48 protein-coding genes, 1 tRNA gene, 1 pseudogene and 1 riboswitch (2 of these 51 cut by a window edge) are annotated in these 57,174 nt (G+C 71.7%); of the genes and pseudogenes, 20 read left to right on the forward strand and 30 right to left on the reverse strand.

Translation table 11 applies throughout. From position 1 onward, the window contains the following. Positions 1-311, reverse strand: the beginning of a protein-coding gene (gene hutU / locus ACIP94_RS17245) for a urocanate hydratase (protein WP_402425812.1). It extends 1,354 nt beyond the left edge of the window; the window shows 311 of its 1,665 coding nt (coding positions 1-311); it begins with the start codon at positions 309-311; the stop codon falls past the left edge of the window. A gap of 259 nt (positions 312-570) precedes the next feature. On the opposite strand from hutU, the gene ACIP94_RS17250 reads away from it, so the two are divergent. The 5 genes from ACIP94_RS17250 to ACIP94_RS17270 all read left to right on the forward strand — a co-directional run bounded on the left by ACIP94_RS17250 (position 571) and on the right by ACIP94_RS17270 (position 4,615). Further along, entirely contained in the window at positions 571-1,959 is a 1,389-nt protein-coding gene (locus ACIP94_RS17250; protein ID WP_402425814.1) for a diaminopimelate decarboxylase, read from the forward strand. Between the two features lie 305 nt (positions 1,960-2,264). Continuing rightward, positions 2,265-2,663, forward strand: a complete 399-nt coding sequence (locus ACIP94_RS17255; protein WP_402425816.1) for a hypothetical protein — start codon at positions 2,265-2,267, stop codon at positions 2,661-2,663. After that, positions 2,660-3,664, forward strand: a complete 1,005-nt coding sequence (locus ACIP94_RS17260) for a hypothetical protein (protein WP_402425818.1) — start codon at positions 2,660-2,662, stop codon at positions 3,662-3,664. Before ACIP94_RS17255 ends, ACIP94_RS17260 begins: the two co-directional genes overlap by 4 nt. Positions 3,665-3,704: 40 nt before the next feature. Next, positions 3,705-4,223, forward strand: coding sequence for a roadblock/LC7 domain-containing protein (locus ACIP94_RS17265; protein WP_402425820.1), 519 nt, complete (start codon positions 3,705-3,707; stop codon positions 4,221-4,223). Positions 4,224-4,240: 17 nt separating this feature from the next. Then, entirely contained in the window at positions 4,241-4,615 is a 375-nt protein-coding gene (locus ACIP94_RS17270) for a hypothetical protein (RefSeq protein ID WP_402425822.1), read from the forward strand. A 28-nt stretch (positions 4,616-4,643) separates the two neighbouring features. Here the strand turns inward: ACIP94_RS17270 and ACIP94_RS17275 are convergent, their stop codons facing one another. Next, on the reverse strand, positions 4,644-5,228 hold the full coding sequence (locus ACIP94_RS17275) for a hypothetical protein (RefSeq protein ID WP_402425824.1): 585 nt from the start codon (positions 5,226-5,228) through the stop codon (positions 4,644-4,646). Between the two features lie 309 nt (positions 5,229-5,537). Further along, positions 5,538-6,380 (reverse strand): MurR/RpiR family transcriptional regulator, encoded by an 843-nt coding sequence (locus ACIP94_RS17280; protein ID WP_402425826.1) that lies wholly within the window; start codon positions 6,378-6,380, stop codon positions 5,538-5,540. Between the two features lie 395 nt (positions 6,381-6,775). Here ACIP94_RS17280 and ACIP94_RS17285 point away from each other — a divergent pair, with 395 nt between their 5' ends. The 3 genes and pseudogenes from ACIP94_RS17285 to ACIP94_RS17295 all read left to right on the forward strand — a co-directional run bounded on the left by ACIP94_RS17285 (position 6,776) and on the right by ACIP94_RS17295 (position 8,348). Next, entirely contained in the window at positions 6,776-7,117 is a 342-nt protein-coding gene (locus ACIP94_RS17285; protein WP_402425828.1) for a hypothetical protein, read from the forward strand. 169 nt (positions 7,118-7,286) lie between these two features. Beyond that, positions 7,287-7,412: pseudogene (locus ACIP94_RS17290) on the forward strand (shikimate kinase); the annotation flags it as partial. 510 nt (positions 7,413-7,922) lie between these two features. Then, positions 7,923-8,348, forward strand: coding sequence for a hypothetical protein (locus ACIP94_RS17295; protein ID WP_402426245.1), 426 nt, complete (start codon positions 7,923-7,925; stop codon positions 8,346-8,348). A 442-nt stretch (positions 8,349-8,790) separates the two neighbouring features. On the opposite strand, the gene ACIP94_RS17300 is transcribed toward ACIP94_RS17295, so the two are convergent. Then, complete coding sequence (locus ACIP94_RS17300) at positions 8,791-10,179, reverse strand: cystathionine beta-synthase (protein ID WP_402425830.1); 1,389 nt, start codon at positions 10,177-10,179, stop codon at positions 8,791-8,793. A gap of 176 nt (positions 10,180-10,355) precedes the next feature. Here ACIP94_RS17300 and ACIP94_RS17305 point away from each other — a divergent pair, with 176 nt between their 5' ends. The 3 genes from ACIP94_RS17305 (at position 10,356) to ACIP94_RS17315 (ending at position 14,318) form a co-directional block, all read left to right on the forward strand. After that, complete coding sequence (locus tag ACIP94_RS17305; RefSeq protein WP_402425832.1) at positions 10,356-11,387, forward strand: SGNH/GDSL hydrolase family protein; 1,032 nt, start codon at positions 10,356-10,358, stop codon at positions 11,385-11,387. Positions 11,388-12,012: 625 nt separating this feature from the next. Next, entirely contained in the window at positions 12,013-13,233 is a 1,221-nt protein-coding gene (locus tag ACIP94_RS17310; RefSeq protein ID WP_402425834.1) for an acetyl-CoA C-acetyltransferase, read from the forward strand. Between the two features lie 266 nt (positions 13,234-13,499). After that, a complete protein-coding gene (locus ACIP94_RS17315) occupies positions 13,500-14,318 on the forward strand; it encodes a hypothetical protein (protein ID WP_402425836.1) in 819 nt (272 codons plus the stop codon). Between the two features lie 69 nt (positions 14,319-14,387). Here the strand turns inward: ACIP94_RS17315 and ACIP94_RS17320 are convergent, their stop codons facing one another. Next, positions 14,388-14,699, reverse strand: coding sequence for a hypothetical protein (locus tag ACIP94_RS17320; RefSeq protein WP_402425838.1), 312 nt, complete (start codon positions 14,697-14,699; stop codon positions 14,388-14,390). Positions 14,700-14,800: 101 nt separating this feature from the next. On the opposite strand from ACIP94_RS17320, the gene ACIP94_RS17325 reads away from it, so the two are divergent. Continuing rightward, a complete protein-coding gene (locus ACIP94_RS17325) occupies positions 14,801-15,028 on the forward strand; it encodes a DUF4287 domain-containing protein (protein WP_402425839.1) in 228 nt (75 codons plus the stop codon). Positions 15,029-15,121: 93 nt separating this feature from the next. On the opposite strand, the gene ACIP94_RS17330 is transcribed toward ACIP94_RS17325, so the two are convergent. Next, complete coding sequence (locus ACIP94_RS17330) at positions 15,122-16,009, reverse strand: Bax inhibitor-1/YccA family protein (RefSeq protein WP_402425841.1); 888 nt, start codon at positions 16,007-16,009, stop codon at positions 15,122-15,124. Between the two features lie 610 nt (positions 16,010-16,619). After that, positions 16,620-16,702 (reverse strand) — tRNA-Leu (locus ACIP94_RS17335). A 428-nt stretch (positions 16,703-17,130) separates the two neighbouring features. On the opposite strand from ACIP94_RS17335, the gene ACIP94_RS17340 reads away from it, so the two are divergent. Both ACIP94_RS17340 and ACIP94_RS17345 read left to right on the forward strand, forming a co-directional pair. After that, positions 17,131-17,901, forward strand: a complete 771-nt coding sequence (locus ACIP94_RS17340; protein WP_402425843.1) for an ABC transporter ATP-binding protein — start codon at positions 17,131-17,133, stop codon at positions 17,899-17,901. A 95-nt stretch (positions 17,902-17,996) separates the two neighbouring features. Further along, positions 17,997-20,525 (forward strand): ABC transporter permease, encoded by a 2,529-nt coding sequence (locus tag ACIP94_RS17345; RefSeq protein ID WP_402425845.1) that lies wholly within the window; start codon positions 17,997-17,999, stop codon positions 20,523-20,525. A 92-nt stretch (positions 20,526-20,617) separates the two neighbouring features. On the opposite strand, the gene ACIP94_RS17350 is transcribed toward ACIP94_RS17345, so the two are convergent. From ACIP94_RS17350 to ACIP94_RS17420, 15 genes are all read right to left on the reverse strand, one after another. Continuing rightward, complete coding sequence (locus ACIP94_RS17350) at positions 20,618-21,913, reverse strand: class I SAM-dependent methyltransferase (RefSeq protein ID WP_402425847.1); 1,296 nt, start codon at positions 21,911-21,913, stop codon at positions 20,618-20,620. A 274-nt stretch (positions 21,914-22,187) separates the two neighbouring features. Further along, a complete protein-coding gene (locus ACIP94_RS17355) occupies positions 22,188-23,567 on the reverse strand; it encodes an NAD(P)/FAD-dependent oxidoreductase (protein WP_402425849.1) in 1,380 nt (459 codons plus the stop codon). 509 nt (positions 23,568-24,076) lie between these two features. Then, positions 24,077-25,018: an exopolyphosphatase gene (locus ACIP94_RS17360; RefSeq protein ID WP_402425851.1), complete on the reverse strand. Its 942-nt coding sequence runs from the start codon at positions 25,016-25,018 to the stop codon at positions 24,077-24,079. Beyond that, positions 25,015-25,710: a DUF501 domain-containing protein gene (locus ACIP94_RS17365; protein ID WP_402425853.1), complete on the reverse strand. Its 696-nt coding sequence runs from the start codon at positions 25,708-25,710 to the stop codon at positions 25,015-25,017. The genes ACIP94_RS17360 and ACIP94_RS17365 overlap by 4 nt, the downstream gene beginning before the upstream one ends. Before the next feature lie 55 nt (positions 25,711-25,765). Next, on the reverse strand, positions 25,766-26,242 hold the full coding sequence (locus ACIP94_RS17370) for a septum formation initiator family protein (protein ID WP_402425855.1): 477 nt from the start codon (positions 26,240-26,242) through the stop codon (positions 25,766-25,768). A gap of 100 nt (positions 26,243-26,342) precedes the next feature. Beyond that, positions 26,343-27,629: a phosphopyruvate hydratase gene (gene eno, locus ACIP94_RS17375; RefSeq protein ID WP_234511722.1), complete on the reverse strand. Its 1,287-nt coding sequence runs from the start codon at positions 27,627-27,629 to the stop codon at positions 26,343-26,345. Positions 27,630-27,951: 322 nt separating this feature from the next. Further along, complete coding sequence (locus tag ACIP94_RS17380; protein WP_402425857.1) at positions 27,952-28,647, reverse strand: transglycosylase family protein; 696 nt, start codon at positions 28,645-28,647, stop codon at positions 27,952-27,954. Positions 28,648-28,651: 4 nt separating this feature from the next. Further along, positions 28,652-28,819, reverse strand: a riboswitch (cyclic di-AMP (ydaO/yuaA leader). Between the two features lie 198 nt (positions 28,820-29,017). After that, positions 29,018-30,136 (reverse strand): transglycosylase family protein, encoded by a 1,119-nt coding sequence (locus ACIP94_RS17385; RefSeq protein ID WP_402425859.1) that lies wholly within the window; start codon positions 30,134-30,136, stop codon positions 29,018-29,020. 178 nt (positions 30,137-30,314) lie between these two features. Then, positions 30,315-31,634 carry a cytochrome P450 gene (locus tag ACIP94_RS17390; protein ID WP_402425861.1) on the reverse strand — a complete coding sequence of 440 codons (1,320 nt, stop codon included), beginning with the start codon at positions 31,632-31,634 and terminating at the stop codon, positions 30,315-30,317. Between the two features lie 68 nt (positions 31,635-31,702). Next, positions 31,703-32,785 (reverse strand): nucleoside triphosphate pyrophosphohydrolase, encoded by a 1,083-nt coding sequence (locus ACIP94_RS17395; protein ID WP_402425863.1) that lies wholly within the window; start codon positions 32,783-32,785, stop codon positions 31,703-31,705. A 91-nt stretch (positions 32,786-32,876) separates the two neighbouring features. Beyond that, positions 32,877-33,530 (reverse strand): SurA N-terminal domain-containing protein, encoded by a 654-nt coding sequence (locus ACIP94_RS17400; protein WP_402425865.1) that lies wholly within the window; start codon positions 33,528-33,530, stop codon positions 32,877-32,879. 184 nt (positions 33,531-33,714) lie between these two features. After that, positions 33,715-34,542 carry a glycoside hydrolase domain-containing protein gene (locus ACIP94_RS17405; protein ID WP_402425867.1) on the reverse strand — a complete coding sequence of 276 codons (828 nt, stop codon included), beginning with the start codon at positions 34,540-34,542 and terminating at the stop codon, positions 33,715-33,717. 261 nt (positions 34,543-34,803) lie between these two features. Beyond that, entirely contained in the window at positions 34,804-36,534 is a 1,731-nt protein-coding gene (locus tag ACIP94_RS17410) for an insulinase family protein (protein WP_402425869.1), read from the reverse strand. A 38-nt stretch (positions 36,535-36,572) separates the two neighbouring features. Beyond that, positions 36,573-37,529, reverse strand: coding sequence for a hypothetical protein (locus ACIP94_RS17415; protein WP_402425871.1), 957 nt, complete (start codon positions 37,527-37,529; stop codon positions 36,573-36,575). 105 nt (positions 37,530-37,634) lie between these two features. Continuing rightward, positions 37,635-37,787, reverse strand: coding sequence for a hypothetical protein (locus ACIP94_RS17420; protein WP_402425873.1), 153 nt, complete (start codon positions 37,785-37,787; stop codon positions 37,635-37,637). 11 nt (positions 37,788-37,798) lie between these two features. Here ACIP94_RS17420 and ACIP94_RS17425 point away from each other — a divergent pair, with 11 nt between their 5' ends. Next, complete coding sequence (locus tag ACIP94_RS17425) at positions 37,799-38,242, forward strand: hypothetical protein (RefSeq protein WP_402425875.1); 444 nt, start codon at positions 37,799-37,801, stop codon at positions 38,240-38,242. 15 nt (positions 38,243-38,257) lie between these two features. On the opposite strand, the gene ACIP94_RS17430 is transcribed toward ACIP94_RS17425, so the two are convergent. From ACIP94_RS17430 to ACIP94_RS17440, 3 genes are all read right to left on the reverse strand, one after another. Then, a complete protein-coding gene (locus tag ACIP94_RS17430) occupies positions 38,258-39,781 on the reverse strand; it encodes a protein kinase (protein ID WP_402425877.1) in 1,524 nt (507 codons plus the stop codon). Next, on the reverse strand, positions 39,778-40,341 hold the full coding sequence (locus tag ACIP94_RS17435) for a hypothetical protein (protein ID WP_402425879.1): 564 nt from the start codon (positions 40,339-40,341) through the stop codon (positions 39,778-39,780). Before ACIP94_RS17435 ends, ACIP94_RS17430 begins: the two co-directional genes overlap by 4 nt. A 280-nt stretch (positions 40,342-40,621) precedes the next feature. Beyond that, complete coding sequence (locus tag ACIP94_RS17440; RefSeq protein WP_402425881.1) at positions 40,622-42,661, reverse strand: N-6 DNA methylase; 2,040 nt, start codon at positions 42,659-42,661, stop codon at positions 40,622-40,624. Between the two features lie 267 nt (positions 42,662-42,928). Here ACIP94_RS17440 and ACIP94_RS17445 point away from each other — a divergent pair, with 267 nt between their 5' ends. Beyond that, positions 42,929-43,210, forward strand: coding sequence for a hypothetical protein (locus ACIP94_RS17445; protein ID WP_402425883.1), 282 nt, complete (start codon positions 42,929-42,931; stop codon positions 43,208-43,210). A 181-nt stretch (positions 43,211-43,391) separates the two neighbouring features. Beyond that, a complete protein-coding gene (locus ACIP94_RS17450) occupies positions 43,392-44,141 on the forward strand; it encodes a hypothetical protein (RefSeq protein WP_402425885.1) in 750 nt (249 codons plus the stop codon). Between the two features lie 84 nt (positions 44,142-44,225). Here ACIP94_RS17450 and ACIP94_RS17455 read toward each other — a convergent pair whose 3' ends face one another. From ACIP94_RS17455 to ACIP94_RS17470, 4 genes are all read right to left on the reverse strand, one after another. Continuing rightward, positions 44,226-44,987 (reverse strand): HNH endonuclease family protein, encoded by a 762-nt coding sequence (locus tag ACIP94_RS17455; RefSeq protein WP_402426247.1) that lies wholly within the window; start codon positions 44,985-44,987, stop codon positions 44,226-44,228. 238 nt (positions 44,988-45,225) lie between these two features. Next, complete coding sequence (gene mfd, locus ACIP94_RS17460; RefSeq protein ID WP_402425887.1) at positions 45,226-48,768, reverse strand: transcription-repair coupling factor; 3,543 nt, start codon at positions 48,766-48,768, stop codon at positions 45,226-45,228. Positions 48,769-49,069: 301 nt separating this feature from the next. Further along, positions 49,070-51,649, reverse strand: coding sequence for an ABC transporter permease (locus tag ACIP94_RS17465; protein ID WP_402425889.1), 2,580 nt, complete (start codon positions 51,647-51,649; stop codon positions 49,070-49,072). Next, positions 51,646-52,434, reverse strand: coding sequence for an ABC transporter ATP-binding protein (locus tag ACIP94_RS17470; protein WP_402425891.1), 789 nt, complete (start codon positions 52,432-52,434; stop codon positions 51,646-51,648). The genes ACIP94_RS17465 and ACIP94_RS17470 overlap by 4 nt, the downstream gene beginning before the upstream one ends. Before the next feature lie 454 nt (positions 52,435-52,888). Here ACIP94_RS17470 and ACIP94_RS17475 point away from each other — a divergent pair, with 454 nt between their 5' ends. The 3 genes from ACIP94_RS17475 (at position 52,889) to ACIP94_RS17485 (ending at position 56,715) form a co-directional block, all read left to right on the forward strand. Continuing rightward, positions 52,889-54,382: an MFS transporter gene (locus tag ACIP94_RS17475; RefSeq protein WP_402425893.1), complete on the forward strand. Its 1,494-nt coding sequence runs from the start codon at positions 52,889-52,891 to the stop codon at positions 54,380-54,382. A 231-nt stretch (positions 54,383-54,613) separates the two neighbouring features. Continuing rightward, complete coding sequence (locus ACIP94_RS17480; RefSeq protein ID WP_402425895.1) at positions 54,614-55,054, forward strand: DUF485 domain-containing protein; 441 nt, start codon at positions 54,614-54,616, stop codon at positions 55,052-55,054. Next, the gene (locus tag ACIP94_RS17485) at positions 55,051-56,715 is read left to right on the forward strand and encodes a cation acetate symporter (RefSeq protein WP_402425897.1); all 1,665 of its coding nucleotides are present in this window, start codon (positions 55,051-55,053) and stop codon (positions 56,713-56,715) included. Before ACIP94_RS17480 ends, ACIP94_RS17485 begins: the two co-directional genes overlap by 4 nt. Before the next feature lie 49 nt (positions 56,716-56,764). On the opposite strand, the gene ACIP94_RS17490 is transcribed toward ACIP94_RS17485, so the two are convergent. Continuing rightward, positions 56,765-57,174 carry the 3' portion of a cellulose-binding protein gene (locus ACIP94_RS17490; protein ID WP_402425899.1) on the reverse strand. Its footprint extends 475 nt past the window's final position, so only the last 410 of its 885 coding nucleotides appear in the window; the start codon falls outside the window, past its right edge; the stop codon is at positions 56,765-56,767.

The following is a 57,174-nucleotide window of genomic DNA, read 5'->3' on the forward strand; positions in this document are numbered from 1 at the left end:
ACGAGGTTGGAGTTGGCGATGAGGACGCGGGGCGCCCACTCGTGGGTCTGCATGACGCCGACGGGCCGGCCGGACTGGACGAGCATCGTCTCGTCCTGCTTGAGAGTCCTCAGCGTGCGGACCATCGCGTCGAAGGAGCGCCAGTCGCGTGCGGCCTTGCCGGTGCCGCCGTAGACGACCAGCTTGTCGGGATGCTCGGCGACCTCGGGGTCGAGGTTGTTCTGCAGCATCCGCAGGGCGGCTTCCTGCTGCCATCCCAGGGCGCTCGGTTCCGTGCCGCGGGGCGCTCGGACGGGGCGGGGTCCTGACATGGTCTGCCTCCTGGTGGACGGCCGACGCGGCCCGGGGGGGGCGCGCGGGGACTGTTGCAGCGGTTATTCACATCCTCGCTTCATGAATAGAACTAGTCAATACGTTCTTGCGCCAGCACCGAGGCGGCCGGGATGTTTGGCTGGAGACAGAGCCGCGGCGCCGGGACGCTCTAGCCGCAGGCAGGGCCGCGGGCGGCGACACGGGGGAACGGGGGGCGCGGTGAACATGAGGCACGGCGGGACGGGGGACGCGGTGAATATGAGGCACAGTGGGACGGAACGGAAAAGCCACCGAAACGGGGACGGGCGCCCCGACGACGCCGAGCGGGTGACGCGCCGGGACGAGGCCGTGCGCTGCGCCGTCGAGCAGGGACTGCTGGGGCCGGACACACCCCTCGTCGGCCTGCTGGACGTCGTCGGCATCCGGGACTCGGCGGCCGCGCTGCGGGCGGCCTTCGACGCGGTGGCCGCGCCCGGCACGGCGGTGCTGCACGCCTTCGCGGTGAAGGCGGCCCCGCTCGTCCCGGTGCTGCGGCTGCTGCGGGAGGCGGGCCTCGGCGCGGAGGTGGCGAGCCCCGGGGAGCTGGCACTGGCCCGCGCGGCCGGAGTCGAGCCGGCGTGGACGGTGCTGGACTCGCCCGCCAAGACGACGGCGGAGCTGCGCGAGGCGTTGGCGCTGGGCATCGCCGTGAACGTGGACAACCCCCAGGAGCTGGACCGGATCGATGCCCTGGTCCGGGAGAGGACGACATCCTCCCCGCTCGGGATGCGGGTGAACCCACAGGTCGGCGCCGGTGCGATCGACGCGCTGTCCACGGCGACCGCCACCTCCAAGTTCGGGGTCGCGCTCCGGGACGAGGGGGCGCGCGAGTGGCTGATCCGCGCCTATGCCGACCGGCCCTGGCTGACCCGACTGCACGCGCACTCCGGCTCCCAGGGGGTGCCGCTGTCCCTGATGGCGCGGGGGATCGCGGAGAGCTACGCGCTCGCCGAGGAGATCAACCGGCGGATCGGCCGCCGCCAGATCGACACGATCGACATCGGCGGCGGCCTGCCGGTCAACTTCGCGTCGGACCTGACGACACCGACGTACGCGCAGTACGCACGGCTGCTGGCGGAGGCGGTGCCGGGACTGTTCGACGGGCGGTACGGACTGGTCACGGAGTTCGGGCGGTCGCTGCTGGCCAAGCACGGAACCGTGGTGGCGCGGGTGGAGTACGCCAAGCGTGCCGGCGGCCGGGCCGTGGCGATCACCCACGCGGGCGTGCAGGTCGCGACCCGCACGGTGTATGCGCCGGGGGCCTGGCCGCTGCGGATCGCGGCGTACGACGCCAAGGGGCACCCCAAACAGGGGCCCGCCGTGGTGCAGGACGTGGCGGGTCCGGCGTGCTTCGCGGGCGACATGCTGGCCGTGGCGCACCCGCTGCCGCTGCTGGAGCAGGGCGACCACGTGGCGGCCCTGGACACCGGGGCCTACTACTTCGCGCACCACTACGCGTACAACTCCCTCGCCCGGCCCGGGGTGTACGGGTATGCGCCGGGCGAGGGCGGAGGAATGCGGTTCGCGGTCGTACGGGATCCGCAGACCCTCGAGGAGATCGTCGCCGAGTCGGGCGAGGGGCGCGTAGGGGCACTGACGGAGCTGTGAGGAAGGCGCGCGCTCCGGGGCGGCACCCCCTCGGTGCGCGCCGCGCGCATATCCGCAGGGCGGGGCTCGGGTGCGCGCCGCGCGCATATCCGCAGGTCGGGGCTCGGGTGCGCGCCGCGCGCATATCCGCAGGGCGGCGTAGGGATACCCCACCCGTCTCAACCGCCCCGTGCACAAGGTCAGTTGACCTACCTTAGCGATCCCGCGCATGTTCCACCGGAAAATGCCAGAAGCCTCACCCCTCGCGCACACGTTGCGTAGCGTCAGTGTGACTCAGCCGTACCCGAGGCGGGAGGGGAGCCACGGTGCCCGGAATCGACGAGTGCCTGCTGGAAGCCATGCGACTGCCCGGTGCCCGGGGCGCCGCGGTGGTCGACTGGACCAGCGGGCTCGCGCTGGGCACGGTCGGGGATGCGCCCGGCGGTGACCACGAGACGACCGCGGCGGAGGCCGCGGAGCTGGCCCGGCTGGCCGCCGAACACCGCGCGTTCGCCCCGGAGGAGGACGCCGACTGGTCCGACGACGCGTGCCCCGTCGAGGACCTGATCATCGCCAACCGGGACAGCTACCACCTGCTGCGGTTCGTCCCGACGACATTCGACAGCAGCGTCTTCCTGCATCTGTGGCTGGCCCGCTCGGAAGGCAACCTCGCCCTCGCCCGCATCCGGCTCGGCGAGATGGCCGGGCGGCTGGTGCTGGGATGACGATGGTCGCGACTCCTCCGCCCCCGCTGCCCGTGCGGCAGCGCACGCAGAACCCGAGCGGCGGCCTGTCCCCCATGCTCGGCAGGCTCGCCGTCGAACGGGCCACCGGAGTGCTGATGCGCGAGGGCGGACTGCTCCATCTGGTCGACGGCCAGGTGGTCTACGCCGAGAGCCCGGCGACCCCCGGCCTCGACGTCCTGCTCGTCGCGCACGGCGCGCTCGACGAGGACGGCTGGCGGGAGGCGGTCGCCGAGGCGGCGACACAACGGCGGGTGGGACGGTTCCTGGTCGACAGCGGCCGGATCAGCGAGGGCGCCCTGGAGCTATGCCATCTGGGGGCGCTCTACGACGCGGCGTACTTCGTCCTGGGGCCGAGCAGCGCCCCCGCCCGCTTCCGCTACGGCGACGCGCACTGGCTGGGCCCCGTGCACCCGGTGCCGGTGGCCGGGGTGGAACGCGAGACGCTGCGCCGCCGCGAACTCCTGCACCGCATCTGGCCCGACCCGGCCATCGACGAGGCCCCGCTCGTGCGCACCGACCGCCCGGCCGGACCGGCGATCACCCCCCGGCAGGGGGAGGTGCTCGACCTGATCGACGGCGTGCGCACTACGGCGGACATCTCCCGGGCTCTGGGCCGCCCGGCGTTCCACACGCTGGTCGACGTACGGCGGCTGGCGGCGGCGGGCGCCGTCATGGCCCTCTCGCGCCCGGCACCCGGCCCGGCACCGGCACCCGGCCCGGCACCGGCACCGGCACCGAGCCTCCCGGATCTGGCCCCGGGTCTGGCCCCGAGCCCGGTTCCGGCTCCCGCCCCCCTTCCGGCTCCTGGCCCTCTGCCGGCCGCCGGCCAGGCAGCGGGACCGGGCCCGCTGCCTCCCGCGCAGGTGCCGTCGCCCGTGCAGGAGACCGCAAGGCCCGGGCCCGCCGACGTGCTGCCGCCGTTCGCCGACCCCCACATCACGTTGCTGAAGAGGCTGAGGGATGCGCTGGAGGCCCTTTGACAGGCTCGAACGCCAACGCCCCGCCGAGAGGAGACCCCTGATGGACGCGGAGCCCGAGGTCCTCGACGAACTCCGGCGCCTGAGAACCCGGATCCCCCAGCTGACCGGTGCCCTCGCCGCCAGCGTCGACGGACTCGTCCTCGCCGAGGACACCGCCGGCGTCGAACCGGAGGGCGTCGCCGCGCTCACCGCCGCCGCGCTGGGCGTCGCCGTACGGCTGGCGGAGGCGACGGAGCAGGGCGACTTCCGCGAACTGCTCGTCCGCGGCGTCCACGGCTATGTCGCGACCTACGCGGCCGGCCGCAGCGCCGTACTCACGCTGCTCGCCCAGGACCGCGTCAACGTCGGCCGGCTGCATCTGGAGGGCCGGCGCGCGAGCAGCCGGATCGGCGAGCTGATCGATGAGGCCGCCCTGCGGGCCGAGCCGTCGCCGCAGGCCCGTACCGCCAGGACCCCCACCACTGCCACCGCCAGGTCCGCCCCCTTGCGGACCCGCACCGCGCGCACCCCCGCGAGCCCACGTTCGGCCGCGAACGCGCGCACCACCACGGAAAGTTGAAAGGACACACTCCGAAAATGGCCAACACCGAAACCACGCTGAAAGAAGCACTCGCCGCCATCGAGGGCGCGACCGGGGCCGCCCTGGTCGACTACACCAGCGGCATGGCGCTGGGCACGATGGGCGGCAGCAAGAGCTTCGACCTCACGGTCGCGGCCGCCGGCAACACCGATGTCGTCCGGGCCAAGCTGCGCACCATGGAGCACCTCGGGCTCAAGGGACAGATCGAGGACATCCTGATCACCCTGAGCGACCAGTACCACCTGATCCGGTTGCTCACCGGCCGAGGCGGCAACGGCCTGTTCCTCTATCTCGTCCTCGACGCCAAGCGCGCCAATCTGGCGATGGCCCGCCACCAGCTGAAGAAGATCGAGGAGGACCTGGAGGTCTGACGTCCGGCCCGTCCGCACCCGGCCCGCGCTACACGAGCTCCGCGGTACGGCGGCGCGCCCCGCCCGGGGCCGCGTCGCCGGCCGCGATGCCGGTGCTGCGGCAGCCCTTGACCGGCTTGCCCGCGGGCGCGCCGCCGCGGCGGTCGAGCCAGTCGACGCGCACCCACAGCAGGGCGTCGTCGGCGCGCTCACGACGACCGAGCCAGGCGGCCTTCAGCCGCAGCCCGGCGCCCGTCCCGGCGAGCAGCATCCCGCCGGCGGCGGGCACCGCGAAGGAGCAGGCGAGCGCGGCGACGAAGGCGGCCAGCAGCCACCAGCGGTGCCCGCGCCGCCAGATCCGGACGGTGACGTGGCGGTCCTGGAGCACGTCGTACTTGCCGGCGCGGACGGCGCCCCGCGCGAGGGCCGCGTACCGCTTGCGGCGAACGGAGGCGACCACGGCCGCGGCCACGACGAACAGCGCGGCGCCGGCCATGACGCCGATGCGCCGTCCCGTCACTCCGGGCACCAGGATCCCGATGCCGGCCGCGAACACCCCCAGCCACCACAGCGGTGCGGCTCCGGCCCGTACAACGACGGCCACCCGTGCCAGTCCCTGACCTCCGCGCGCCACCTCAGCCTCCCGTCTCACCCGGTCCAGCGCCTTGGTGCGCGCAGGCTAGCGAGCCAACGTGAGACGAGTCTGAAAAAACGGGACCAGGGTGGCCGGAGCAGCGGAAGCCGCCCCGGAACGCCCCAGGGACCGGTACCGGGAACACCGCGGGGACCGGTACCACGCGACCAGACGCTGACCGGTACCACGCGACCAGACGCCCCAGGGACCGGTACCGGGAACACCGCGGGGACCGGTACCACGCGACTGAACGCCCCAGGGACCGGTGCCACGGGAACATCCCAAGGACCGGTGCCGGGAACGCCCCGGCTACTCCACGAACAGCCCCCGGGTCGCCGCCCGTGTGTCGAACTCCTCCAGGCGCGCCTGGGCCTCCGGCAGGTCGTCGCACATCGCCTCCAGCAGGACCCGGCCGAGCAGCATCGGCGCGCAGGCCGTGTCGAAGGCGAGCCCCGTGCCGACGGCGGCCGGCAGCAGCAGGTCCGAGACCTTGGCCACCGGAGCGAACACCGAGTCGGCGACCGTGACCACCGTCAGCCCCGCCTCCCGGGCGTAGGCGAGGGCGTCCATGACCTCACGCGGATGCCGGGGCAGCGCGAAGCACAGCAGGGCGCTCGCACCGGCCCGTACGGCCGCGTCGATGCGGTCGTTCAGCATCGTGCCGCCCTCGTGCAGCAGCCGTACGTCCGGATGGACCTTGGCGGCGAAGTACGCGAAGCCGTACGCCTGGGAGGCCGCGGCCCGAAGGCCGAGCACGGGCAGCGGGCGTGAGGCTGCGAGGATCCGCCCGGCCTGCTGCACGGGCCCCGGGTCGGCCAGCACCTCGGCCAGGTTCCTCAGATTCTCGATCTCGGCCTCGACGGCCTGCTGGTACTCGTTGTACGCGCCGGGGTCGGCCGCCTGGTCGACGGGCGCGACCTCCCGCAGATGCTTGCGCAGCGCCGGATAGCCGTCGAAGCCGAGGGCGACCGCGAACCGGGTGACCGACGGCTGACTCACCCCGGCAAGCTCGGCCAGCTCCACGCTCGACAGAAACGGCACATCGGCGGCGCGCCGCACCATGCTGTGCGCGATACGCCGCTGGGTCGGCGTGAGCCGGTGCCCCTCGAAGAGCGCCTGCAGCCGTGCCGCAGGGCTGTCGGTCACGCTCATCACGTCCTCCCCCTCCAGAGATTCCGCACACCGGGCCGGCACCGACGCGACGGGCTCCGCCGCCCGGCCCACCGGAGGCACCGGTGCGCGGCCGGCCACCAGACGGTACGCACCGCGGGCAGTGGTGTCTCACCTCAGGGCCCGGTTCCGGGTCGTGCCCACCTATTCAAACACCCAGAACCCTGCATGGCGATATGCAGGCGGGGGCGTCCGCCGTTGTGCGGTGCATGACGGATCCGATCGAGCGGTTGGTGCCGGATGAGTCGAGAGCTGCGCAAGCGCCGGATCCTGCCGGCGATCTCCCGTAGGGGCGCTCCCAACATCAAGGACCTGGGGCGTGTGCCTGGTTCGGGCAACCGGCTCTGCTCGCCGAGGGAGCGCTGCCCATCGCGACGGTGAGCGAGCCGTACCGGCTGCGGCGGATGACCGAAGAGCTGCTGGAAGCCGTGGACAGGCCCTGGAGGGTCACGTACGAAGGCGTCGGACTCGAGGGGGTGGCCGCGGCGAACAGGTCCGGCCTGGGAGTCAGCCTGCTCTTCGCCGGTGCCGAGGCCGTATGGGGGCTGCGCCCTCTCTTACCGGCTTCGCTCGCCGACCCGGACCGGTCGCTTCCCGTGACGCTGCGGGTCGCCGCACACCTTGGTGAGGCGCTGGGCGATTCCGTGCTGCGGGCTGCCGGAGCGGCAACAGACCCTGACACTAGGCTTGGTTCGCTGGTTCCACAATCTACGAACTAGCCAGCTCGGCAGGGGACTTCTGCCGGGGCAAGCGCAGTCTTTCCGCCACGACACGCTGCGCCGGTGCCTCGGCCGAGCCGCGCGAGAAGTTCGGGGGCGACTCAGTGGCCGAGACCCGCCGCAACGTCCTGTCGTACCTCGACAACCTGCACATCCGATGAGCGGGTCGCTTCTCGTCCTGGTCGGCCCGATGAGGGTGGGCGAGTCCACCGTCGGGCAACTGCTCGCCGAGCACCTGAGCGTGGGGGGCCGAAACACCGACGACGACATCGTCGCCGAGCAGGAGCGCACGATCCGGTTCGTCCAGTGGCACGGCAGCAGGTCCTCAAGCACCCGGCGTCGGCCGCGTAAGCGCAAGGGCAGTGGCTCCTCCGGCGCCGCATGGGGTCGCGTCCCTTCTGTCAGGTGGTGTAGCCGATCAAGCCGCGGTATCGCGGCGGCGATGATCCGACGACGAAACCACCAAGTGTCCTTAAACCGGCACACACAGTGACTGTGTGAATGCCTACGGTGAACAGGCGCCGCGCTCAAAGCCCCCGGTGAGCGCGGCGCTCCTCCTCGCCCGAGGACCGTACGACACGTGAGGAAGCGTCATGATCCGCGCGGACCCCGCCTTCGGGCCGGCCCGCGTGGCGGCGGCGCGGTTCGACCTCGATACGGGCCTGGTCTCCCTGCCGGCCGGGCCGAGCCGACGGCCCCGCCGGGAGGTGCGCGGGTCCAGCCCGGCGGGCCCCCACCCCGAAGAGGGGGGCTTTCCCCAGTGCCACGGGCTCCCCGGCTCCCTAACGTGGTCCGCATGACGGCTATGGACGGGCGGGGCGCCGACCTCAAGAAGGAGCTGGACGCCACCCTGGGGGCCCGCAGGGAACTGGGCGAGGAGTACGACTCGGCGCTGGTCGAATCCTTCCTCGAGAAGGTCGACCGGCGCATCGACAGCGCGGTCGACCGCCGGTTGCGCAGACAGCTGGCGGAGCAGCAGATGGTGGTGGCGCGCGGCGCGCGGTCCCCGCGGGCGGCGGACTCCTGGGGCGAGCGCTTCGGCTTCGGCATCGTCTCGCTGGTGCTGGCCATACCGCTCTCAGCGATCGGCGGCCGCGTCGGCGACCTGCCCGGCCTGCTGATCACCTGGGTGGGCATCGTCGGGGTGAACTGGGTCCAGGCCGCCCGCACCACTCCCGGCCTCGTCGGCCGCCGCCACCGGCCCTCGGGGGACGGCGACTGGGAGGACTGACGCGCCGGACCGGCCGCAGGCGACCCGGGTTCCGGGGACCGGAGAAGACGGCCAGGGACCAGGGAACCGCGGGCCAGAGCCCGGGGTGAAGACCGCCCGCGAAAGACCCCCTGGGAATGAGTGCGCGGGGACCGCCGCACCCCCGTTGCCGGGGGGCGGGACGACGGCGGTCCCCGCGAGGGACGCGGGCCGGGTCAGGGCCGGGCTTGCGCGTCCGTGGCGTCCATGGAGGTCCGGGAGCCGCTCCGGAGGTCCCTGGCGCCGTTTCGGTTGCCGGCCGGGGCGGGGAGCCGCTCCCGCCCTGCCGACATCCCCTAATGTGCCCGACCCGTGTTAAGCGGGTGCTGCGCCGACGTGACGCGCTCGTACCACTTCCGGGAAGCCCTGCCCTCGGGTGTCACCACCCGTTCGCCGCCGGCGCGCCCGGTTCACCGGGCGTTGGTCACTGCTTTCCGCCCTTGGCCAGGAACGCCAGCAGGTCCTGCCGACTGACCACGCCGGTCGGCTTGCCCTCGACGATGACGATCGCCGCGTCGGCCGTGCCCAGCACGGACATCAGGTCCGCGACCGGCTCGCCGGAGCCGACCTGCGGCAGCGGCGCGGACATGTGCTTCTCCAGCGGGTCGTCCAGCGAGGCGCGCTTGGTGAACAGCGCGTCCAGCAGCTCGCGCTCGACGACGGAGCCCACGACCTCGGCCGCCATCACGTCGGGGTGGCCGGCGCCCGGCTTCACGATCGGCATCTGCGAGACGCCGTACTCGCGCAGCACCTCGATGGCCTGGCCGACCGTCTCATCGGGGTGCATATGGACGAGGGAGGGGATGCCGCCCTCCTTGTCGCTCAGCACGTCCGCGACACGGGCGCTCGGGCCGGCGTCCTCCAGGAAGCCGTAGTCGGCCATCCACTCGTCGTTGAAGATCTTGCTGAGGTAGCCGCGCCCGCTGTCCGGCAGCAGCACGACCACGACGTCGTCCGGCCCCAGCCGCTCGGCGACCTTCAGCGCCGCGACGACCGCCATACCGCAGGAGCCGCCGACCAGCAGCCCCTCCTCCTTGGCCAGCCGCCGGGTCATCTGGAAGGAGTCCTTGTCGGACACGGCGACGATCTCGTCGGCGACGGTCCGGTCGTACGCGGTCGGCCAGAAGTCCTCACCGACGCCCTCGACGAGGTACGGCCGCCCGGAGCCGCCCGAGTACACCGAACCCTCGGGGTCGGCGCCGACGACCTTGACCCGGCCGTCGCTGGCCTCCTTGAGGTAGCGCCCGGTGCCGGAGATCGTCCCACCCGTGCCGACGCCCGCGACGAAGTGGGTGACCTTCCCCTCCGTCTGCTCCCACAGCTCGGGGCCGGTCGAGTGATAGTGCGAAAGGGGGTTGTTGGGGTTGGAGTACTGGTCCGGCTTCCAGGCGCCGGGGGTCTCCCGGACGAGCCGGTCGGAGACGTTGTAATACGAGTCCGGGTGCTCCGGGGCGACCGCCGTCGGACACACGACCACCTCGGCGCCGTACGCGCGCAGGACGTTGATCTTGTCGGTGGAGACCTTGTCAGGGCACACGAAGATGCACTTGTAGCCCTTCTGCTGGGCCACGATCGCCAGGCCCACGCCCGTGTTGCCGCTGGTCGGCTCGACGATCGTGCCTCCCGGCTTGAGCTCGCCGCTCTCCTCGGCCGCCTCGATCATGCGCAGGGCGATGCGGTCCTTCACAGAGCCGCCCGGGTTGAAGTACTCGACCTTCGCGAGGACGGTCGCCTGGATACCGGCGGTCACGCGGTTGAGTCTGACCAGCGGGGTGTTGCCGACCAGGCTGATCATCGAGTCGTGGAATTGCACCGTTGTCTCCGGTCGCTTGCAAAAAAGTGGTCGTGATGGTGCCGCCAGCGTAAGCGCTCCCGCGCCGGGACGGTCCGAAGAGCGGACGCCCCGGCGTTCACACGCCGTTGAGATTGGACGACGGTGCGTACGGGGCAAGCAGTGGTTGTACGGCTACGAGGAGGTGGCGGCGACGCATGTCGAGCATGTCGAGGGCGAGGGTGGCCCGGCGCATCGCGGCGGGCGCGGCGTACGGCGGTGGCGGAATCGGCTTGGTCGGAGCGGCCGCGGCCGGGCTGCTGCTCGCCGAGGTGCAGATGGCCAAACGGCATGTGGGCAATGGGCACAGCCCCCAGCCGCCGAGCGCGGACGGCCTGTACGGGCGAGGGTACGCCGGCCTGGACGAACCGCCGCTGAGGCTGATGATGCTCGGCGACTCCACGGCCGTGGGGCAGGGCGTGCGCCGCTTCCGCCAGACTCCGGGGGCGCTCTTGGCCTCGGGGCTCGCGGCGGTGGCCGAGCGCCCCGTGGAGCTGCGGGTGGTGGCCCTCCCCGGGGCGCAGTCGGACGACCTCGACCGTCAGGTCGCGCTGGCGCTGGAGGAGCCGGACCGGATCCCGGACGTCTGCGTGATCATCGTCGGCGCGAACGATGTGACGCATCGCATGCCCCCGACGCGCTCGGTGCGCCATCTGTCGGCGGCCGTGCGCCGGCTGCGCACGGCGGGTGCCGAGGTCGTGGTGGGCACCTGCCCCGACCTCGGGACCATCGAGCCCGTTCAGCAGCCGCTGCGCTGGCTGGCCCGCCGAGCCTCCCGCCAGCTGGCCGCGGCGCAGACGATCGGCGTCGTCGAGCAGGGCGGCCGTACGGTGTCGCTGGGTGATCTGCTGGGCCCGGAGTTCGAGGCGAACCCGCGCGAGCTCTTCGGCCCCGACAACTACCACCCCTCGGCCGAGGGATATGCCACGGCGGCGATGGCGGTCCTGCCGACGGTCTGCGCGGCCCTGGGCCTGTGGCCGGCGGACGAGGAGCGCCCGGACGCGTCCCGCCGGGAGGGCTTCCTGCCGGTCGCCCGTGCGGCGGCGGAGGCGGCCTCGGAGGCAGGCACCGAGGTCACGGCCGCTCTGCCGACGGGGCCCCGGGGGCCCTGGGCCCTCCTCAAGCGGCGCCGCCGGCGGCGTCTGCCGACCCCGGACGCGAGTCCGGCCGCCGAACGGGAACCGCTCTGACCCGGCGCCGCACCAGCCGTCTGCCCGGGGGTTCGGCTGCCGTCGCCATCCCCCGGCACGGCTGCCCCGCCTCGCCCCGTATCGGGGTGAGGCGGGGCGGAGTCGCGCCTCACCCGGCTGGAGAGTCGATCGCGGGAGCCGGGAGGGGGCGCCGGGCCGGGCGCCGGGACCCGGAAGCGGCCCCCGGAGCCGGAAGGAGAGGTCAGGTGCCGGGACCCGGAAGCGGCCCCCGGAGCCGGAAGCGGCCGCCGGACACGGGAAGGCCGCCGGACACGGGAAGGCCGCCGGACACGGGAAGGCCGCCGGACGCCGGAAGGAGGCGTCGGGCGCCGGAAGGAGGCGTCGGGCGCCGGGAGCCGGGACCCGGGAGCGACCGGCGGGACCCCGGAAGCGGCCGCAGGAGCCGGTAGCGGCCGCAGGAGCCGGTAGCGGCCGTGGGATTCGAAGGCGGCCGCCGGGGGCCGTAGGGCCGCGTGCACGGCCTCCTCCAGCCCGCCCCGACCGACCAGGAAAAGCAAGCGCTTAGAAAAGTGCGGTCCGAGTCACACCCCACGGCCCGTGACCTCCACCGTACGTACGGGTAACTTCCCCCACAGCCCTGCCTCCCTCGTGCAATGGAGCCGTGATGCCCGAAGCCGTCATCGTCTCGACCGCCCGCTCGCCCATCGGCCGCGCCGGCAAGGGTTCCCTCAAGGACCTGCGCCCCGACGACCTGACCGCGACCATCATCCAGGCGGCGCTCGCCAAGATCCCCGAGCTGGACCCGAAGGACATCGACGACCTGATGCTCGGCTGCGGCCTCCCCGGCGGCGAGCAGGGCCACAACCTCGGCCGCATCGTCGCCGTGCAGATGGGCATGGACCACCTGCCGGGCTGCACGATCACCCGCTACTGCTCCTCCTCGCTGCAGACCTCCCGTATGGCCCTGCACGCCATCAAGGCCGGCGAGGGCGACGTCTTCATCTCGGCCGGTGTCGAGACGGTCTCCCGCTTCTTCAAGGGCAGCTCCGACGGCCTCCCGGACACCCCCAACCCCCTCTTCGCCGAGGCCGAGGCCCGCACCGCCGCCGTCGCCGAGTCCGGGAGCGACGAGTGGCACGACCCTCGCGAGGACGGCTCGCTCCCCGACCCGTACATCGCGATGGGCCAGACCGCCGAGAACCTCGCCCGTCTGAAGGGCATCAGCCGCGAGGAGATGGACGAGTTCGGCGTCCGCTCGCAGAACCTCGCCGAGCAGGCCATCGCCAAGGGCTTCTGGGAGCGCGAGATCACCCCGGTGACCCTCCCCGACGGGACGGTCGTCAGCAAGGACGACGGTCCGCGCCCCGGCGTGACCATCGAGGGCGTGGCCGGACTGAAGCCGGTCTTCCGCCCCGACGGCCGTGTCACCGCCGGCAACTGCTGCCCGCTCAACGACGGCGCCGCCGCCCTGGTCATCATGAGCGACACCAAGGCCCGGGAGCTGGGGCTGACGCCGCTGGCCCGGATCGTCTCCACCGGCGTCTCCGGCCTCTCCCCCGAGATCATGGGCTACGGCCCCGTCGAGGCCAGCAAGCAGGCCCTGAAGCGCGCCGGCCTCACCATCGGCGACATCGACCTCGTCGAGATCAACGAGGCGTTCGCCGCCCAGGTGATCCCCTCCTACCGCGACCTGGACATCCCGCTGGACAGGCTGAACGTCAACGGCGGTGCCATCGCCGTGGGCCACCCCTTCGGCATGACCGGCGCCCGTATCACCACCACGCTGATCAACTCGCTCCAGTGGCACGACAAGCAGTTCGGCCTGGAGACGATGTGCGTCGGCGGCGGCCAGGGCATGGCGATGGTCATCGAGCGCCTGAGCTGACCCGCCTCGCGCCCCTCGCGCAACGGCCCGAAGCCCCTGTCCCTCAGGGCTTCGGGCCGTTTTGTGATCCAATCTCCCTCAGGATGTGACGTATCTCCCTCCGACTGGGGTTCACGCAGGTCAGAGCCGTTTTCGGGGGAGGTCCTCCCACCGGGGAGCTGTCCGTTTCGTGACGTTACGCACTGACAGCTGGTTAGTCCACCCTTCAAGCTGATGTTAGGAAGTCCGGGGCCGACCTTGAACCGGGAGTACCGTCAGTGAGCGCCATGCCGATTGCTCTGCTGCTCACCACGACCGCCACCGCGGGCGTGGGCGTCGCCGTCCTGTGCAGTGTGCGCGCCCTGCGCCGACAGATCGCGGCCCTGCACAGCGAACTCACCGAGGGCCGCGCCGCGCGGGCACAGGGCCTGGTGCCCGCCGCCCGCCCCAGCGCGGACGCGGCGGAGATACGCACCGCCGTGGCCGAGGCGCTCGCCGACGAGCGGGAGCGTGAGCTGGCCGAGGCGCGGGCCTTCTGGGCCGCACAGGAGGCCCGGGACATCGCCGACGCCCCCAGCCTGTTCGGCCTGCCCGACAGTGAGCTGTTCGTGCCTCGCCAGTCGGACTTCGCGGGCCTGGAGCACGACAGCCTGGAGCCGGTGGCGGAACCCTCCTTCGAGAAGAACGAGTTCGCTCAGAACGCCTCCGCGGACGAGGGACCCGCGGGGGACTCCGCCGAACTGGCCGCCGCCCGCCGCCGGCACCCCTCGCATCCCGACTTCGTCCCGTCCCCGTCCCCCGTGGTCAACGACCACGAGCGCACGGTCGCCCGCCTCGAGGAACTGGCCGCCGCCCGTACCGAACTGGCCGATGTGCGCCCCGGCCCGCTGGGAACTCTCGACGTCTATGTCTTCGCGGACGGTACGACGCTGTGCATGACCCCGGGCCACCGCGAGACCGCGGAGCGCCTGACCGCGGCCCTGGACGCCGGCCGCGCGCCGGTCCTGCTCGGCGGCTCGGGCGTCTCGGGGGCGTACGCGCTGACGTTCGAATGCGGCGACGAGAGCGTCTACATCCTGGCGGACCGCGTCATCGCGACCCTGTGACAAGGCCGGTGGCACGAGGCGGCCACCGGCCCGCGTCCCACAAGGTCTCAGCGCCGGAGCGCCCGCGCCTCAGACCCCGGCGCGTCGCTGTGCCTCCCGCACAAGCGCCACGGCCCGGGCGAGTTCCTCCTCGTCACTCAGGACGACCGCGAGATCGTGTGCGGCGACCGTGATCTGGTCGGCGACCGCGAACATCCCCGCGTCCGGCATCTCGCGGGGCTCGGCCGAGGGGTCCTCCAGGAGCTGTGCGCGGCGCGCCAACTCCCTTGCCAGGCCGAGTGCCTCGGCCGCGGCGCTCCGTTGCAGCCGGCTCTGGGGAGCGGCGCGCAAGCGGTCGGCGAAGTGATCCACAGCCTGGGTCAAAGGCGTCGTATCAAGCACGCGGCGAGACTACGCGTCGCGGCGGGACTGTTGCCAACAGGCGAACACTCAGGCACGGTGACTTGAAGGACCGGCTTCGTCGAATGCGTCCGGAGGCGCCGATGTCCCAAGTCTTCTCCGAGGAGACCCATCGCAATCTGCTCGCCCGCATCCCCCACTGCACCGGTCGTGAAGTCTCCGACTGGCTGCGCACCGTCGCCGAAGGCCCCGCTCTCTGCTTCGAGGAGAAGGTCAGCTGGCTCCGGCACGAGCACAATCTCGCCTACGGCCACGCCAAGGCGATCATCCACGAGTACGACCTGAGGAGGGCCGCGCGCAAATTCGCCTGAGCGCGCACCGCCGAACCCGACTCCACACGCCGAAGGGCCCCCGAACCGTGGTTCGGGGGCCCTTCGGCACAGACTGACCGGAACCGGCCGGTACTAGTCGTTACTGCTGAAGATGGCGACCAGGCGCAGCATCTCCACGTAGATCCACACGAGGGTCATGGTCAGGCCGAACGCGGCCAGCCAGGACTCCTCACGCGGCGCGCCGTACGCGATGCCGTCCTCGATCTGCTTGAAGTCGAGGGTGAGGAAGAACGCGCCGAGCAGGATCGCGACGATGCCGACGAGCGCGCCCAGCGGGCCCATGCTGCGCAGCCCGCCGTCGGGGGCGGCACCGAAGGCGACCAGCAACAGGTTGACCGCCATCACCAGGACGAACGCGATGGCGATGGCCATGCCGATACGGGCGTAGCGCGCGGTGACCCGGATCCAGCCCGCCTTGTAGACGAGCAGGGTCGCGCCGGACACCGCCATGGTGCCGAGCACCGCCTGGAAGGGTGCGCCGGCCCACCGCGTGTTGTACATCTCGCTGATGACGCCGAGGAAGACACCCTCGAAGGCGGCGTACCCCAGGATCAGCGCGGGCGAGGGGGTGCGCTTGAAGGACTGCACCATCGCCAGCACGAACGCGATCAGGGCGGAGCCGATCGCGATGCCGTAGCCGGTGGACGAGACCGGCAGCAGCGTCCAGGCGAGGATCGCGCCGACGGCGACCGTGCCGAGCGTCATCGCCGAGCGCATGACGACGTCGTCCATCGTCATCCGGCCGGTGGTGGCCGGGGCCTGCGGCGGGGCGCCGTACTGCGTCTGCTGGGCGTAGGGGTTCTGCGCGTAGGGGTTGCCGCCCGCGTACGGGTTCTGCGCGTACGGGTTGCCCTGCGTGCCGGCAGCGGCTCCCCCGGCCTGCGGGGCGGTGTTGAAGCCCGCGTAGCCGTTGTCACGGCTGAATCCCCGTCGCGAGAAGACCGGGTTGCTGCTCCTCATTTCACTCCTCCATGGCCACCCTGCGTGGCCTTGGCTCAAGAGTAATAGGTGGGCAAAGGATTGACCCTACTGCCTGAGGAGGATCTTTCCCTCGTCCTTGCGCGCAACACGCTACGCACCTGCGTGATTCCCGCCACCGATGCGCTCCATCCATGACGGATCCGGAACAGAGCCGAGACCGGCCAGGGATGAACCGCGAACCGCCCTTCACCCGAACGGACGGCCGCGACCACCGACACCTTCACCCGGACGGCCTCCGAGGCCTCACCCCGACGTAACTCCGGGGTCTGCCCCCAAGGGTCCTACGGACCGGCCTGCGGGACGCCCGAGGTGGAAGCACGTCCGGGCCGCGGCCTCGTGGCCGGGGCGTGGCCTCGTGGCCGGGGCGTGGCCGCTCAGTTCCCGCATCGTCGCGCCTCCCGGCCTCGTAGCCTGGACTCCTTCCCTCTTCCCCCCGTCACTCAGCGTCACGCGCATGCCATCGCACAAGTTCACAAGGGGCACGGCACACGGAGGCGAAGACGTACGCGGTCGGGCGGAAACACAACCAGCGGGCCACCGTCGCGTCACTTCGACAGTGGCCCGCGGCCTGCCGCGGCAGGTATGGAGGTGCCCGGAACCGGACTTGAACCGGTACGCCCGCGAGGGGCAGCGAGGTTTAAGCTCGCCGTGTCTGCATTCCACCATCCGGGCAGGCCATGGGCTCCGCATGGAGCGTCCTGAGCCTATCGGGAGGCATCCCTCGAACTGCGGGCGCACGGTGCGATGTTGTCTTATTTTATTGAGGTCTGAGGGTGCATCAGCCGCCGGTAGGGGCCATCCGCACTTGCCAATAGCCTTTCGGGCAACCATGGGCCGCGTATGCGGAATGACGGGATTTCACCGCCCTGAAGGAGGGCACCACGACCAGCCCGTATCGGCTGACCAACCGCTTTCCGCTCCGGGCGGTCCCCGGCGCGCTCTCAGGGGCGCCTGTCATCCCCAGGTAGGACACCGACGGGCACCGTCCGACTGAAGGCTGCCCCGGGAACGGGAACAGCGGCTGACTCCACGGGACCGAAGCGGCGCCACGATGGAACACGTCCCCTTGACCGTCGTCGTCCCGACAGGAGCACCCGCCCGTGACCAGCACCCCCCTCGCCGACCGAACCACCACGGTGGCCGCCCGCGCCACGGATCTGTCGAAGGTCTACGGACAGGGCGAAACACAGGTGGTGGCCCTGGACCGGGTGACCGTCGACTTCCAGCAGGCCCAGTTCACCGCCATCATGGGACCCTCCGGCTCCGGCAAGTCGACGCTCATGCACTGCGTCGCCGGTCTCGACACCTTCTCGTCCGGCTCCGTCCGCATCGGCGACGTCGAACTGGGCTCGCTGAAGGACAAGCAGCTCACCAGGCTGCGCCGGGACAAGATCGGCTTCATCTTCCAGGCGTTCAACCTGCTGCCCACCCTGACCGCGCTGGAGAACATCACCCTCCCGATGGACATCGCGGGCCGCAAGCCGGACAAGGCGTGGCTGGACACCGTGATCCAGATGGTCGGGCTCTCGGGACGGCTGAGCCACCGTCCCGCACAGCTGTCCGGCGGTCAGCAGCAGCGTGTCGCGGTGGCGCGGGCGCTCGCTTCCAAGCCGGACATCATCTTCGGCGACGAGCCCACCGGAAACCTGGACTCGCGGTCGGGCGCGGAGGTGCTGGGCTTCCTGCGCAACTCCGTGCGGGAGCTGGGGCAGACGGTGGTGATGGTCACGCACGACCCGGTCGCGGCGGCCTACGCGGACCGGGTGATCTTCCTGGCGGACGGCCGGATCGTGGACGAGCTCCACGAGCCGAGCGCCGACGCGGTGCTGGACCGCATGAAGCGGTTCGACGCCAAGGGCCGCACGAGCTGAGGTCCCTGAGTCCCCACCCCGGGGTCCCCGTCCCAGGGTCCCCGTCGGCCTGATCGGCCCGTCAACCCGTCCCCGCCCCCAGCCCAGGAAGAGAAATGTTCCGTACCGCCCTGCGCAATGTGCTCGCCCACAAGGCCAGGCTGCTCATGACCGTCCTCGCCGTGATGCTCGGCGTCGCCTTCGTGTCGGGCACCCTGGTCTTCACCAACACCATCTCAAAGGCCTATCAGAAGAGTTCGGCCAAGGGCTTCGACCAGGTCGACGTGGCCATCCGGCCCGAGGGCCGCCAGGACACCGGCGACAGGATCGGCAAGGAGCCCCGGCTCACCCAGGCCCTCCTCGACAAGGCCGCGAAGGTCCAGGGCGCCAGGTCGGCCATCGGCGTCGTCAGCGGCTTCACCGCCATCGCCGACAAGCACGGCAAGCTGCTCGGCGACGGCTTCCAGTCCCAGGGCGGGAACTACTGGAAGACCGAGGACCCCCGGTACCCGCTCGTCGGCGGGCACGCCCCGAAGGGCGAGGACCAGATCCTCATCGACTCCAAGACCGCCGAACGCGCCGGATACAAGGTGGGCGACACGGCGCGGCTGTCGATCGACGGCCCGGTGCTGACCCCGAGGATCACCGGCATCTTCACCACCGACGACGGCAATGTGGCGGCCGGCGGCAGCCTCGTCCTCTTCGACACCGCCACCGCGCAGCGCCTGTTCCACGAGAACGGCTCCTACGACGAGATCGATGTGCAGGCGGCCTCGGGCACCAGCCAGATCGCGCTGCGCAACGCCCTCGACGGGATCCTGCCGAAGGACACCGCCTCCACCATCACCGGCAAGCAGCTCGCCGACGACCAGGCCAAGCAGATCGCCGACGCCACGAGCAGCATGCGCACCGCCCTGCTGGTGTTCGCGGGGATCGCGCTGTTCGTCGGCACGTTCATCATCGCCAACACCTTCACCATGCTGGTCGCCCAGCGCACCAAGGAGCTGGCGCTGCTGCGCGCGGTCGGCGCCTCCCGCCGGCAGGTCACACGGTCCGTGCTCATCGAGGCGTTCGTGGTCGGCGCGGTCGCGGCCGTCACCGGTCTGGTGGCCGGCATCGGCATCGGCGCCGGGCTGCGCTCGCTGGTGGGCTCCCTGGGCGGGACGGTTCCGGACGGGCCCCTCGTCATCACCCCGGGCACGGTCGTGGCCGCCCTCGCCGTAGGCATCCTGATCACGATGCTGGCCGCCTGGCTGCCGGGCCGGCGCGCGGCGAAGATCCCGCCGGTCGCCGCGATGAGCAGCGTCCACGCGAAGGCAACCACCAAGTCCCTGGTCGTACGGAACACGATCGGCGCCCTGCTCGCCACGGCCGGCATCGCCACCGTGCTGTACGCCACCACGCTGAACACCTCGGACGGCCAGGCCCCGATGGGCCTCGGCGCGGTCCTCCTCATCATCGGTGTCTTCGTGCTCACCCCTCTGCTGTCCCGCCCGCTGATCGCGGCCGCCGCGCCGGCGATGCGCGTCTTCGGGATCGCCGGGAAACTGGCCCGGCAGAACTCGGTGCGCAACCCGCGCCGCACCGCGGCCACCGCCTCGGCCCTGATGATCGGCCTGACCCTGATCACCGGTCTGACGGTGATGGCGGGCAGCCTGCAGACCGCGATCGACAAGATGGCGTCCTCCGCCATCAAGGCGGACTACGTGGTGTCCATGGCGAACCGCCACGAGCTGTCGCCCGACATCGAGAAGACGCTCCGGACGACGGACGGCGTCACCGCGATCAGCCCGCTGCGCAACGCTCCCGCCCGCATCGAGGGCGACACCGAGTACGTGACCGGCGTCAACGGCGCCGCCATCGGCAGGCTGACGGACCTGACGGTCGACGCCGGCACGTTCAAGGTCGGCGGCGGCCAGGTCGCCGTGGACGACGAGACCGCCAAGTCCCACCACTGGACGGCGGGTTCGCGGTTCACGATCGCCTACGAGGACGGGCGCAAGCAGCAGCTGACGGTCGCCGGTGTCTACCAGAGCACCGAGATGATGCGCGGCATCATGCTGGACAACGCGACACTCTCCCCGCACCTGAGCGATCCCGCCGACATGCAGATCATGGTGAAGATGTCGGACGGCGCCACCGCGTCGGCCAAGAGTGCGTTGCAGAAGGCGCTCGGCGACAACCCGGCCATCCTCATCCAGGACAAGAAGGACATCTCCAACAGCATCGCGCAGATCTTCACGCTGATGCTGAACATGCTCTACGGACTGCTGGCCATGGCGGTGATCGTCGCCGTCCTCGGGGTCATCAACACCCTGGCCATGTCGGTCTTCGAGCGCTCGCAGGAGATCGGGATGCTGCGGGCGATCGGCCTGGACCGCAAGGGCATCAAGCGGATGGTCCGGCTGGAGTCCCTGGTCATCTCGCTGTTCGGCGGAGTGCTCGGCATCGGCCTCGGCGTGTTCTTCGGCTGGGCGGCCGGTGAACTGCTCGGTACCAAGATGTCGACGTACGAGCTGGTCCTGCCCTGGGGCCGGATGGCCGTCTTCCTCCTCCTGGCGGGGGTGGTCGGCGTCCTGGCCGCCCTGTGGCCGGCCCGGCGGGCGGCACGTCTGAACATGCTGGCGGCCATCAAGTCGGAGTAGCGGCAACCCCCACGAAGGGGCCCCGTTCCGGGTGGAACGGGGCCCCTTCGTCGTAGCGTCACCCGCTTCGCACGGGCTTGTCCGTACCGGGGTCAGACGTGCCAGGTGCGGGTGCGCAGCGGCAGCCCGGACGCTCCCGCTTCCGGCGTCCGCACGGCGAGGACCTGGTTGACGCCGATGCGGTTGCGTTCGAAGGCGAGGGCGGAGGCGGCCATGTACAGCCGCCACACACGGGCGCGGCCGGGGCCGGCGAGGGACTGCGCACGGCCCCACTGCGCCTCCAGGTTGGCGACCCAGGCGCGCAGGGTGAGGGCGTAGTGCTCGCGGAGCGACTCCGTGTCGCGGACCTCGAATCCGGCGCGCTCCAACTGGGTCACCGTGGTGCCGACGGGGGCGAGTTCGCCGTCCGGGAAGACATAGGCGTCGATGAACGCGTCGACGGAGTACGCGGACTCGTCCTGCTGGGGGCGCCGCGCGATCTGGTGGTTGAGCAGCCGTCCGCCGGGCTTCAGCAGGCCGTACAGATCGCGGGCGTACTCCAGATACCGTGCGGCGCCGACGTGCTCGGCCATGCCGATGGAGGAGATCGCGTCATAGGGGCCGTCGACGACGTCCCGGTAGTCCTGCACCCGGATCTCGACGCGGTCGGCGAGGCCCTCCTCGGCGATCCGCTTGCGGGCGTAGGTGGCCTGCTCCTGGGAGAGGGTGACGCCGACGACGCTCACCCCGTGCTCGCGGGCGGCGTGGATCGCCATCGAGCCCCAGCCGCAGCCGACGTCCAGGAGACGCTGACCGGGCTTCAGGCCGAGCTTGCGGCAGACGAGTTCGAGCTTGTCGCGCTGAGCGTCCTCCAGGGTGGCCTCGGACGCCTCCCAGTAGGCGCAGGAGTAGACCATGGACGGGCCGAGGACGATCTCGTAGAAGTCGTTCCCGACGTCGTAGTGGTGGCTGATGGCGCGTTTGTCACTGCGCCGCGTGTGGAGGTGGCCGCGGGCTCTGCGGATCTCCTCACGGGGCGGTGGGGGCGGCGGGAAGGGCCCGGCCAGCCGGGCGAGACCGCGGACGGCGGCGCGCACGGCGGGGTCGCGGGCCGCCTGGAGGAGGGTGCGGGCGTCGTCACCGCGCTCCCAGACGAGGCCGGCCATCAGGTCCAGGGCGGTGTAGAGATCGCCGTCGATGGTGAGGTCCCCGGCGACCCAGGCACGGGCGAGCCCCAACTCCCCCGGCTTCCACAGCAGGCGGCGCAGGGCACGGCGGTTGCGTACGACGAGGGCGGGAGCGGCCGGGGGGCCGGCTTCCGAACCGTCCCAGGCACGGATGCGCACCGGGAGCGGTACTCCCAGCAACTGTTCGACGAGGCTCTTCAGCCGCGGCGCGGCGTCGGCCATGGTGCACACCTCCGATGGGGGTATCCCCCGCTCCCACCGGACGGAGAACCGCACGGGGCAGCCGGGGAAGGGTTCCGGGATGTCCAACACCACGTAAACACCTGCGGGGCCGGGCCGCAGTCCCCCGATGGCGTTACGGCTGGGCAAAATGCCCGTGTACGAGGCCGGTGGGCGCCGCTTTGCGAGGTCAGGCACCGAAAGCACGCCGAACGCCGAAGGGCCTCCCGCACCACGGATGGCGGGAGGCCCTTCGGCTGGATCGGTGACCTCGGGGTCAGGAGGCCTTGGCCCTCTCCTCGGTCTTCGCCGCGGCGACCGGCGCGGGCTTGGCGGCCTCGTAGAACTCCTCGCGCGGAGACTCGATCGCGCCGAGCGAGACGACCTCGCGCCTGAGGAACATGCCGAGCGTCCAGTCGGCGAAGATCCGGATCTTGCGGTTCCAGGTCGGCATCGCCAGACCGTGGTAGCCACGGTGCATGTACCAGGCGAGACGGCCCTTGAGCTTGATCTTCGTCTTGCCCATGACGATCATCGCGACGCCCTTGTGCAGACCGAGGCCCGCGACCGCGCCCTTGTTGGCGTGGCTGTACTCCTTCTGCGGGAAGCCCCGCATGCCGGAGACCACGTTGTCGCCGAGGACCTTGGCCTGACGCAGCGCGTGCTGTGCGTTCGGCGGGCACCAGGCGTTCTCGTTGCCCGCCTTGCGGCCGACGAGGTCGGGCACCTGGGCGTTGTCACCCGCGGCCCAGATGTAGTCGGTGCCCTGGACCTGGAGAGTGGCGGCGGTGTCCACGTGACCGCGCGGACCGAGCGGGAGGCCGAAGCGGGCGAGCGCCGGGTTCGGCTTGACGCCGGCCGTCCACACGATGGTGTTGGAGTCGACCTCGAGGCCGTTCTTGAGCACCACGTGGCCGTCGACGCAGGACTCCATGGAGGTGGAGAGGTAGACCTCGACACCGCGGCCCTCGAGGTGCTCCTTGCCGTACTGGCCGAGCTTGGGACCGACCTCGGGGAGGATCTTGTCGGCGGCGTCGACGAGGATGAAGCGCATGTCCTCACGGGACACGTTCTTGTAGTACTTGGCCGCGTCCCGGGCCATGTCCTCGACCTCGCCGATGGTCTCCGCGCCGGCGAAGCCACCGCCGATGAAGACGAAGGTGAGCGCCTTGCGGCGGATTTGCTCGTCGGTCGTGGAGTCGGCCTTGTCGAGCTGCTCGAGGACGTGGTTGCGCAGGCCGATGGCCTCCTCGATGCCCTTCATGCCGATGCCCTGCTCGGCGAGGCCGGGGATCGGGAAGGTGCGGGAGACGGCGCCGAGCGCGATGACCAGGTAGTCGAAGGGCAGCTCGTACGCCTCGCCGACCAGCGGGGCGATGGTGGCGACCTTGCGGTCCTGGTCGATGGTGGTGACCCGACCGGTGAGGACCTCCGCCTTGGGCAGGACGCGTCGCAGCGGGACGACGACATGCCGGGGGGAGATGCTGCCGGCGGCGGCTTCGGGGAGGAAGGGCTGGTAGGTCATGTACGAGCGCGGGTCGACGACCGTGACGGTCGCCTCGCCGTAGCGCATCTTCTTCAGGATGCGTCGAGCTGCGTACAGGCCTACGTACCCACCGCCTACTACGAGGATCCTGGGACGCTCCGTGGTGCTCATGCCATCGAGTATCCACCCGCCCCTGGGGGGTCGCTCGTGCGCCCCTTCACAAGCTTGGGTAGGCCATCTGCTACACTCCGCGACTCGCGTGACGGAGATCATGACATCGTCGGGAACCGCCAGGCAGGGCGGATCGTTGTCAAGGCCGTGTGAGCTGCCCCTCCGGGCCTTCACCACCCTCTCACCGAGCCTCGACCGGACAAACGTGACAGACGCCCGTAACGCTCGCCGGAGAGCCCTGCAAGGGCCGTTCGGCCCCCCGAATGGCCCAATGGACCCATGGCGTCGCCCAGCGGGGGCGATTTCCTTGTGAAGAACTTCACGAACTTTCTCGGCGGCGCACCCCCGGGGGACCCCGCAGGCCCCCTCGGGCGCGCTCATACGCTATCGAACCTGCTCAGGAGAGGCTACCGATGAGTAGGAAAAATCCCGCCGCGCCTCTCCCGACGGCCCGTCAGAATCCGGGCGACAACGCCATGCGCCGCCCTCGGGCTGCCCCCATGGGCCCCCTAGGCGATCGACCACGCGATGCCGTCGAGGATGTCGTGCTCGCTGACCACGACCTCGGTGGCGCCGATCCGTTCCATGATCGCGAGCAGGACGAGGGCGCCCGCGCCGATGACGTCCACGCGTCCCGGGTGCATGGAGGGGATCGCCGCCCGCTCGGCGTGCGTGCACCGGAGGAGCCACTCGGTGATCTCGCGGACGCGGTCCAGGGAGATGCGGGAGTGGTGGATCCTCGCCGAGTCGTACTCGGGGAGGTCCTGGGCGATCGCCGAGACGGTGGTGACCGAGCCCGCGAGGCCGACCAGCGTGTGCGCCTCGCGCAGCGGCACGGTCCGCTCCACCAGGTCCAGCGCGGCCTCGATGTCGGACCGTATGGCGGCGATCTGCTCCTCGGTGGGCGGGTCCGAGACGACACCGTGGTGTACGAGGTGACGCTCCGTCATACGGACGCAGCCGATGTCGACGGACAGGGCGCCCTCCACCCGGTCGGCGCCGACGACGAACTCCGTGGAGCCGCCGCCGATGTCCACCACCAGATAGGGCCTGGCCAGGTCCTCCCGGCCCGCCAGCTCCCTGGTCGCGCCCATGAAGGAGAACTCCGCCTCCTGGTCGCCGGAGATGACCTCGGGCTCGACGCCGAGGATGTCCAGGACCCCGCGGACGAACTCGTCCCGGTTCTCGGCGTCCCGGGAGGCGGACGTGGCGACAAAGCGCAGCCGTTCGGCGCCGTAACCCTTGATGATCTCCGCGTACTCACGGCAGGCGGCGAACGTGCGCTCGAGTGCCTCCGGGGCCAGGCGCCCGGTCCGGTCCACGCCCTGCCCGAGCCGGACGATGGTCATGCGACGGTCCAGCTCCACGAGTGCACCGGTGGCCGGGTCGGCGTCCGCCACCAGGAGCCGGATGGAGTTCGTACCGCAGTCGACGGCGGCGACGCGTCTCACTGGCCCTGCTCCTTCTCCCCGGACCGGTCCTGCACGGGCTGTTCCCGCACGGGCTGTTCCCGCCGGGGCTGCTCCTGCGCGGGCCGGTTCTTCCCGGAGACGGGGGTGTGGACGGGCTGGACGGCGAACCAGCCGGTGTCCGTCGTCTCCACCTCCCACTCGTCGCAGGACGGCGGCCCCGCGGCCGTCACACACGACCCTTTGCGCCACCACTCCGGCAGCATCGCGATCGCCTCGTCGCCGAGCGGGTTGACGCCCGGCCCGGCGGCCAGCGAGTGGGCCACCAGCACATGCAGGCACTTGACCCGGTCCGGCATGCCGCCCGCGCTCGGGAAGCCCTCCAGGACCTCGATGGCGTCGCGGCGGGCGATGTAGTCCTCGTGCGCGGCGCGATAGGCGGCGGCCAGCTCCGGGTCGGTCGCCAGGCGCTCCGTCATCTCCTTCATGACGCCGTTGGCCTCCAGCGTGCCGATCGCGGAGGCGGCACGCGGGCACGTCAGGTAGTACGTCGTCGGGAAGGGGGTGCCGTCGGGAAGCCGCGGCGCCGTCTCCACGACGTCGGGCTGCCCGCACGGGCAGCGGTGCGCGATCGCGCGCAGCCCGCGCGGTGCGCGGCCCAGCTGCTGCTGGATGGCCTCGGCATCCGCGTCGGTGGGCTCGGTGCGCGGGGTGGGCGGCGGGGGCGTTTCCATGCGGTACGAAGTCTCTCTTGTGTCTCTCGTGTGTCTCTGTCGGGCTCTGGCGGGCTCACTCGTCGGACGCGTCGGCCTTGTCCACCCCGTCCCAGACGCCCGCGTACCAGGGGCGCGCGAAGGCCGTCCGGTGGGCACGGGACTGCCTGGCCGGATCCGGGTCGACCACGATGAACCCGGTCTCGCCCGGCATCACGTAGTGCAGCCGCTGCCGGATCTGCTGCTCGGCGTACGCGTCGTCCTGCCAGCGCGCCTTGAGGTCGCGCAGTTGCTCGACCCGGTTGCGGGCCTCCTGCCGCTGCCGCTCCAGGTCGGCGATCTCGGCACGCTGGGAGACGTACTGCCGTATCGGGTAGGCGAGCGCCACGATCAGCGAGCACAGCACAAGGGCGAGCAGGGCGGCCCGGCCGGTGAGCCGCGAACGGCGGGCCTGCCGTCTGGTCTGGGAGCGGTAGACCCGGGCCGCCGTCTGCTCGCCGAGCAGCCGCAGCCTGGTCGCGGTGGAGAACCGGTCACGGTCCTTCACGGCCATGTCCTCCGCCTCCCCTTCACACGTGCGTACGTCCCCGCACACGGTACGGGACCGCGTACGGGGACGTACGGACGACTGGCTAAGGCGTTGCCGTGCGTGCTCAGCCCTTGAAGCGCGGGAACGCGCTGCGGCCGGCGTACACCGCGGCGTCGTCGAGGATCTCCTCGATGCGCAGCAGCTGGTTGTACTTGGCGACGCGCTCGGAGCGGGCCGGGGCACCGGTCTTGATCTGGCCGCAGTTGGTGGCGACGGCCAGGTCGGCGATGGTGACGTCCTCGGTCTCGCCGGAGCGGTGGGACATCATGCACTTGAAGCCGTTGCGCTGGGCCAGCTCGACGGCGTCCAGGGTCTCGGTCAGCGAGCCGATCTGGTTCACCTTGACCAGCAGGGCGTTGGCCGCGCCCTCCTCGATGCCACGGGCGAGGCGCTCGGGGTTGGTGACGAACAGGTCGTCGCCGACGAGCTGGACCTTGTCGCCGAGCTTGTCGGTGATGACCTTCCAGCCGGCCCAGTCGTCCTCGAACAGCGGGTCCTCGATGGAGACGAGCGGGTAGGCCGCCACCAGCTCCTCGTAGTACTCCGTCATCTCGGCGGCGGAGCGCTCCTTGCCCTCGAAGAGGTACTTGCCGTCCTTGTAGAACTCGGAGGCGGCGACGTCGAGCGCGAGGGCGATCTGCTCGCCGGGGACATACCCGGCCTGCTTGACGGCCTCGAGGATGAGGTCGAGGGCCTCACGGTTGGAGCCGAGGTTCGGGGCGAAGCCGCCCTCGTCGCCGAGGCCGGTGGACAGGCCCTTGCCCTTCAGCACCTTCTTGAGGGTGTGGTAGACCTCGGTGCCCCAGCGCAGGGCCTCGGAGAAGGACTCCGCGCCGATCGGGGCGATCATGAACTCCTGGATGTCCACGTTGGAGTCGGCGTGCGAGCCGCCGTTCAGGATGTTCATCATGGGCACCGGCAGCAGGTGCGCGTTGGGGCCGCCCAGGTAGCGGAAGAGCGGAAGGTCGCTGGCCTCGGAGGCGGCGTGGGCCACGGCGAGGGAGACGCCGAGGATGGCGTTGGCGCCGAGGGAGCCCTTGTTGTCGGTGGCGTCCAGGTCGAACATCGCCTGGTCGATCAGGCGCTGCTCGGTGGCGTCGTAGCCGACCAGCTCCGGGCCGATCTGCTCGATGACCGCGAGGACGGCCTTCTCGACACCCTTGCCCTGGTAGCGGTTGGGGTCGCCGTCACGGAGCTCGATGGCCTCGAAGGCACCGGTGGAGGCGCCGGACGGAACGGCGGCACGACCCGTGCTGCCGTCGTCGAGGCCGACCTCGACCTCGACCGTGGGGTTGCCTCGGGAGTCCAGGATTTCCCGGGCTACGACGACGTCGATGGACGGCACGAGCATCTCCTTCGTGGATGTGACGCTGTTGGTGCGGGGCTGGTGTGCCTTGCGCCTAGAGCCTAACCGCCCAGGGGCGGCGGCCGGCCGACCGACCGTCCCGTGGACAGGGTGACGGTACCCATTGTTCCATCACGGAACAAAGAGGGGGTGACGAAGGAGGGACGCGGAGGCAAAGGGGACGCGGAAGCAAAGAGCCCCGCTCCGGTACGCGCGGGGGAACACGTACCGGAGCGGGGATCCCGTGGGGACGGGGGCGGCCCTCAGATGACCCCCACGGCGGGGGTCACGACCGGGCGGACGCCGCGGGACGGCCGCCGGACGGCCGTCACTTCAGGTGCAACTGCTGGCCCGGGTAGATGAGGTTGGCGTCCTCGACGATGTCCTTGTTGAGCTGGAACAGCTTCTTCCAGCCGCCCTGGACATGGTGCCTCTCGGCGATCGTGCTGAGGGTGTCGCCCTTGACCACCTTGTACTCGCCGTCGCCCTTCTCGACCTTCTTGCCGGTCGGGGTGGTGACGGTCTTCCGGGGGGCCGGGCGCTGCGCGGAACGGTTGGCCGTCTGCTGCTCGGTCGAGCGGGTGGTGGCGCTCTTCACCGAGTCGCCGGAACCGGTGGAGCTGCCCGCGGAGGCCCCGGCGCCGTTGTAGGGGGCGCTGGTCAGACCGGTGCCGCAGACCGGCCAGGCACCCTTGCCCTGACCCGCGAGGACCTTCTCGGCGACGGCGATCTGCTGGGCCTTGGAGGCCAGGTCGGCGCGCGGGGCGTAGGCGGTGCCGCCGTACCCGGCCCAGGTCGAGTTGGTGAACTGAAGGCCGCCGTAGAAGCCGTTGCCCGTGTTGATGGACCAGTTGCCGCCGGACTCGCACTGGGCGACGGCGTCCCACTGGGTGGCGGTGGCGGCGGAGGCGTTGCCGGCCGCCATCAGCGGAGCGGCGACGGCGGCGCCGGCGACACCGGCGAGCGTGATGGCGCGAACGGCCTTGGACGGACGGCGGTGCTTGCCCTTACCGGAACACAGCATGGTTCGATCCCCTCACCGACGCCTGCGAGGTGAGCTGTCGGGTTCGGGCCGGTTGAGTTGCCCGGCCGCGCGCCTCCCCGGCGCGCGGCTCCACCCCTAGCCGTCCCCGGTCAACTCCCGGGCCCGGCACTTACCTTGGGTCCCCCGCTCCTGCCTACGGCGCTTGACGCGTCGACTGTTCCCGTACGACCGCTGGCAGGATTCGGCGTTGCGACCGTCGGGGCCCGCTGTGGCGAGCGGTCACGACCGTAAGCAGTCGTCACGCCGAATTTCAAAGACGATCAGGGCTTATGAGACTCATATCTCACTCTCGCCAAACCGGACATTCAGCGCGAAGCGGGGCGTGAAGTGTCCGCGTTCAGGCGGCAGTTCAGGACTCGTCCCCGGACGACCCGGCGGTGACCGCAAGGCTCTGACCGGGCCTGATGAGGTTGGGATCGGCGCCGACCGTCTTCTTGTTCGCGTCGTACAGCGCGACCCATCCGCCATGGACATCAAGGGAGTCGGCGATACCCGCCAGGCTGTCTCCGGGACGCACGGTGTAGGAGTCGTCGACAGTCTCGCGCCCCGTGGCGGAGCCGCGCGAGGCGTGCCGGCCGGCCGACTCGCCGCCGGGGCCGTACGCGCCAGCCTCGTCGGCGCTGTCACCGCGGTGGCGGCCGGCACTCGCGTCGGAAGACGCCCCACTCTGCCCGACCTTGTCCAACTCGTCGCTCTTCGTCGTGGCCGAGAGCGCACCGAGGAGGCTCTGGGGTCCGTCGGAATCGTCGCCGTCCCCGGTCGCGTTGCCTGTCGGCGTGGATGGCGAGGAGGAGGACGGCGAGGACGACGAGGGGAGCGAAGGCGAGGACGGCGACGAGGAGGACGACGGCGACGAGGAGGACGAGGACGACGATGGCGACGCGGAGGAGGAGGGCGACGACGAGGACGACGACGTGGCAGGGTCCGACGCCCCGGAGGAGCTCGCAGAACCGGGCGACTGGGACGACTGGGAGGACTGGGGTGTGTCGGATGATTCGGACGGCCCGAAGCCGACCCCGGAGTCCGAGAAGAAGACGGCGCCGCCACCGGAGGAGTGGCCGCCCACGCCCGTGTCCACGTCCGCGGCGGCCGAGTCCTCGCCCAGCCCGGAGACCACGCCGCACTCCCCCCAGGCGGAGGCGCCCCGGTGGTCGAGGATCTTCTCGGCGACGGCGATCTGCTGGGAGCGGCTCGCCTGGTCGGGGCTCGGGGCGTAGTCGAGCCCGCCGTACTTGTCCCAGTCCTCCTGCGTCAACTGGAGCCCGCCGTAGTGGCCGTTGCCGTGGTCGGCGCTCCAGGAACCGCCGCTCTCGCACTCCGCGACCCGATCCCAGGTCGTACCGCTGGCGGCGCTCGCACCGGTGGCGGCCAGGAGTGGGATCGCGATCGCTGAGCCCGTGACCCCTGCGGCGACGAGGAGAGCCGGAGCCTGGCGGGGGCGTCGGTGCCGACCGTTCCCGGAGAGCATGCGGTTGCCTTTCACACGACAGCAGTGACCAACGCGGCGGCTGTGGCGTACCGCCGCGTTGCTGCGTGAAGGTATCCGCACTCGATCACTTGTCACAAGTTAATGCAGCGCAGATCACGTGAAGATCACGGAGTTGAGAAAATGTCACCTTTCTGTGACCGTCGGCGTGTTCGCCACCTCAGACAACGGCACCGCCGGTACCGCGGTGATCTTCCCGCCGAACCGGGGTGAACTCCACGGGAAGTGTGCGCAATCCGCGCATAATGAGCCCACCGCGCCAGCGCAAATCGGCTGAATCCACCGCGAGTCGTAGGTCCGGGAGACGGGTGAGGAGCGTGGCGAGCGCGGTCTGGCCCTCCAGGCGGGCGAGGGGGGCACCGAGGCAGTAGTGGATGCCGTGTCCGTAGCCGAGGTGCTGATTGTCACGGCGGGAGAGGTCGAGGACATCGGGATCGGCGAACCGCTCCGGATCCCGGTCCGCGGCGGCGAGCACCACGAGGACGGGATCGCCGGCGGCGATGTCCTGCCCGCCGATGGTGAGCGGCCGGGTCGCGAACCGCCAGGTGGCCAGCTCGACCGGGCCGTCGTAGCGCAGGAGTTCCTCGACGCCGGTCTCCAGGAGATCCCTCTCGCCCCGGGCGAGCGAGGTCTGGAGGCGGGAGCGCTGCCCGGGGTGGGTGAGGAGGGCGTACGTCCCGTTGCCGATGAGGTTGACGGTGGTCTCGAACCCGGCGAAGAGCAGGATGAAGGCCATCGCGGCGGCCTCGTTCTCGGTGAGGTGCTCACCGTGGTCGGAGGCGCGGATGAGCCCCGAGATGAGGTCCTCTCCCGCCCCGGGCATCTCGGGCAGGGCCGCGCGCTTGCGGTGGATGAGGTCGGCGAGGTAGCCGCGCATCTTCTTCACGGACCGCGCGACCCCGCCCCGGGGGCCTCCCCCGTGCCGGATCATCATGCCCGCCCAGTCCCGGAAGTCGTCCTGGTCCTCACGGGGGACGCCGAGCATGTCGCAGATCGCGTAGATGGGCAGCGGGAAGGCGAACTCGTGGATGAGATCGGCGGACCCGCGGTCCGCGAACCGGTCGATGAGCTGATCGGCCAGCTCCTGCACCCGGGGCGCGAACTCGGCGACGCGGCGGGGTGTGAAGGCCTTGGAGACCAGCCGGCGCAGCCGGGTGTGGTCCGGCGGGTCGATGTTGAGCAGGTGCGTCATCAGCTCGGCCTTGCGCTCGCCGGGGATGCCGGTCTTCCCCTTGGCGTGCGCGGGCTCGTCGTGGTGCGCCGGGTTCTTGCTGAGCCGCTGGTCGGCGAGGGCCTGCTTGGCGTCGGCGTGACGGGTGACCAGCCAGGCCTCCACACCGCTCGGCAGCCGCGTCCGGTGCACGGGCGCGTGCTCGCGGAGCCAGGCGTAGGCGGGGTAGGGGTCGGCGGCGAACTCCCAGGTGAAGAGTTCGGGCCCGAGGGTGCAAGCGGGGCGGGCGGGCTGGTGCTGGTCGGTCACCCCCCGACGGTATCCACGGCCGCCCCGCCCTGCCAGGCCGGTCCTCGACCCCAGGTCTCCGGCGGCTCCTACGCCTCCGAGCCGAGACCCCCCGCCCCCGGGCCCGGCTCCCCGGCCTCCGGCTCCGTCTCGGCGGTCTCCGGCCCGAGCCCCTCGGCGGCCCGTACGGCGTCGCGGTAGGCGCGGGCGGCGGCGCGCAGGGCCGCCTCCGGGTCCACCCCTTCCGCCTCCGCGTGCACGGCGAGCGCCAGCAGTTCGTAGCCGATGCCCTCGCCCTGCGGGAGCGGCACGACAAGGCCCGCCGAGCGCACCCGGGAGGACAGCTTCGCCGCCAGGGCCAGGCCGGGCTGCCCCAGCGGGACGCCCTCCGTCACCGAGGTGCGCCGCTTCTCGATGGCCTTGGTGCGCAGCCAGTGCTCCTTGACCTCCTCCGGCGTCGTCGCGGTCTCGTCGCCGAAGACATGCGGATGGCGGTGGATCAGCTTGGCGACGATGCCGCCCGCCACGTCGTCGATGGAGAAGGGGGCGTCCGGGTCCTCCTCGGCTATCCGGGCGTGGAAGACGACCTGGAGCAGGACGTCGCCCAGCTCCTCGCGCAGCTCCTCCCGGTCGCCCGCCTCGATCGCCTCGACCAGCTCGTAGGCCTCCTCGATGCCGTACTTGGCGAGGCCCTTGTGGGTCTGCCGCGAGGACCAGGGGCACTCGGCCCGGATGCGGTCCATGACCTGCACGAGGTCGAGCAGGCGGGAGCCCGGGAGGTCGTAGGAGGCGGGGAGCAGCTCGAGCTCCGGCATCCGCACCCGCCCCGAGCCCGCCAGCCGGGCGAGGCCGTCGGTGAGCTGCGGCTCGCCCTCGCCGGTCGCGACGACGACCACCGTGCGGCCGCCGGCGCAGGCGTCGACCAGCTCCTGGGCGCTCGGAACGCCCTGCTCGACGGCTATGCCCGCCTCGCGCAGATACGGCAGCTGCGGGTGCGCGCCGTCCGCGCACAGGACCCGGTCGGCGTCGCGCAGCGCCCGCCACGCGGGCCAGGACAGCAGTCCGGGGGCGACCCGGTGGCTGGTGGTGAGCAGGACGACCCGGCCCGGGGCGGCGGATGCCTCCGCGTCCCGGCCCTGGTCGGGGGCGCCTTCGAAGCTGGTTGCGTTCACCCTTCGAACGTAACCCACGCCGCCGACGGCCCCGGAAGTTTTCCACAGAGGGGCGGGCGGCCCTGCCGGGCTCCGGTGCCGGGCATCCCCGCTACGCCGTCTGCCGCGCCCCGGCCGCCGTGGCCTCCTTGACCCAGGGCGTCTTCGCGTCGACCCGGCTGCTCTTCTGCACATCCCAGGTGCCGTAGCGCGGATTGACGTCGATGTTCAGTTCCTTGGACGCCTGGGCCATCGCCTTCCAGAACGTGGCCTTGCCGTCCGTCGTGTTCATGTCGGCGCCGATCGCGGCGGCCAGCTTCCGGGCCTCGACCTCGGTGCGGAGGTTGTCGTCGAGGCGCCGGGGCGCCACCCCGTACTGGTCCAGCCAGATCGACTCCAGCGACCGCGCGCCGCCCGCCTGCTGCTCCAGGCTCGTGCGCATCTGATCGACGTCCCGGCGGCTGACGGACACGCCCGCGTCCCTGGCCGCGCGGTCCAGGACCCGGTCGAGAACCAGGCTGTGCAGCGTGTCGCGGGCGAGGCTGCTGGTCCGGGCGATCGTCTGCTGGTACTGGGTGTCGTCCGGGGTGGCGGCGCGCTGCGCGGTGCGCACCTCCTTCACCCGCCCCTCCAGCTGGGCGACCGTGATCCGGTCGCCTCCGACGACGGCCGCGGCACCCGGGTGCTCGGTTTCACCGCATGCGGTGAGGACGGGGGCCGCGACGAGGGCGGCGCTGACGGCGATCGCGGTGCGACGGCGGTGCAAGGTGGCCTCCCGAGGAGATTGTGCGACGGTGCACAAGGTCTTGCGGTGATCGATGGTAGGCAGTGGCCCAGCTCCGGCCAACCCGTATGACCAACGATTCACCGGGACTTCGGGCACCGTCGTCAGGTGCGCACCCCTCGTTCTGCCGGGAGCCCGGCTGCCCGGGCCCCGCTCCGGCCGCGGTTCAGCCGGTGATGGCGACCGGTGCGTCCCAGGCGTCGCGGTCCACGGTGAGCGTGTAACCGCCGCGGGTCTCCTTGCTGTTGACCATGTACTGGTGGCCACGGCTGTGGTTGGTGTACTGGGTGGAGCCCCAGGGCCAGTCCGTGGTGGTGGTGTACTTCTTGTCCCACAGGGCGTACCAGAGGTTGCCCGGCAGATCGGTCTTGTCCTTCGCGGTGGCGATGGCCTTGGCGCTGGAGCTGGTGAAGCCGTAGAAGCCCGCACGGTACGTCTTGGCGTGCAGTTGCTTGTCGAAGGCGCGCACATACGCCAGCACGGCGTCGTTGCACGACGTGTTGGTGGTGTCGTACGGCTCCATGTCGAGGTAGATCGGGCTGCCGGCCTTGATGCCGAGCGCCGACGCCTTGGCCACCGCGTCCGAGGCGTCGCTCGTCCCGAGGGAGGCGGCGGTGGAGGCGGTGAGTTTCTCGGGGTTGGAGCTGGTCTGGCAGGGCGGCTGGGCGCCGACGTAGAGCGGGATGAGCTTCCAGCCGACGGAGCTGACCGACTTCACCCAGGACGCCGTCAGGTTCGGCTGGTTGCAGCCGCGGTTCTTGCCGCCGACGTACACGGCGGCGGCACCGTAGAAACCGTCGTGCCAGCCCTTCATCGCGGACAGCGACGGCGCGGTGCAGGTGTCGAAGGCGTGTCCGGTGAACGTCTTCTGCGCGGGCCAGGTCGTCGCGGCCATGGAGGTCTGCGCCGCGATCCCGGCGCCCGCGACGACGGCGGCCCCCGCCGCCGCCCACGAGATGTATCGGAACTTCTTGGACTGCCGGTGGCCGGCCATCCCCACCCCATTTCACGACAGGCGGCACGCACGCGGCGTCCGCCGGAAAGAGTCCCTTGGGTCCCCGGCAGTGGCGCGCGTCGGCGCGGCAGCGTCCGTGACGGTGTCCGCACAGACATCCGAGGATGGCTGAAACCTACACCCGATTCAGGGCACCACCCGACCGTGAACTCGGTTCACACTGGCCAACTTGATGAACCTTTGACGATTCAGAGAGCTGTGCGTGACCTGTGCGCTGTCCGGCCCCGGTCGCGTGCCGCCTCACACCCGCCGGGTGCGCCGCAGAATCCGCACGGCGGGCCAGGCCGGCAGGGCGGCGACGCCCCACAGGAAGCCCGCGATGGCCGCCCACTCGCCGGTGGTGGTCTCCGGATCGCCGGCGCCGAACACCGTGAACAGAAGGGCGAGGAAGGCGAAGAAACCGCCGAGGAGACCGAAGACGACCAACGCGGCCGTCTGCCGCCCGGTGCGCCGGGCGGGAGCGGACCCGGCGGACGTCCCGGCACCCGCCTCGGGCGCCCGGGCCGCCTGCGGGGCCGGCCGCTGCTGCCGGGCCGGCAGCCACACCACCGCATGGGGCGGTACGGCGGCGTCGACGGCCGCCATGGTGTGCGCGTCCACCCCGTACAGCCCCGGCTCCACCTCGATGACCAGTCCGTCGGTGCCGACGAGCCGCCGGCCACCGTCGGGCCAGCTCAGCATCGCGGCGCAGGCCCGGTAGTGCACGGTCACCGCCTCCTCCGCCCCGTCCTTCGCCCGGGCCGTCAGGCTGATCCCGTCGTCCCCGACCACCAGCGCGGTCCCGTCACCGCGCACCGAGGCGAACCGGCGGCCGGTCACCGCGTACGGCGAGCTGGTGGGGGCCTCCTTGTACCCGGCCCAGTCCGCGCTGTGCCCCGCCGGCACCTGGAGCAAGGCCGTCCCGGCCGCCTCCAGGGCCACCGTGTGCAGATGCCCCGGCGTCACCGCCCACAGCTCCGACCGGAGTTCGTCGATGCTGCGCACCGGCCGCCCGGCCAGCAGGTCCTCTGCCGCGCCGGGCAGCCGTCGCACGGCCGCGTCGGGTGCGGTGAGCCCCCCGTCGACCCGGGTGCGCACCGCCTCCAGGTCGGCCTGGCCGATCCGGCCCACCTGGAGCGCGGCGAGGACGTCGACGAACCCGCCGAGCACCGCGTCCTGTTTGGCGGGCAGGGCGTCCGCGAAGGCGGTCACCAGGGCGAAGCCGTCGCGGCGCGAGGCGTAGTCGGTGGCGGCCGTGTAGGAGTAGCCGCCCTCCTGGCGCAGCGCGCGGGAGAGTTCGCGCTCCAGCACGCCCGCGTACAGCCGTGCGGCGGTGGTGTCCTTGACGACGGCGTCCAGCAGGACACCGCCCTTGCCGTCGGAGAAGTAGGCGGGGGTGGCGGGCAGCGCGGAGGTGACGGCGGGCATGGGGCGCCGCCCACCGGCGGGCAGTCCGAGGCTGAGTCCGGCCGGCAGCCGCTCACCGGCCACCCAGAGCGCGGCGTTGCCCCGGGTGAACCAGGTCCGCGCCCACTCCCGTACGTCCTCCGGGCCGAGGCCCCTGACGCCCCACTCCGGATAGCTGACCAGGCCGTGCCCCTGGGCCCCGTAGCGCCACAGCGGGAGCTGCCCGACGTCGCGCCGGGACTCCTCGGTGCGCAGGATCTCCTTCTCGGTCTCCAGACGCTCCATGGGCAGGTCGGCCAGGGAGGCGCAGACGCCCTGGAGGTAGGCCACGACCTCGTGCTCGGCGCCCTCCACGTGGAAATGGGTGAAGGCGGCCTTGGTGGCGCCGTTGAAGTGGTAGTCGGCCAGGCCCTGGCGGTGCAGGGCGAGGTGCTCGACGAGGTGGGTGACCCCGGCCCGGCCGAGCGTCTCGTCGGCGACCCCGACGCGGAAGACGAGTCCGGCGCGCACGGGTCCGGTGCCGTACGCGAAGAGGGTGGGTATGCCGTCGACCTCGGTGGGGTGGATGGCTGCCTGGGGGTTCATCGTCGGCCTCTGTTCGGCGTGTTCGTCGTCATGGCGGCTCAGCCTCGGGCGAGGGCGGCGTCGCGGTGTTTGACATAGGCCGCGGTGGCGTCGCCGCCCAGATCGGCCCACGGGTACTCGGAGGCGAGATTGCCGAGCGCGCGGAAGCAGACGGCGGCCCGTGCCAGGTCCCCCATGAGCGAGAACACCGCGGCGAAGTAGCCCTGGACGGCGATCCAGCCGTAGTCGCGGCGGAAACCGGGATGGAGCGCGGACCGTTCGGCCGCCTCGACGAGTTCTGCCCGCACCGGGGCCTGGCGCAGATACTCCTCGCGCTCACCGCCCCGCAGAGCGAGCCAGTGCTCCATGTGCACCTCGGCCACCAGCCCGCCGTTCACGGCGCCTTCCGGTGCGGCCAGCAGGCACTCCCGGGCGAAGGTGTGGGCCGCCTCCCAGTTCCCGCCCCACTTGGGGCAGAGCTTCTGGAGCAGCCGGCCCTGCGCGCTGAAGTGGTGCGGGTGGTGCGCGGCCAGCCGGTCGTAGCGGCGTCGCGACTCGTTCTGCCCGAGCTGCAGGCCCATGGCCGTGGTGAGGCGCTCGGTCCAGGCCGCGTCGAACGACGGGTCGAGCGCGGTGGCCCGGATCAGCAGTTGCTCGGCCTGGCGCAGATGGGCGTGCAGTCCGGCGAACTGCTCCCGGCTGACCTGCTTGGCGGGCGCCGCGGTCCGGATCTCCCAGCCGATGCGCACCTCGCGGGCGCCGAGGACGGTGAGGGCGAGCACGTCGTCGGGTGTCGCGGCGAGGATCTCGCGCATCCACCGCTCGATTCCGGCCACCTCGGACAGCACACCGACGGCGAAGCTGCGGTTCGTCTCCCGCGGCAGCCCGTCGAGGTACTGCCGTATCGACGCCCAGTCCCACGCGGCGGCCGCCTGCCGCAGCCAGGTGACCTCGGGGAAGGCGGAGGCGACCTGGAAGTCGGGAGGTGGCGTGGCGGAGACGGAAGCGTGCGGCATGCGGCGGATCCTAGGCGAGACCCGTGGCCCTGCCACCAACTGGGGAAACGCGGCCCCGAGCAGGGCGAATCACTACCGACGCTTGACCGTTTTCCTTCTGCCTGTTCACTCGACGTTAACCATCCGTCCGTAGCGTCCGCCCGTCTCGATCACCACCGTGATCCGCGCGCCGCTCTCGCCGGCCCTGCTCACCGATTCCCTGCCGAGCGCCTGGTGCGCGTGCGGCAGCCCGCGCGGCCCCACGCCCCTCTTGCTCACAGGAGTTCCTCATGACCCTCAACGCCCGCCGCGCCAGGCAACTCCAGGAAGCCGTCGCCCCCTTGCTCCTGCAGGGCGAGCAGGTGGAGATGACGACCCTCGCGGGCGTCGGGTCGGTCTCCGTGCGCAAGCAGGCGCTCACCGCGGCCGTGGTCGGCGTGCTCAGCGCGGGCACCGTGATGGCCACGGTCACGCCCCGCCCGATGTACATAGCCCTGACCGACCAGCGCGTGCTCTTCTTCGACGGCAACCGCGGCGGCAAGCCCGGCAAGCTCATGCTCAACCTGCCGCGCCCGTATGTCTCCGCGGGCGGCTCGAAGAAGGCGTTCCTGGGTCTCCAGTACGTGACCCGCCTGTCGGTGGCCGGTCAGGAGCAGGGCCTGAAGGTCACGTTCCCGGTCCAGCACCGCGGGGACGGACCGCGGTTCGTGTCGGCGCTGCCGGTCACGCGCTGAGGGGCGCCGGCCGGGTCAGCCGCGGACCTGTCCCAGCCACTGCAGCGTCCGCCGGATGTCCCCGGCCAGCGGATGCCCAGGGCCGCGCAGACGTTCGACATCGTGCAGCAGCCGTACGAGAGTGTCGTGGGCGGCGGCGCGGTCGCCGAGGGCGAGCAGCAGATGGCCGATGCGACGGCGGACGTCATGGGCGAGTTCCGGGTCCCCCGCGACGTACTGGTTCTCGTAGTACGGCAGCAGCGCCCGGTACTCGGCCAGCGCGGCCGCCGGTTCGCCCAGTTGCTCCAGGCACTGCGCGATGTCGTAACGGAAGCGCAGGCACTGGGGGTCGGCCTGGCCGGCCTCGCTCGCGCGTTCGTCGGCGAGGCGGCGCAGTTCGGGCAGTGCGCGCCGGTACTGGCCGTCGTCCATGAGGGTGGCCGCGTACTGCTTGCGCAGACTGCGGACGACCGGTGAGTGCTCCCCGTGCCGGGTGGCCGCCGCCGGGAGGATCGCCCCGAGGATGTCCACCGCCTGGGTGATACGGCCCTCCCCGAGGAGGCGCTTGACCTCGTCGACGGCGCCCGCGACATCGGGCTTCGTGACCGCCGGCGCGGCCTGCGGCTGGGGCGCGGGAGTGCGTGCCCGGTCCGGCCAGGGGGCGTGGGGACGCAGAAAAGGGCGCGTGGGGTCGAGGGGGGCTCCCGACGGCATGCCGCGAGCGGGCAGGAGCGGAAGCAACTGCTCGTAGGTCTCCTGGGCCGAGGCGGGGCGGTGCTGAGGGTCCTTGGCGAGCAGCCGCAGAACGAGCGACTCCAGTGCCTCGGGCACTTCGGGACGCAGCCGGCGCACCGGCAGCGGCGGCTCGTACAGATGGCGGTGCAGCACACCGAGCGCGGTCGAGCCCGCGAACGGGACGTCCCCGCTGAGGAGTTCGTGCATGAGCACGCCGAGCGCGTACAGATCGGTGTACGGGCCGACCGCGCCGCCCATCGCCTGCTCGGGGGCCATATAGGCGGGCGAGCCGATCGGGGAGCCGGTGTGGGTGAGACGGGTCGTGTCCGTGTCCATCACCGACGCCACACCGAGGTCGAGGACGGTGACCGTGCCGTCCTGCTTGACGATGACGTTGCGCGGCTTCAGGTCACGGTGGACGATCGGCACCGCGTGCACGGCGGACAGCACCGCGCACAGTTGCGCCGCGACCGCCACCACCCACGGCCAGGGGTACGGCTCGTGCTCGGCGAGGTGGTCGGCGAGGTCGGCCCCGTCGACGTACTGCATCACGAGGTACAGCTCCTCGCCCTCGCTGCCCGCGTCATGGACGGTCACCAGGCCGGGGTGGTCGACCTGCGCGGTGACCCGGCACTCGCGCATGAACCGGCGGCGCAACTCGTCGGCCTCCTGGCCCGCGACCTTGTCCGGCCGCAGCAGCTTGACCGCCACGCGCCGGTCCAGGCGCTGGTCGTACGCCGTCCAGACCTGGCCCATGCCGCCCTGGCCGATGAGGGTGGACAGTTCGTAGCGCTGTGCGACGATGCGTCCGGCCGTCGCGCTCATCTGCCGTCCTCGTGCCTGCGCAGGTAGTCGCTCAGTTCGTCGAGCTCCGCCCGGACCTGGTCGATGCGGGCGGGCGCGGGGCGCTGCGGCTGCGGGGACGGCGGCCCCGGCAGATAGGGGTTCGGGGGGGTCGGCGCCGGCGGGACGGCGGGGTAGGGAGCCGCGGCGGGGTAGCCGTAGCCCGGCTGGGACGGTGCGTAGGCGCTGGGCTGCGGGGGCGTCGTGCCGGTGGGCGGCGGACCGTGGTGGTGACGTATGTCGAACACCACGAAGTACGCCCCGCTGACGGCACCGAGGATGAGCACGGTGGCGAGCGCCGCGTCCCCCCTGGGGTCGCTCTCCGGGACGGAGCCGACAACCGCGAGGCAGCCGATGGACAGGGGCACGCTGATCCAGGCCAGAACCCAGTCCGCCCATCTGCCGCGCAGCATGGCGACCCGGAACAGCGGGACACACGCGAGCAGTCCGCAGCTGAGGAAGCCGGCGATGGCGAACAGCACCCGCAGGGTGATGACCGTGCCCGAAGTGCGGGTGGGCGGCGCCGCGCCGTGGCCGTGCATGACTGCTCCTGGGACCCGATGAGGACGGACGTACGAGTGTCGACGTCCGAGCGTATAGCCCGGCCCCGACAGACGGTCCGGGTTGTACGGAACCGTAGTCGTACCGGATCCGAGGAGCGGGCGGGGGCCACGTGACGGGGCCGGCGCGACGGCCTGCGCATCCGGCGTGCCTTGAGTCCGGTGCGGCGGCCCGGGCCTCCGGCGGTCGTCAGTCCGGCGCAGCGGCCAGGACCTCCGACGGTCGTCAGTCCGGCGCGGCGGCCAGGGCGTCCGGCGGTCGTCAGTCGGGCGCGACCGTGCCGTCCGTCAGCCCGTCGTACAGGCCGCGGACGAGCTGGTCGCCGAGGCGGCCGGCCAGGCGCAGGGCGTCCTCGAACCCGGCGAGCGCCCGGAACCGCTCTCCGTAGCGGCGCTGCTGCTCCAGTGGGAGCCGGGGCAGTTGGAGACGGCGCACGTCGAGCCGGGTCGCGGTGGAGGCATAGCTGCTGGCCTGCCGGTTGTTGGCGGTGCCGCGCAGGAAGCCGGCGAGGAACCAGGGGTCGAGCGCCGCCGGGTCCGGGCGCAGCAGCGTCAGATTGCGCCCGAGTGCGGCCCCCGCGGTCGTCGCGTCGATCACGCGTGCGACGGCACCGCCGCCGAGCACGGGCACGACCACGTCGCCCTCCGCGACGAGGACCGGTCCCTCCCCGGTCCCGGGCAGGGTTCCGGAGGGTGCGGTGCCGGCGAGGACGTCATGATCGGTGAGCACGCGCGTGTGAGGCCCGTTTCCACCGGTGCGCATCACCAGGGCGCCGCTCCGGGCGAGTTCACCGACGGTCGTCAGCGGCCAGCGGGTCTGGTCCGTGGTGTCGTGCGCGGGCGGATTGAGGTCGACGGTGAGCCGGAGGGTCTCGTCGAGACGGGCGCGCAGGGCCGTGAGCTCCTGGGCTCCGCCGCCGACCGAAGGCGGCGGGAGATGGCGGGCGGGGGCCAGGTCGACGTCGTCGTCGAGGAGTTCGATGACCGGCACGGACCGGCTCACGCCCGGAACCTGCGGTGCGGTGCCGGTCCGGGCGAACGGGCGCCATGCCCCCAGCACGGCGTCCCGCACGGCCGGCCAGTCCGGACCGCCGCCCCCCTCGGGGCCGAGCGCTCCGGCGTCCGTGAGCAGCACCTCGGGCTGCGCGGGAGCCATCTCGGGCCGGCGCAGCACCCATAGGTGCAGCGGGATGTTGTACGGGGGCGCCGCGCCCACCGGCAGGGCGATCACGGCGCGCAGGGCACCGCGTCGCAGCAGGTCGGCGCGGATACGGCGGCCCGAGCGCCGGGAGGCGGCGGCGGGCGGCATCAGCAGCACGGCGGTGCCGCCGTCCCGCAGCCGGGCCAGCGCATGCTGCACCCAGGCGAGTTCGGACTCCGTACGCGCCGGGAAGCCGTACTCCCAGCGGGGGTCGTAGGCGAGTTCGTCGTGGCCCCAGTTGCGTTCGTTGAACGGCGGATGGCACAGCACGGCGTCCGCCCTGAGGGTGTCGAACGCGTCGGCCCTGAGGCTGTCGCCCGCAGCCGTGCGCACGACGGCCCTGGTGTGCAGGGTGAGGCGCAGTCCGGTGAGCGCGGCCAGCCCGGGATCGCTGTCCTGGCCGCGGAGTTCCTGTCCGCCGGATTCCGGGGCGGGCGTCGCGGCGACGGCGCGCAGCAGGGCGCCCGTGCCGCAGGCCGGGTCGAGGACGCTGCGGGCGGGCCCGACGAGGTCGGCCATCAGGGCGGCCAGGCCGGCGGGGGTGAGCGTGTACTGGCGGGGGTTGGCGTCGAGGTGCCGGCCGAGCAGGAACTCGTACGCCTCCTGGGCGCCCACCTCCGCGGCGAGATCCGCTGCGCCACGCAGCAGCGGGGCCGACGGGAGGAGTTCCGCCGGCGTCGGGAAGGGCACGGCGGGCGGGCGGAGGATGCCGAGGCGGGGGGTGAGCACCTGTTCGAGGGCGGTGGGCAGCAGTGCGGCCAGGCGGGCGTCGGAGCCGGCGCTCGCCTCCTGCCAGACCGTGGGCCGGTCGCGGACGAGCACGAGGACACAGCCCGCGTGGACGAGCGCCGTGACGGGTCCCTCCGGGTGGCCGGCGACCTGCTGCCACACACGCTCCCGCAGGGGCACCTCGGCGAGCTTGCCCTGCCGGCGCAGCCAGTTCTCCACCTCCGCGAGCGCGAAGGAGGGGCTGGTCTCGGTGCCCCCCACCGGCTTGGGGAAGTCGGTGTGCCGTCGGCGCCAGTTGCTGACGGCGGCACGGCCGACCCCCGCGAGCCGGGCGATTCCGGCGGCGGTCACCTCTGTCCCGTTGTCCTGCACCCGCCCGGCTCCCCTCTGCCCTGTGCGGCACCGTCGACGTCCAGCGCCCCGGTCTCGGCGCCTTCGGCCGTCGGTCTGCTCTCAGCTCTGGTCTGTGGCGCCGAGCATACCGAGATGCGCAAGATCCACCACTTCACGCCCGTGTATAGAACCCTCCGCCGGATTCGTGTTGACTCGGTTCACAGCCTCTGATCTTATTGATGCCGTGAACGGGCGACTTCGCCGCAGCGGCGAACGCCCCGAACAGGGGAGGGAACAGCCGTGGCCATGAAGGGCAGACTCGCGCTCGGGGCCGTCGTCGGCCTCGTCGTCATCGGCACGGTCTCGGCCAACGCGGACAGAGTGGACAGGGAAAAGGCGACCCGGAACGACAACGGCACGCCCCCGTCCCTGTCCGCCGGCCGGCACCCGGGATCCATGTCCGGGCACACGGGCGGGGACACGTCCGGCCGTACGGTCAGGGACACCTCCGGCCCGGGCGGGGCCATGTCCGGCCGCACGGGCGGGGACGGCGGCGCGCCGGGGACGCCCCGGGCCACGGCTCCCTGACCGGGAGGCCCCCCCGCACCGCGCCCAACTCTCCCCTCGCGTACCGTCTCCGCGCACACCACCGCACGTGCCTCCCCGCACGTGCCTCCCCGCACATGCCTCCCCGCACGGCACTCACCGCACGCGCCTCGTCGCGCCGCACGCCATCGCACCGCACGCCACTTCACCTCAAGGAACTCTCATGCGTCGCACCGCTCTTGCCGCCCTCTGCCTCGCCGCCGCGGCCACCGCGGGACTCACCGGCTGCCTGCCCGGCCAGAACTCGGCGGACGACAAGCCCAAGGGGCCGTTCGCCGGACTCACGGGCGGCGACATCGCCGACCGGGCCATGAAGGCCACCACCGGTGCCACGTCGCTGCGCATGACGGGCGATGTCCGCGACGACGCGAGCAGCGGCACCATCCGGATCGACATGGCCCTGAACAAGAACGGCGAGTGCGCCGGCACGATGGCCCTGGGCGGACAGGGCAAGGCCGACCTGATCAAGACCGGCGACACCGTCTACATGAAGTACGACGAGGCGTTCCTGCGTGCGCAGGGCAAGGGCGACTCCAAGTCGGACACCGACGCGGTCGTGGCCCTGATGGCCGACAAGTGGACCAAGATGGCGGCGAAGGGGAAGGACGCCAAGGACATCGCGGGCTTCTGCGACCTGGACTCGGTGCTGGCCGACGCCAAGAACGTGAACTCCGACGCGACGCGGGGCGCGACGGCCACCGTCGACGGCACCCCGGCGATCGTTCTGCACGAGAAGGACGGCAAGGACCGTTACACGCTCTACGTCGCCACCCAGGGCAAGCCGTACCTCCTGAAGGTCACGAGCACCTCCAGGAAGGACCCGGGCACGATCAGCTTCACCGACTTCGAGAAGCCGGTTCCGGCAGACGCGCCCAAGGGCAAGGTCCTGGACCTGGACAAGCTGGGCGGCTGATCGGCACGGCCGGCCCGCCCCCGTGTGCCGCCCGTGCGGTGGCGGACGGGGGCGGTGCTCCCGTGGGACCGTCGGTCCGGCGGGTCAACCGCCGCACTGCTCCAGCATCATCCGCTTGTCGGCCGCCGTCACGGGAAGCTCGTACTTCAGTGACACCTGGGCGAAGCGCACCGAGTAGGCGCAGCGGACCTGCTTGTTCGGAGGCAGCCAGGTCGCCGGACCGGAGTCGCTCTTGGCGCCGTTGGCCGGTCCGTCCACCGGGATCAGATTGAGCGGATCGTTGGCGATGTCCTCACGCTTGCCCTTCGTCCAGTGGGAGGCGCCCATCTGCCAGTCGTAGGACAGCGGCATGACATGGTCGATCTGGACCGTGGTGGCATGGGACTTGGTCCACTCGATGGTCTTCGTGGTGTACGGGTCGTGCAGCGTCATGGACACCACGACGCAGTTCGACCCCGACCTGAACCGAACGTTCTGTCCATCCCTCTTGAGAAGGTCGTTCCGCGAGTCGCACCCGTTGTGGGCGAAGGGGATGCCACCGGGGGCCGAGTCCATCCACGCGTACCCGAACTCGTCCCGGGCATAGCCCGTCTTCGGGCCGCGCCCCTTGGTCGACACCTTCCCGATCAGTGCCCGCGCCTTCGCCCGGTCGCCATCCGAGGTGATGGCCGCGAGTCCCGGCTTCGTGCCGTCCGGGTTGTCCAGCGGGCTGACGGCATGACCGTCGCCGGCCCCGGCCACTGAGGAACCGGAGGGCGAACCGGCCTTGGGCACATCGATCCCCTGACAACCGGTCACCGTCATGGTGAACACGACCAGGGCGGCGGCGACGAACCCACCCCTCATCTGCAGCACGCTAAGCCCTCCCCTTGCCCCTGCCATTCGTCCGGGCCACCGCGCGCCGGCGCGGCGTGCCCGGTCTCACGGTAGCCGCCGGTACGTCATGCTCCTACGACTGCCCCGTGGGCGACCGATGCACGCCGGGCGTGCGGCCGGTGGTGAGCCGGCCGAACACTTCCCGAACCAGGGCCCGAACTGCCGTCCGAACCGCGGTCAGAACCGCGGTCAGAACCGTGGCCCGGGCCTACGACCCCAGGATCGACGTCAGGAACTCACCGACCCAGCCCAGCAGTTCCCGTCCGACCAGCGGCTTCCCGCCCACCTTCGCGGTCTTGGGGCGGGGCACCAGGACCTGGTGGAGCGCCGGCTTGATGACGGTCCCCGGGTACAGCCGCTTGAGTCGCAGTTCCTGGGATTCCCTCAGCTCCACCGGCGCGAAGCGGATGTTGGGGCCCTGCAGGACGATCTCGCCGACACCGCACGCGCGCGCGAGCATGCGCAGGCCCGCCACCAGCAGAAGATTCTCGACGGGCTCGGGGAGTTTGCCGTAGCGGTCCACCAGTTCCTCGCGCACGTGCTTGATGTCCTCCTCCGAGTTCACGGAGGCGATCGCACGATAGGCCTGGAGACGCAGCCGCTCGCCGGGCGCGTAGTCGTGCGGGACGTGCGCGTCGACCGGCAGCTCGATCTTGACCTCGAGCGGCGGTTCCTCCTCCACTCCGCCCTCCAGGGACGCGCGGTAGTCCGCGACCGCCTCACCGACCATCCGTACGTACAGGTCGAAGCCGACGCCCGCGATATGGCCCGACTGCTCGCCGCCGAGGAGATTGCCCGCGCCGCGGATCTCCAGGTCCTTCATCGCCACATACATGCCCGCGCCCATCTCCGTGTGCTGGGCGATGGTCGCCAGGCGCTCGTGTGCCGTCTCCGTCAGCGGCTTCTCCGGCGGGTACAGGAAGTAGGCGTAGCCGCGCTCGCGGCCCCGGCCGACACGGCCGCGGAGCTGGTGGAGCTGGGAGAGGCCGAAGTTGTCGCCGCGCTCCACGATCAGCGTGTTGGCGTTGGAGATGTCGATGCCCGACTCGACGATCGTGGTGGAGACCAGGACGTCGTACTTCTTCTCCCAGAAGTCCACGACCACCTGCTCCAGCGTCTGTTCCGACATCTGGCCGTGGGCCGTGGCGATACGCGCCTCAGGGACGATCTCCCGTAGCCGCGCCGCCGCCCGGTCGATCGACTCCACCCGGTTGTGGATATAGAAGACCTGGCCCTCTCGCAGCAGCTCACGGCGGATGGCGGCGCCGATCTGCTTCTCCTCGTACGGCCCGACGAAGGTGAGCACCGGGTGGCGCTCCTCCGGCGGGGTCGTGATCGTGGACATCTCGCGGATGCCCGTCACCGCCATCTCCAGGGTCCTGGGGATCGGGGTCGCGGACATGGTCAGGACGTCGACGTTCGCGCGCAGCTTCTTCAGCTGCTCCTTGTGCTCGACGCCGAAGCGCTGCTCCTCGTCGACGATGACGAGGCCGAGGTCCTTGAACTTCGTCTCCGACGAGAACAGCCGGTGCGTGCCGATCACGATGTCCACCGAGCCCTCGTGCAGGCCCTCCAGGACCGCCTTCGCCTCCGTGTCGGTCTGGAAGCGGGACAGCGCCTTCACACTCACCGGGAACTGGGAGTAGCGCTCGGAGAACGTGCCGAAGTGCTGCTGCACCAGCAGCGTGGTGGGCACGAGGACCGCGACCTGCTTGCCGTCCTGCACCGCCTTGAAGGCGGCCCGGACCGCGATCTCCGTCTTGCCGTAGCCCACGTCGCCGCAGATCAGGCGGTCCATCGGGACCGACTTCTCCATGTCCTCCTTGACCTCGGCGATCGTGGTCAGCTGGTCCGGGGTCTCCACGTACGGGAACGCGTCCTCCAGCTCCCGCTGCCACGGCGTGTCCGCGCCGAAGGCATGACCGGGCGCCGCCATCCTCGCGCTGTACAGCTTGATCAGGTCCGCGGCGATCTCCTTGACCGCCTTCTTCGCGCGCGCCTTCGTCTTCGTCCAGTCGGCGCCGCCCAGGCGGTGCAGGGTCGGGGCCTCGCCGCCGACGTACTTGGTGATCTGCTCCAGCTGGTCGGTGGGGATGTAGAGCCGGTCACCGGGCTGTCCGCGCTTGGCCGGGGCGTACTCCACCACCAGGTACTCGCGGGTCGCGCCCTGGACGGTGCGCTGCACCATCTCGATGTAACGGCCCACGCCGTGCTGCTCATGGACGATGTAGTCGCCGGACTCCAGGGTCAGCGGGTCGATCGTCTTACGGCGGCGGGCGGGCATCCGGGCACCGTCGCGGCCGGCGGTCTTCTGGCCGGAGAGATCGGTCTCCGTGAGGACGGCGAGCCTGAGGGCCGGATCCACGAAGCCGTACTCGATCGAGCCGCACGCCACATGCACCACCGACGGGGACAGCGCCGCGAGGTCGGTGTCCAGGCGGGCCGCGATGCCCTCGTTGCCCAGCACCTCGACCGTGCGGGACGCCGGGCCGTGGCCCTCCGTCACGAACACCACGCGCCAGCTGTCGGCGAGCCAGCCCTTGGTGTCGGCGAGCGCCTTCGCGGTGTCACCGCGGTAGGTCTCCGGGGCGTGCATGCCGAGCTTGAGGGTGTCCCCGTCGAGGGAGCCGAGGTCGTCGTCGCCCGCCGCGAACGGCGACACCGACCACCACATCATGCCCAGCTCACGGGCGTGCTCCCGGACGTCCGCGATGGACCACAGGGAGGCCGCGCCGACGTCGATCGGGGTGTCGCCTCCGCCCGCCGTGGCGGCCCAGGACGCCTGGAGGAACTCCTGGCTGGTCGCCACCAGGTCGGCCGCCCGCGTCCGCACCCGCTCAGGGTCGCACACGACGGCCATCGCTCCCTGGGGCAGGACGTCGAGCAGCAGCTCCATGTCGTCGACGAGCACGGGGGCGAGGGACTCCATGCCCTCCACGGCGATGCCCTCGGCGATCTTGCCCAGCAGCTCGCCCAGCTCGGGGTGCTGTTCGGCGAGCGCGGCGGCCCGGCCCCGCACCTGATCCGTGAGCAGCAGCTCACGGCACGGCGGCGCCCACAGGCCATGCTCGGCGACCTCCAGGGAGCGCTGGTCGGCGACCTTGAAGTAACGGATCTCCTCGACGTCGTCGCCCCAGAACTCGATGCGCAGCGGGTGTTCCTCGGTGGGCGGGAAGACATCCAGGATGCCGCCGCGCACGGCGAACTCGCCGCGCTTCTCGACCAGCTCCACCCGGGAGTAGGCGGCCGCCGCCAGGGCGTCCACCACCTCGTTCAGATCGGCCTGCTGACCGCTGCGCAGGGCGACCGGCTCCAGATCGCCCAGGCCCTTGACCTGCGGCTGGAGCACGGAGCGGATGGGGGCGACGACGACGGAGACCGGGCCGGTCTCCGGGTCGTCCTGGCTCGGGTGGGCGAGGCGTCTGAGGACGGCGAGGCGCCGGCCCACGGTGTCGCTGCGCGGGCTGAGCCGCTCGTGCGGGAGCGTCTCCCACGACGGGTACTCCACCACGCCGTCCGGCGGCAGCAGGGAGCGCAGCGCGGCGGCGAGATCCTCCGCCTCGCGTCCCGTCGCGGTCACGGCGAGGACGGGCCTGCCCGCGTCCCGGGCCAGCGCGGCCACGGCGAAGGGACGCGCGGCCGGGGGGCCGACCAGGTCGACATGCATCCGGTTGCCGTCGGTCGCGGCCTTGACCGCTTCCGCGAGTGCGGCGTCCTTGACGACGGCGTCGAGCAGACCGTGCAGGCTCATGAGGGGGTATCCCGTCCCGGGTGGGCAACACGAACACCCGGCCACGAGGTTTTCGGGGGCCGGGGGTGTCCAGCGTACGACGCCGGATTCGCCGATGCCGGGGCTGTGGACAACCGCCTCCCGCGGGGGCGAGGAGATCGAGGGAGCGGAGCGGCCCCGCCCCGGCCCGCGGGAGGGCCGAGGGAGCCCCGGCCCGCCGACGCCGGGCGTGGGCGGCGCCCGGTGCCGGAGAGCCCCTGCTCCCCGGCACCGGGCGCCCCCGTCCCCGTACCCCCGTGCCCTTGTGTGCCCGTGGCGCCGGCTACTCCGTGGCGATCGCGTTCAGCACGTTCATCCGGCCCGCCCGGAACGCCGGGACCAGGGCCGCGAGCAGGCCCACGAACGCCGAGCCGATGAAGACCGTGATGATCGTGGGCCAGGGGATCTCCAGGACGGTCAGGCCCTGGAGGGCGAGCAGCTTCTGGGCCGTGGCGCCCCAGCCCATGCCCAGGCCGAGGCCCAGCAGGGCGCCGAAGAGGGCGATCACCACCGACTCCAGGCGGATCATCCGGCGCAGCTGGCGGCGTGAGAGACCGATCGCGCGCATCAGTCCGATCTCCCGTGTGCGCTCCACCACCGACAGCGCCAGCGTGTTCACCACACCCAGGACCGCGACGATGATCGCGAGGGCCAGCAGACCGTAGATCATGTTCAGCAGCTGGCCTATCTGGTCCTTCAGCGCCTTCTTGTAGTCGGTCTGGTCACGGACGGTGTACTGCGGATAGTCGTGCAGCGCCGACTTCAGCGACCTGTACGCGGCGGCCTGCTGCCCGTCCTTGGCCGAGGCGAAGACCAGCACGTCGAGCGGCATCCTGTCGGCCGGCACATACCTCGCCACGGTCGCGGTCGACACATACATCGCGCCCTTGTCGATCACCGCGTCGTCGCTGGTGATCGCGCGGACGGTCAGCCGGGCCGTCCTGCCGTCCCGGAAGGCGACCGTGATCTTCGAGCCGAGCCGGATGCCGTGCTTCTTGGCGAAGCCCTCGAAGACGGACATCGAGTCGGGCCGGTAGGCGTCCGCCAGGGTGCCGGCGACCGTCTTGGTCCGCAGGTCCTGCGCATACGTCGGGTCGGCGGCGTTGACCATCTCCTTCGCGGCCGTACGGCCGTCGGGCGTGGTGAGCGAGACGTCCAGCACCCTGTACTCGGTGACCCGCTTCAGGCCCGGCGTCGACTTCACCGCCCGCACCGCCTGAGGGGTGATCAGCTGGCCGCTGTCGGACTGCACGATGAAGTCGGTGCCGACCGTCTTGTCGAGCTGGTCCGTCGCCGAGGCCACCATCGAGGAGCCCACCACGGACAGACCGGCGACCAGTGCCAGACCGATCATCAGCGCGGCGCCCGTCGCGCCGGTGCGGCGCGGATTGCGCAGGGCGTTGCGCTCGGCCATGCGGCCGACCGGGCCGAAGATCCGCAGCAGGACGGCGCCGAGCGCCCGGACCACCCCGCCCGCGAGCAGCGGGCCGACGACGACGAAGCCGACGAGGGAGAGGACCACGCCAAGGCCGAGCCACAGCGAGCCCTCCGTGGCCTGGTCGTCCGCGGCGGCCAGATACAGGGCACCGCCGCCGGCACCGGTGAGGAGCAGTCCGAGCACGGCCCGCGCCCGGCCGGCCTTCGCGTCCACGGGGGCGCCCGCATCGCGCAGCGCGGCCATCGGGGAGACCTTCCCGGCACGCCGGGCGGGCAGATACGCGGCCAGGACCGTGACCAGGACGCCCAGCATGAGGCCGATCACCGGAGTCGTCCAGGCGATCGTCAGGTCGTCGGTCGACAGCTGCATGCCCATCGACCCCATGAGCTTCATCAGGCCGACCGCGATGCCCACACCCGCGCCGACGCCGAGCACCGACCCGAACACACCGAGCAGCAGAGCCTCCACCAGGACCGAGCGGTTGACCTGCCTGCGCGAGGAGCCGATGGCCCGCATCAGGCCGATCTCGCGGGTGCGCTGCGCCACCAGCATGGAGAAGGTGTTGATGATGAGGAAGATGCCGACGAGGAAGGCGATCCCGGCGAAGCCGAGCATCGCGTACTTCATCACGTTCAGGAAGCCTGCGATGCTCTTCTGGTTGGCGTCGGCGACCTCCTTGGCGGTCTGCACCTTGTAGCCGCCGCCGAGTTCGGCCGCCACGTTCCGCTTCAGCTGTGCGTCGCTCACCCCGGGGGCGGCGGTGACATTGACGTTCGTGAAGACGCCCGTCTTGCCGACCAGGGTCTGCTGGGCGGTCCTCGGGTCCAGGTAGAAGATCGCGGCACCGGGGTTGGTGACGGTGAACGCGGCGATGCCCGAGATCTGCGCGGTGTGTGTGCCGACCGCGCTGATCACGCCGATCTCGTCACCGATCTTCAGGTGGTGTTTGTCGGCGGTGTCCGCGTCGACCATGACCTGGTCGGGGCCGTGCGGTGCCATGCCGGAGGTGATCTTCATGGTGCGGGCGTCGTTGCTGTTCCAGCTGCCCACGATGGTCGGCGCGCCGCTCTTGGGCGACAGGCTGTGCTTGCCGGCGTCGACGACGGTCACCGAGGTCGAGAAGACCGTGCCCTCCGCCGACTTCACTCCGGCGGTGCGGCGCACCTCGCCGAGCACGGAGGCGGGCATGGCGGGCGGCCTGCCGTTGCCGGAGCGGGTCTCGCCGGTGTCCGAGGCGCCCTGCGCGCTGACCGTGACGTCGGACGCGGTCGCCGTGAAGAGTTTGTCGAACGTCGTGTTCATCGTGTCGGTGAACACGAGGGTGCCGCAGACGAACGCCACCGACAGCAGGACCGCGACGGCCGACAGGGCCATGCGTCCCTTGTGCGCGAAGAAGTTGCGCAGGGAGGTCTTCAGCACGGTCATGACGTACGTCCCCGGGCGTCGAAGTCCTTCATGCGGTCCAGGACCTGGTCCGCGGTGGGCTGGTGCATCTCGTCGACGATCCGGCCGTCGGCCAGATACAGCACCCGGTCGGCGTAGGACGCGGCGACCGGGTCGTGCGTGACCATGACGATGGTCTGGCCCAGTTCGTCGACCGAGCGGCGCAGGAAGCCGAGGACCTCCGCGCCGGCCCGCGAGTCGAGGTTCCCGGTGGGCTCGTCACCGAAGATGATCTCGGGGCGGGCGGCCAGTGCCCGGGCCACGGCGACGCGCTGCTGCTGGCCGCCGGAGAGCTGGGCGGGCCGGTGCTTGAGCCGGCCCGCCAGGCCGACGGTCTCCACGACCCGATCCAGCCAGGCACGGTCGGGCCTGCGGCCCGCTATGTCCATGGGCAGCGTGATGTTCTCCAGCGCGTTCAGCGTCGGCAGCAGGTTGAACGCCTGGAAGATGAAGCCGATCCGGTCGCGGCGCAGCTGGGTGAGCTTCTTGTCCTTCAGGCCGGTTATCTCGGTCTCGTCGAGGAAGATCTGACCGCTCGTCACGGTGTCCAGGCCGGCGAGGCAGTGCATCAGCGTGGACTTGCCGGATCCGGAGGGACCCATGATCGCGGTGAACTGGCCGCGGACGATGTCCACGTCGACGTGGTCGAGGGCGACGACCCGGGTCTCCCCGCCCCCGTACGCCTTGACGACCTGTCGCGCTCGCGCGGCAACGGCCGTACGCCCTCCGGTGTCCCCGTGCCGGGGAATGGTCACGGCCGATGTCATGACAAATCTCCTCTTTCGAACAGCGAATGTGACGCGCGGTGTCGCGTCGGATGGCTTGGACGAGGCGCGCGAAACCGCGCCCCGTGAGTGAATGACCGGCTACGTCGACCAGTCTGCTGGCGACGGGGTCCGGCCCGCGCTGGTGCTCGGCCCCGTCTTCCGCTGGGGAAAACCCCACCCCCTCCGCTACGGCCGGCACGACCCCCGTGCGTCCCGGCCGCTCCCCAGCGGCGTAAAGCCAGGTTAAGGACGACCCGCCCCCCGGCTCGTCCTCCGTCGGGACGAACCCTCCCCGAGCCTCTGTACGGAGGTACCCCTAAGGGCTGTCCACCGACGGGCGGAGTCCTTCTCAGGGTTGGCTCCACCCTCCGGCGGACCGAGCTTCCACCCTCCCGTCGCGTCAGGGTCAAGTGGGAAGCTTGCGTGCGGCGGACAACAGGCAAGGGGGGAACCGGTGGACAGGACGAAACCCGCGATACCCGCGACCGCACGCCGCGTCGGAACCGACCGGCGCGGCGCCGTGGTCGCCGCTCTGATGCTGGCGATGGCGCTCGCCGCGCTCGACTCGACCATCGTGTCGACGGCCGTCCCGCAGATCGTCGGCGACCTCGGCGGCTTCTCCGTCTTCTCGTGGCTGTTCTCGGGATATCTGCTGGCCGTGACGGTGACGCTGCCCGTCTACGGCAAGCTCTCCGACACCTTCGGCCGCAAGCCGGTGCTGATCGCGGGCGCCGCCGTCTTCCTGCTCGGCTCGCTGCTGTGCGCCCTCGCCTGGAACATGGGGGCGCTGATCGCCTTCCGTATCGTGCAGGGCCTGGGCGGCGGCGCGCTCCAGGGCACGGTCCAGACCCTCGCCGCCGACCTGTACCCGCTGGAGGAACGCCCGAGGATCCAGGCCAGGCTGTCCACCGTGTGGGCGGTGTCGGCGATCGCGGGCCCGGCGCTCGGCGGGGTCCTCGCCGCGTACGCGGACTGGCGGTGGATCTTCCTCGTCAACCTGCCGATCGGGGCGCTCGCGCTGTGGCTGATCGTCCGCCATCTGCACGAGCCGCACCGCGCGGTGCGCGCCCGGCCCCGGGTCGACTGGGCGGGCGCGCTCGCGGTGTTCGCCTGCGGGGGCGTCCTGCTGACGGCACTGGTGCAGGGCGGGGTGGCCTGGCCCTGGCTGTCGGCGCGCTCCCTGACGCTGTTCGGGACCGGGCTCGCGCTGGTCGCGGTGGTGGTGGCGGTCGAGCGCCGGGCGGCGGAACCGATCATCCCGGGGTGGGTGTGGCGGCGCCGAACGATCGCCGCGGTCAATCTGGCGCTCGGCGCGCTGGGGTTGCTGATGGTGGCGCCCACGGTCTTCCTGCCGACGTACGCGCAGACGGTGCTCGGACTCGCCCCGGTCGCGGCCGGGTTCGTACTGTCCGTGTGGACGGTGACCTGGCCGCTCTCCGCGGCGCTGAGCCAGCATGTGTACCGGCGCATCGGCTTCCGCGACACGGCCGTGCTCGGCATCGGCGCGGCGGCGCTGATCCTGCTGGCGTTCCCGTTCCTGCCGTACCCGGGCCGGGCGTGGCAGCCGACTCTGCTGATGCTGTTGCTGGGCGGCGCGCTGGGCCTCTTCCAACTCCCGCTCATCGTGGGCGTGCAGTCGACGGTGGGCTGGGGGGAACGCGGCACGACGACCGCGTCCGTCCTCTTCTGCCGCCAGACCGGCCAGACCGTCGGGGCGTCGGTGTTCGGCGCGATCGCCAACGGCGTACTGGCCGCACGCCTGGGAGGCACAGGCGATCTGGACTCCGTCACCCGGGGCCTGGACTCGGGCACCGTCCCGGAGGCGACGCGCCGGGCGGTCGCGGACGCGGTCCACGCGGTGTACCTGGGCGCGTCGTGCGCGGCGGCGCTGGCGTTCCTGGTGCTGCTGTGCGTGGCCCCGCGCCGCTTCCCCGTCCTCAAGGACTGAGTCCCGCCCCTCCTGTCACCGGGTGAGGTCGGAGCGGCTGCGCGGCACCCGGAGGACGTCCGGAATCGAAGTAAACGCGGGTAACAACACGGGTCGATGAAGTAAGCGCATACCGACCGCCCAGTTTGGTGAAAAGCCCGCGCGGCCCCGAACGCCGCGAGTAGCGTGCGTCGCCCCCACCGCTCCCTGCGGTCCGCCGCCACGGACCCCAGCCGCGCAAGGAGAAACGGGATGTCCGACGCATTCTGGTCCCCGTACCCGTCCACCGAGCACCCCCCGCCGCACCATCCGCCGCCGTCGTATCCCACCTACCCCTGGCAGCCGGCGCCCGTCCCGCAGGTGCGGCGGCCGCCGAGCCGCCCGCCGCTGGGCCACCACAGCGACCTGAGGGTGCTGCGCACCGCCTACCGCTGGCAGCGGCGCGTGGCCACCCTCACCGCGCTGGGGTACTTCACGCTGTTCCTGATCCTGTCCGCGTTCGCCCCGTCCTTCATGACCACCACCGTCTCCGGCGGTCTGACCACGGGCCTGCTGCTGGGCCTGCTCCAGGTCCCCGTCACCTGCCTCGCGATCGGCCTCTACGAGTACACCGCCCGCCACACCGTCGACCCGATCGCCGACCGCATCCGCAGGCAGGCCACCCTGGACGCCAGGCGGGAGACCGCACGATGACCGCCGCGAGCGCACTCGGCACCGCCATCGCCGTGGGCCCGGCCCACGGACTCACCGGATTCAGCGACTCCGCCCGGACCATGTCGCTGGTCGCGTTCACCACCGTCGCCACGATCACCCTGCTGCTGTGCGTGATGACCGGACCCGACCGCGACGACCTCGACGAGTTCTACACCGGCTACAACTCCCTGTCCCCGATGCGCAACGGCCTCGCCATCGCCGGGGACTACATCTCCGCCGCGACCGTGCTCGGCACCGGCGGAATCATCGCGCTCACCGGCTACGACGGTGTCGTCCTCGCCCTGAGCACGGCCCTGTCGCTGATGCTCCTGATGTTCCTGCTGGCCGAACCCCTGCGCAACGCGGGCCGGTTCACCATGGGCGACGTGCTGGCGCGGCGCATGCCGGGCCGGGCCGTGCGGATGGCCGCCTGCGCCGTGACCCTCGCCGCGCTGCTGCCGATGATGCTCGTCCAGCTCGCCGGCACCGGCAACCTGCTCGCCTTCCTCCTCGGGTTCTCCGGCGACTCCCTGAAGACCGGCTGCATCATCGGCCTCGGCGCCCTGATGATCAGTTACGCGGCGATCGGCGGCATGAAGGGCACCGCCCTCATCCAGATCCTGAAGATCGTGATGCTGCTCGGCACCGGGATCGCCGTCGCCGCGCTGATCCTGCGCCGCTTCGACTGGGACCCGGGCGCCCTGCTCACGGCCGCCGCCGGCAACAGCGGGGCCGGCAGCGCCTTCCTGCACTCGGGCCTGGAGTTCGCGGGCGGCCCGGCCCCCCGCCTCGACATGATCAGCTCGGAGCTGACGGTGGTGCTCGGCGGCGCCTGTCTGCCGCACATCACCATGCGGATGTACACCGCGAACAGCGCCCGCCAAGTGCGCCGTTCGCTGTCCTGGGCGGTGCCCTCGGTGGCGCTGTTCGTCCCCGTCATCGCGGTCATCGGGTTCGGCGCGACCGCCCTCGTGGGGCGCGAGACCATCGCGGCGGCCGACCCCGAGGGCAACACCGCCTATCTGCTGGGCAGCCGGGCCGCGTTCGGGACGACCGTGTCCACCGCGGGCACCCTGCTGTTCACCGCGGTGACCGCGGCGGTCTTCCTGACCCTGCTCGCCTCCGTCGCCGGGATGATCCTCGCCTGCGCCAACTCCCTGGCACACGACGTGTTCGCGGCCCGTGTGCAGGAGATGCCGCCCCGCCGCGAGATGGCCCTGGCCCGGATGTCGGCGCTGGCGGTGGGCGCCTCGGCGATCCTGCTCGCCACCCTCGTCCAGCACCGCGGCCTTCAGCCGCTGGTGACGCTCTCCTTCTGCATCGGAGCGTCAGCGCTCGCACCGGCCCTCGTCTACGGCCTGTTCTGGCGCCGCTACACCCGGGCCGGGCTGCTGTGCACACTGATCGGCGGCACGCTGACCGTCCTCCTCCTGATGTCCGGCACCAATCTGGTCTCCGGCTCGCCCACCGCCTTCTTCCCGGGCGCCGACTTCAACTGGTTTCCCTTCACCACCACCGGCCTGGTCTCCATCCCGCTGGGCTTCGCCTACGGCTGGCTGGGCACGATCGCCTCCGGCCGCCGCCAGGCCGCCGAGCAGCGCCGGCAGTACGAGGCGGTCGAGGGCTGGATCCTGGCCGGAGCGGGCCGCAGAAGCGGCTGACCGGACGGGACGCCCCCCGCGGGGTACGGTCCGCCTGCTCCGCGGGGACCTACTCCGCCGCGGCCCGGCCCGTCAGCATGGCGAGGCTGTTGCGCACATGGTCCATCTGGGCCTGCACGCAGTCCCAGGTCTCGCCATGCTCCCGCAGCACCCGCTCCGTCTCCCGCGCGATCCGGTCCTCCCGCAGCCGCGCCTCGGCGACCAGCTCCGCGGCGCGCGCCTGGGCATCCGCCTGCACCCGACGGGACGACTCCCCGGCCTCGGCGAGCGCCCGTTCCGCCTCCGCCAGGGCGGCCTCCGCCCGCGCCACCCGCTCCGCCTCCCGCGTCTGAAGCTCCGCGAGCCGTTCGGCCTCCGCGCGCTCCTCGCCCTCCCACCGCTCGGCATGCTCCCGCTCCTGCTCCACGAGCAGGGCCTCGGTACGCTGCCGCACCTCCCGCAGCGCGGCCAGCGCCTCCG

It is taken from the genome of Streptomyces sp. NPDC093261 (genome assembly GCF_044753645.1).
GTDB lineage: Bacteria > Actinomycetota > Actinomycetes > Streptomycetales > Streptomycetaceae > Streptomyces.

Bases quoted from the DNA above. Each gene is read 5' to 3' on its own strand.
- ACIP94_RS17250 (WP_402425814.1), top strand. From the start codon at position 571: ATGAGGCACAGTGGGACGGAACGGAAAAGCCACCGAAACGGGGACGGG.
- ACIP94_RS17260 (WP_402425818.1), top strand. From the start codon at position 2,660: ATGACGATGGTCGCGACTCCTCCGCCCCCGCTGCCCGTGCGGCAGCGC.
- ACIP94_RS17265 (WP_402425820.1), top strand. From the start codon at position 3,705: ATGGACGCGGAGCCCGAGGTCCTCGACGAACTCCGGCGCCTGAGAACC.
- ACIP94_RS17270 (WP_402425822.1), top strand. From the start codon at position 4,241: ATGGCCAACACCGAAACCACGCTGAAAGAAGCACTCGCCGCCATCGAG.
- ACIP94_RS17280 (WP_402425826.1), bottom strand. From the start codon at position 6,380: ATGAGCGTGACCGACAGCCCTGCGGCACGGCTGCAGGCGCTCTTCGAG.
- ACIP94_RS17295 (WP_402426245.1), top strand. From the start codon at position 7,923: ATGGACGGGCGGGGCGCCGACCTCAAGAAGGAGCTGGACGCCACCCTG.
- ACIP94_RS17305 (WP_402425832.1), top strand. From the start codon at position 10,356: ATGTCGAGCATGTCGAGGGCGAGGGTGGCCCGGCGCATCGCGGCGGGC.
- ACIP94_RS17310 (WP_402425834.1), top strand. From the start codon at position 12,013: ATGCCCGAAGCCGTCATCGTCTCGACCGCCCGCTCGCCCATCGGCCGC.
- ACIP94_RS17315 (WP_402425836.1), top strand. From the start codon at position 13,500: ATGCCGATTGCTCTGCTGCTCACCACGACCGCCACCGCGGGCGTGGGC.
- ACIP94_RS17325 (WP_402425839.1), top strand. From the start codon at position 14,801: ATGTCCCAAGTCTTCTCCGAGGAGACCCATCGCAATCTGCTCGCCCGC.
- ACIP94_RS17330 (WP_402425841.1), bottom strand. From the start codon at position 16,009: ATGAGGAGCAGCAACCCGGTCTTCTCGCGACGGGGATTCAGCCGTGAC.
- ACIP94_RS17345 (WP_402425845.1), top strand. From the start codon at position 17,997: ATGTTCCGTACCGCCCTGCGCAATGTGCTCGCCCACAAGGCCAGGCTG.
- ACIP94_RS17350 (WP_402425847.1), bottom strand. From the start codon at position 21,913: ATGGCCGACGCCGCGCCGCGGCTGAAGAGCCTCGTCGAACAGTTGCTG.
- ACIP94_RS17355 (WP_402425849.1), bottom strand. From the start codon at position 23,567: ATGAGCACCACGGAGCGTCCCAGGATCCTCGTAGTAGGCGGTGGGTAC.
- ACIP94_RS17365 (WP_402425853.1), bottom strand. From the start codon at position 25,710: ATGGAAACGCCCCCGCCGCCCACCCCGCGCACCGAGCCCACCGACGCG.
- ACIP94_RS17370 (WP_402425855.1), bottom strand. From the start codon at position 26,242: ATGGCCGTGAAGGACCGTGACCGGTTCTCCACCGCGACCAGGCTGCGG.
- eno (WP_234511722.1), bottom strand. From the start codon at position 27,629: ATGCTCGTGCCGTCCATCGACGTCGTCGTAGCCCGGGAAATCCTGGAC.
- ACIP94_RS17380 (WP_402425857.1), bottom strand. From the start codon at position 28,647: ATGCTGTGTTCCGGTAAGGGCAAGCACCGCCGTCCGTCCAAGGCCGTT.
- ACIP94_RS17385 (WP_402425859.1), bottom strand. From the start codon at position 30,136: ATGCTCTCCGGGAACGGTCGGCACCGACGCCCCCGCCAGGCTCCGGCT.
- ACIP94_RS17405 (WP_402425867.1), bottom strand. From the start codon at position 34,542: ATGGCCGGCCACCGGCAGTCCAAGAAGTTCCGATACATCTCGTGGGCG.
- ACIP94_RS17410 (WP_402425869.1), bottom strand. From the start codon at position 36,534: ATGAACCCCCAGGCAGCCATCCACCCCACCGAGGTCGACGGCATACCC.
- ACIP94_RS17415 (WP_402425871.1), bottom strand. From the start codon at position 37,529: ATGCCGCACGCTTCCGTCTCCGCCACGCCACCTCCCGACTTCCAGGTC.
- ACIP94_RS17425 (WP_402425875.1), top strand. From the start codon at position 37,799: ATGACCCTCAACGCCCGCCGCGCCAGGCAACTCCAGGAAGCCGTCGCC.
- ACIP94_RS17430 (WP_402425877.1), bottom strand. From the start codon at position 39,781: ATGAGCGCGACGGCCGGACGCATCGTCGCACAGCGCTACGAACTGTCC.
- ACIP94_RS17435 (WP_402425879.1), bottom strand. From the start codon at position 40,341: ATGCACGGCCACGGCGCGGCGCCGCCCACCCGCACTTCGGGCACGGTC.
- ACIP94_RS17445 (WP_402425883.1), top strand. From the start codon at position 42,929: ATGAAGGGCAGACTCGCGCTCGGGGCCGTCGTCGGCCTCGTCGTCATC.
- ACIP94_RS17450 (WP_402425885.1), top strand. From the start codon at position 43,392: ATGCGTCGCACCGCTCTTGCCGCCCTCTGCCTCGCCGCCGCGGCCACC.
- ACIP94_RS17455 (WP_402426247.1), bottom strand. From the start codon at position 44,987: ATGAGGGGTGGGTTCGTCGCCGCCGCCCTGGTCGTGTTCACCATGACG.
- mfd (WP_402425887.1), bottom strand. From the start codon at position 48,768: ATGAGCCTGCACGGTCTGCTCGACGCCGTCGTCAAGGACGCCGCACTC.
- ACIP94_RS17465 (WP_402425889.1), bottom strand. From the start codon at position 51,649: ATGACCGTGCTGAAGACCTCCCTGCGCAACTTCTTCGCGCACAAGGGA.
- ACIP94_RS17470 (WP_402425891.1), bottom strand. From the start codon at position 52,434: ATGACATCGGCCGTGACCATTCCCCGGCACGGGGACACCGGAGGGCGT.
- ACIP94_RS17480 (WP_402425895.1), top strand. From the start codon at position 54,614: ATGTCCGACGCATTCTGGTCCCCGTACCCGTCCACCGAGCACCCCCCG.
- ACIP94_RS17485 (WP_402425897.1), top strand. From the start codon at position 55,051: ATGACCGCCGCGAGCGCACTCGGCACCGCCATCGCCGTGGGCCCGGCC.